The organism is Micromonospora sp. CA-240977 (assembly GCF_050942285.1).
Classification (GTDB): Bacteria; Actinomycetota; Actinomycetes; order Mycobacteriales; family Micromonosporaceae; genus Micromonospora.
In genome coordinates this window covers 5976466-6032800 of the sequence record NZ_CP192055.1, presented here as the reverse complement: position 1 = coordinate 6032800, position 56335 = coordinate 5976466, and the positions used below count along the sequence as shown (strand labels likewise).

Here is a 56335-nt window from a genome sequence, read left to right as displayed (position 1 = left end):
CGAGGGCGCTATCGAGATGGGCATCCCGTACCTGACGGCGTACGCGTTCTCCACCGAGAACTGGCGACGCTCGCCCGACGAGGTCCGGTTCCTGATGGGGTTCAACCGGGACGTGATCCGTCGTCGCCGCGACCAACTGGTCGACCTCGGCGTCCGGGTGGTCTGGTCGGGTCGGTCCGGCCGGTTGTGGAAGAGCGTCATCTCCGAGTTGCAGACCGCCGAGGAGATGTCCCGGGACAACTCGACGTTGACCCTGCAGTTCTGCGTCAACTACGGCGGGCAGGCCGAGATCGGCGACGCGGCTGCCGCGATCGCCCGCGAGGTGGCGGCCGGCCGACTCGATCCGGCCAAGGTCAATGAGAAGACCGTGGCCAAGTACCTCTACCACCCGGAGATCCCGGAGGTGGACCTGTTCCTGCGTCCCTCCGGGGAGGAACGGATCTCCAACTTCATGCTCTGGCAGTCCGCGTACGCCGAGTTGGTCTTCCTGGACACGCTCTGGCCCGACTTCGACCGCCGCCACCTCTGGTACGCGTGCGAGTTGTACGCGCAGCGGGACCGACGCTTCGGCGGGGCACTGCCCAACCCGGTCGCCCCGGTGATCTGAGCCAACGCGCTTACTCTCCCGTCACTCTGGGTATCACTCTCGTCAGAAGCCACTGACGGAGGTGAACCCACATGATCCAGAAGCGCATTGCCCAGTGGGCGGTGATGGCGGTAGCGGTGCCCCTGGCGGCCGCCGGTGCCCGCCGGCTCAGCCACACCCTGGAGGCCCGGCGTGGTCCCTCCGGAATGACCCGGTTGCTCACCAAGGGCGCGGACCTCATGCGTCCGCAGAAGGCCAAGCGACGCCGCTTCTTCTGACCCCCCGACTTCAGGCGCCGCCCGCGTTCGCGCGGGCGGCGCCTTTCGGCGTCCGGGCCGCCCGGCCGGTCAGGCAGATCGTGATCCACTCCGGATTGGCGATATCGGGGTGTCCACCTGGCCAGGACACCCCGACATCACTGATCGCGTGTCGATCAAGCAGCGGCGGCCGGGGCGTGAGCGAGGTGGGCGGGGGTGTGGCGCGGTTTCGGGGTGACGGGGAACCGGGCCGGGTAGGGTCCGAAGGTGGCGGGACGACGGCGGTGGGGGTGGCTGTGCGGGATCTCCGGTACAAAATGATCATGGCGTTGAACGCCGCGGATCTGGGTGAGCCGATCTGTGCGCAGGTGGCCGACATCTGTGCCGAGATCGCCGAACAGCACTGCGCCGAGTTCGGTCACACACCACAGTTGCGGACCGGTGAGATCGCCGAACTGGCCACCGGTGAGCCGGCGCTGACCTGGGCCCCCACCACCCCCGACACCGTGCGGCGTGCCTGGTGACCGCTCCCGCGCCGTCGGTCGACGTGCGTCGCGCCGACGACCGCTTCGCCACCCGGATCTCCTGGCTGGACTCCAAGCACTCGTTCTCGTTCTCCCGGCACTACGACCCGGCCAACACCCACCACGGTCTGCTGCTTGTCAACAACGACGACGTGGTGCGCCCGGGAGCCGGCTTCGAGACCCACCCGCACCAGGACATGGAGATCATCACCTGGGTGCTGCGCGGCTCCCTGGTGCACCAGGACTCCACCGGCCACTCCGGGGTGATCTACCCGGGCCTGGCACAGCGGATGAGCGCCGGCACCGGCATCCTGCACTCGGAGAAGAACGACGCCTGGCGACTCAACAACCAGGAACCGCACGCCGACCCGGTCCACTTCGTGCAGATGTGGGTGCTCCCCGACGAGCAGGGCGTCGACCCCGGCTACGAGCAGTTGGAGATCGAGGACGAACTCCTCCGCGGCGGTCTGGTGCCGATCGCCTCCGGGATGGACCGCTACGACGGCGCGTCCGCGATCCGGATCCGTAACCGGTACGCGACCCTGCACGCCGCCCGGCTCACCCCCGGCGACGAGGTCACCATCCCCGACGCGCCCTTCGTGCACCTGTACGTGCCCAACGGCACGGTGACCCTGGAGGGCAGCGGCCCGCTCGGCACCGGCGACGCGGCCCGGCTCACCATGACCGGCGGCCGGCGGGTCACCGCCGACGAACCGGCCGAGATCCTCGTCTGGGAGATGCACGCCACCGTCACCTGACCCCACCAGCGGTGGGGCCAGGTGACCGGCGTCGACGTCAGGCGGGAGACTCGGTACGGTCCGCGGCCCAGGTGGTGTGGAACGAGCCCTCGCGGTCCACCCGCTGGTAGGTGTGCGCGCCGAAATTGTCCCGCAGGCCCTGGATCAGCGCGGCGGGCAGGCGCTCGGCGCGCAGCGCGTCAAAGTACGCCAACGACGAGGAGAACGCCGGGGTCGGCACACCGGCCCGGGTCGCGTCGGCCACCACGCGCCGCCAGCTCGGCACACCGGCGGCTACCGCCTCGGCGAAGTACGGTGCCACAAGCAGCGTCGGCAGGCCCGGCTTCTCGTCGTACGCCTCGCGGATCCGGTCGAGGAAGCGGGCTCGGATGATGCAACCGCCCCGCCAGATCGTGGCCGTGCCGCCGAGGTCGATGTCCCAGTTGAACTCCTGGCTGCCGGCGCGGATGTGGTCGAAGCCCTGCGCGTACGCAACGATCTTGGAAGCGAGCAGCGCCCGGCGGACGTCCTCGACGAACGCGTCCCGGTCGGAGACCTGCCACTGCTCACCCGCGTCCGGGAACGCCTGCCGGGCCGCCTCCCGCTGGTCGACGTGCCCGGAGAGCGAGCGGGCGAAGGTCGCCTCGGCGATCCCGGTGATCGGAATGCCCAGGTCCAGGGCGCTCTGCACGGTCCACCGGCCGGTGCCCTTCTGCTCGGCCCGGTCCTGCACGATGTCGACGAACGGGCGGCCCGTCGCCGCGTCGGTGTGCGCGAGCACATCGGCGGTGATCTCGATGAGGAACGACTCCAACTCGCCGCCGTTCCAGTCGCGGAAGATCTCCGCGATCTCCGCCGGCTTCGCGCCCAGACCGGCGCGAAGCAGGTCGTACGCCTCGGCGATGAGCTGCATGTCGGCGTACTCGATGCCGTTGTGCACCATCTTGACGAAGTGCCCGGCGCCGTCCGGCCCGACGTGGGTGCAGCACGACACCCCGTCCACCTGGGCGGCGATCTTCTCGAACATGGGCCCGAGCTTGGCGTACGACTCGGCGGAACCGCCGGGCATGATGCTCGGCCCGAGCAACGCGCCCTCCTCGCCACCGGAGACGCCGGTGCCGCTGAAGTGCAGCCCCTGCGCGCGCAGCGCCTCCTCCCGACGGCGGGTGTCGGCGAAGTGGGCGTTGCCGCAGTCGACGATGATGTCGCCCTCCTCCAGCAGCGGCACCAACTCGTCGATCACCGCATCGGTGGGCGCGCCCGCCTTGACCATCACGATCACGGCGCGGGGCCGTTCCAACGACGCCACGAAATCAGCCATCGTCTCGCCGGGCACGAACGTGCCCTCGTCGCCGTGCTCGGCGATCAGGCTCCGGGTACGCGCAGGCGTCCGGTTGTGCACCGCCACCGTGAAGCCGTTGCGGGCCAGGTTGCGGGCCAGATTCCGGCCCATCACCGCCAACCCGGTCACACCGATCTGCGCCGTCGCCTGCTCAGCCATTCGTGCCGCCACCTCTCGCCGTCGGACTTCCGTGCTAGGACCGTATCGCGGTGCGGCGGAACGTGGGCGTGTCGTCTCGACAGCCGGTTACCGGCGAATGATGCTCAGCTCTGCTGGGCCAGGCGATCCTCCACATGCGCCACCTTCGCGGTGAGCGCGTCCGTCACCCCCGGGCGGACGTCGGCCTTGAGCACCATGCTCACCCGGGGCGCCTGCGCGGCCACCACGTCGACCGCCCGCTTGACGACCGCCATCACCTCGTCCCACTCACCCTCGATCGTGGTGAACATGGCGTCGGTGCGATTGGGCAGGCCCGAGTCGCGGACCACGCGTACCGCGTCGGTGACCAGGTCACCGACGGACTCACCGACACCGAGCGGGGTTATCGAGAACGCGATAATCATGCCGCCGATGCTGCCAGGAAAATCGGCTGCGCCGAGGAACGACCAGCCGATACTGTGCGGAAATGCGCTACTGACGTCCCTTCTCCGAGCCGGCCCGCCGCCCCGCGTCGCGGTCCGTGCGCTCCTGGGCGTCCCGCATCCCACCCGCAGTTCGGCGGCGCTGGCCCTGCCCGACCCCGGTGAGCAGTCTCTCTCCCGTTCGACCGTCGCACGCGGCGGTCACCAGCCGATCCGACCGACCGCCGTAACGCGGGACCGGCCGAGCCGGTCGGCACCGAAGGAGGCCCGGATGCCTGCCAGACGCAATCCGAAGAAGTCCCGTACCCCGCGGGCGACGCCGCTCGGCATCGACCCGGCGGCCGACCACGGCCCGCTCCTCTCCACCCGCCCCGACCGCGCAGTCGAATCGGCGCTGCCGGCGGTGCTGGTTGAGCCGGTGCTGCCGGCGGTGCTGGCCGAGCCGGCTCTGCCGGGGGTGCTGGCCGAGCCGGTACTGCCGGCGGCGGCTGTCGCGGATGCGTTGGCGCTGCCGGTCGACGTGCCGGCGGCGGTCGACGCGCCCGCGGTGGAAGACCTGCCCAAGGCGGCCGGGCGACCGACGGCACCGACGGCGGGTCCGCCACATGGTGGCGGCAACCGCTCGGGCGCCGGCCGCAGTCAACAGGCCGGCCAGACCCGCCGCTACGCCTTCCGCCGCAGCTGACCGATCCGCCCCTCCCCGCCGCCGCTGGGCGCTGGAGGGTGACAGCAACATCAGGGATGTAGTGGCCTCCTGCGCCAACGAGGCCACTACATCCCTGATGTTGTGCGGATCTTGCCCACGGGGCAGCGTGGGGGCGGCGAGCGGCGCGCGCGAGCCCCGGCAGCGCGCGGACAACCCGGGGGTGGGCTCAGCTGATCAGGGGGCGGAAGGTGCCGACCAGGACGCTTGTCGTGAGGGCGGCGCCGGCCAGGACGGCGGCCCCGGCGATGAGGAGCGCGTCGGCGCGGGTGAAGCGTTGGTGGCGGGCCACGGTCCGGGGCGTGCCGGCGTCGAAGCCCCGGGCGTCCATCGCGACGGCCAGGCGGGTGCCCCGGCGGATCGCCCCGACCAGCAGCGCGAACGCGGTGGAGGCGAACAGTCGCAGCTTCGCGATCGGGTTGCGTCCCGCGTCGACGCCGCGCGCGCGGCGGGCCATGCTGATCATCTGCCACTCCTGACCGAGCAGCGGCACCAGGCGAAACGCGGCGAGCGCCCCGATGGCGAACCGGGCTGGCGCCTTCGCGTTCTGGATCAACGCGTCGGCCAGGTCGGTGGGGTCGGTGGTCGCGAAGACGATCACACCGGGCAGGGCCACGGCGAAGACGCGCAGCACCAGCCCGAGCGCGGTGAGCAGCACGCCGGTGCTCACCAGGACCGGTCCCGCGTCCAGCAGGACCCGGCCGGACCGGTCGGCGGCGAAGAGCACCAGGGTGACAAGGATGCCGGCGGCGCTGAGCAGCAGCGGCCAGGCTCGCCGGGCCAGCACCCGGTAGCCGATGCCGAACAGCGGCAGCACGGCGAGTTCGAGCGCGATGGCGATCGCCGGGGCCAGTGGGTCCAGGGTGGCGAGCAGGGTGAACGAGAAGACAAGCGCGGCGGCGACCTTCGCCACCGGGTTGCGGCGGGCCAACGGCGCACCGGGCGCGGCGACCGGCTCAATGGTGATCATCGGGCGTCGTCCGAGGCGCGTCGCAGGGTGACGGTTCGGTCGGCGAGCGCGGCCACGAAGTCCGCGTCGTGGGTGACCGCGACCACGCCGTGTCCGGCGTCGCGGAGGTCGGCGAAGAGATCGACGAGCTCCCGCCAGGTCCGCCGGTCCTGACCGAAGGTGGGTTCGTCGCAGATCAGCAGGCGGGGCGCGGTGGCCAGGGCGGTCGCCACACTGAGCCGCCGCGCCTCACCACCGGAGAGGGTGTACGGGTTGGCGGCGGCGAGGCGGACCAGTCGCAGCCGTTCCAGCAGCCCGGTCACGGTCTTGCTGACGGCCGCCTCGGGCTGACCGGTCCGGCGGGGACCGAGCGCCAGCTCGTCGAAGACAGTGCTGGTGACGAACTGGTGCTCCGGATCCTGGAAGACCGACCCGATCCGCCGGGTCAGTGCGGGTGCCCGCCAGCGGTGTGGGGGAGTGCGGTGATCGGTGCCGGCCAGCTCGACGGAGGCGGTGACCCGCCCGATGCCCGGCCGGAGCAACCCGCCGAGCAGCAGCGCCAGTGTGGACTTGCCGGCGCCGTTGGGTCCGCGGACGGCGAGTGCCTCGCCGGCGCGTACCGCCAGATCGGTGTGGCCCAGCCGGGGCGGCAGGCCGAGCCGGTCGGCGGTGAGCAACAGCTCCCCGGGCGCGGCGGTGGCCGGCCGGGGTGTGATGGGGTGACCGGGTACCCAGACCCCCTCGGCGGCCAGCGCGGCGCCGTGGGCGGCGAAGACCGCCTCGGGTGTGCCGTCCGCGCGGACCCCGCCTCCCGGTTCCAGGACGACCACCCGGTCGACAAGCGGCAGCGCCTCGGCGACCCGGTGTTCGACAAGGATCAGCGTGGTGTCGGCGTGCAGCGCGCCGGCCACCGCCTGGCGGACCAGGTCGGCCCCGGCCGGATCGAGGTTGGCGGTCGGCTCGTCGAGCAGCAGCAGTTCGGGGCGCAGCGCCAGCGCGCCGGCCAGGGCGAGGCGTTGCTGCTCGCCGCCGGAGAGCGCGGCGGTGGGGCGGTCCCGGGGGTACGGGAAGCCGACGCGGTGCAGCGCCTCGTCCACCCGGGGCCAGATCTCGTCGGCCGGTACGCCGCGGTTCTCCAGCCCGAACGCGACGTCGTCGCCGCAGCGGGCCATCACCAGTTGGGTTTCCGGGTCCTGGAAGACGATGCCGACCCGTTCCCGCCCCTTGCGCGGGTCGAGCCCGTCGATCTCGACGGTGCCCTCCTGCTCACCGGAATCTTCAGGCAGCAGCCCTGCCAGCGCGCTGAGCAACGTGCTCTTGCCGGCCCCGGACGGCCCGAGCAGCAGAACCCGCTCCCCAGCCTCGACCCGCAGGTCGACCCCGCGCAGAGCCCAGGCCCGCCGCCCAGCGTGCCGCCACCCGAACCCCCGCAGCAGTACCCCGCCCACCCAACCCCCTCCCATCCCCTCCCACCCAACCGCGCGCCCCGCCTAACCCTGCACGGTCGATCATGAGGTTGACGGTGGTTACGAAGATCCATCCGCCCGTCAACCTCATGATCGACGCGAGTGGGTGGGGGTTAGATCAGGGCTCGGGTTCGGCCTGCGGGGAAGCGGTCCAGGACGCCGGTGTTGGCCAGGGCCTTCGTCAGCAGCCAGCCGCCGATGCCGGCGATCACGGTGGCGCTGACGATGGTGATCAGCGCGTACGGGATGCGGTAGTCGCCAAGCGCGTAGTCGACGTTCCAGACGAAGAAGTCGAACAGCGCGGCGCTGAGACCGGTCAGCGCGCCGGCCAGGATCGCGGTCGGCAGCCGGTACGACCGGTACCGGAAGGCGGCGAACGCCAGCTCGGCGCCGATGCCCTGCACGATGCCCTGCGGGATCACCGTGCCGGCCCACTGGCTGCCCAGCAGCGCGGACAGGACCGCGGCCACCGTCTCGCAGTAGAGCGCTGCGCCGGGCTTGCGGATGACCAGACCGCCGATCACGGCCGGCATCAGCCACACGCCGTAGAGCAGCGTCTGCGCCGGCGGGAAGAACGCGAACGCGCCCTCGGTGGCGCTCCAGACCAGGCCCCAGGCCCAGAAGATGACGCCGAAGGCGACAGCGATCACCGAGGCGACCACGATGTCGATGGTCCGCCAACGGCTTGTGTCGGCTGTGGATTTCATGTGTTGCTCCCAGTTCTGCGTGCGAACCAGGAGAAGACGCACGCCGCGCGTCCGGTGGCACCGGACGGCGGCGCGGCTGGAGGTCGACCGAACTCCCTGCGCTGGCATTACCCAGATCAGGTTCGAGGGTCTGCGGGCATGCCCGCACTCTCAGCGCTGTGCGCTCCCCTGTCGGATGTGAAGTTGTCTCGTCGACGCTAACACCGACCTGGGGTGCCGGCCCAGCAGGGCGTCTGCCCATCTCGGCGGTCAGCCGGCCGGATGCCGGCTGGGTAGGCTGACGATCATGCGGGTCGACGCGCGAGGTCTCACGTTCGAGGTAACCGCCGGCGGTCCGTCGGACGGCGTACCCGTCCTGCTGCTGCACGGCTTCCCACAGCACAGCGGTGAATGGGACGACGTGGTGCCCGCGCTGCACGCGGCCGGGCTGCGCACGTACGCGCTGGACCAACGCGGCTACTCGCCCGGCGCGCGGCCGACGGCGGTGGCCGACTACCGGATCCCCGAACTGGTCGCCGACGTGGTGGCGGTGCTCGACGCCCTGGGGCTGGACGCCGTCCACCTGGTCGGCCACGACTGGGGCGCGATCGTGGCGTGGGCGGTCGCCGCCGGGCACCCCGACCGGGTCCGCACGCTGACCGCGGTGTCCGTGCCGCATCCGGCAGCCATGGCGTACGCCCTGACCAACGACGGCCAGCAGAAGGCCCGCTCGTCGTACATCACACTGTTCCGTAAGCCCGGCACCGCGGAGAGGGTGCTGCTCGCGTGGCACGCGACCGCGCTGCGCAAGATGCTCGGCGGAGTGGGCGACGGGCCCCGGGTGGACCGCTACGCGGCCCCGATGCGCGAACCGGGGATGCTCACCGCCGCGCTGAACTGGTACCGGGCGATGTCCCGCGCCGACCTGGCCGGCGTCGGCCCGGTCGCGGTCCCCACCACCTACGTCTGGAGTGACCGGGACGTCGCCATCGGCCGGACCGCCGCCGAGGCGTGCGCGGCGAACGTCACAGGGGCGTACCGCTTCGTGCAGTTGGCCGGTGTGAGTCACTGGATTCCGGACACGGCGCCGGGTCCCCTCGCCGATGCGATCCTGGCTCGGGCCGGCGGAACGGCCTGAGCCGTGCGGGTCAGTCAGGAAGGGGCACCGTGACGACGAACACCGGCGGGCCGGGCACCCGACGCTCGATCGCCGCGCAGCTGAGCCTGCTGGGCGTACGCCCCGGCGCGACGCTGCTGGTGCACGCCTCGCTGCGTACCCTGGGGTTCGTCTGCGGCGGGTCGCACGCGGTGGTGCTCGCGTTGCGCGACGCCCTCGGCCCGGACGGCACCATCGTGGTGCCCACCCACACGCCCGACAACAGCGATCCCGCGCAGTGGCGCAAGCCGCCGGTGCCGGTGGACTGGTGGCCGCTGATCCGCGCCGAGATGCCGGGCTTCGACCCGGCGGTGACCCCGAGCCGGCGCATGGGCGCGGTCGCCGAGACGGTTCGCGGCTGGCCCGGCGCCCTGCGCAGCTCGCATCCGCACGTGTCGTTCGCCGCGCTCGGCCCGGCCGCCGAGCAGGTGGTGGCCGGGCACGGCCTGGCCGACATGCTCGGCGAGAGCTCCCCGCTGGCCCGGCTCTACGACCTGGACGCCGACGTCCTGCTGCTCGGCGTGGACCACTCCGTGAGCACCTCGCTGCACCTGGCCGAATACCGCCGCCCGGGTTCGCCGCGCGAGCGGGTCGGCGCCGCGGTACGGACCGGCGACGGTGGTCGGGAGTGGGCGTGGTGGGAGGACGTACGGCTCGACGCGGACGACTTCGCCGCGCTGGGCACGGACCTGGAGGCCACCGGGGCGGTGCGCACCGGACCGGTCGGCACCGGGACCGGCAGGCTGATGAGTCAGCGGGCGGCTGTCGACTTCGCGGTGCGCTGGCTGGAACGGAACCGGACGACGGAGGACGCATGACGGTGAGTGCCGAGGCCTACCTGGCAGTGGTGACCGAGACGATCGGCCGGGTGGCCGCCGGCCAGCGGGAGGCGGTCGGGCGGGCCGCCGACCTGATCGCCGACGCCGTCCGCGCCGACGGGGTGGTGCACGCGTTCGGTACCGGGCACTCCGAGGCTCTGGCCATGGAGATCGCCGGCCGGGCGGGGGGTCTGGTGCCGACCAACCGGATCGCGCTGCGTGACCTGGTGCTGCTCGGCGGCGAACCGGCCGACCGGCTCGGCCCGCTACTGGAGCGGGACCCGGCGGTCGCGCACCGACTCTACGAGTTGGCGCCGGTGCGGCCCACCGACGTCTTCGTGCTGGCCTCGAATTCCGGGGTCAACGGCGCGATGGTGGAGTTCGCCACGCTGGTCAAGGCACGCGGCCACGCCCTGGTGGCGATCACCTCCGCGCAGCACTCGGGCCGGATGACCTCCCGCCACCCGTCCGGGCGCAAGCTGGCCGATCTCGCCGACGTCGTGCTCGACAACGGCGCGCCGTACGGTGACGCGACGCTGCCGCTGCCCGGTGGCGGCGCGGTCGGCGCGGTCTCCTCGATCACCGCGGCGTTGCTGGCCCAGCAGGTGACGGTGGAGGTGGTGGCCCGGCTGCTGGCGGCGGGGGAGCGGCCGCCGGTCTACCTGTCGGCGAACATCCCGGACGGCGACGCGCACAACACGGAGCTGGAGGCCCGGTACGCCGGTCGGATCCGACGCGGGTCCTGAGACCGCCGCGGGACGAGCGGTCGCCGCGACCGCGCCGCCGACAGGCGTTGCCGGTCGTCCGGCGGCGGTTCGCGTGGTCGGCGGCGGCTCGCACGGCCGGCGGCGTGTGAACCGGCGATGAACAGCGGGTGTCGTGAACCCGTTTCGCGCTCAGCCGGGTGGGGCATTGGCGTTGCTGCCGGCGGCCGGGACCGCCGGCAGTAGCGTCGCACCGGAGGTAGCGCGTGTCCAAGGAGACCGAGAAGCAGCGTTGGCAGCGGAATTTCGCCGACCTGTTGCAGGAGTTGCGGGTCGCACAGACGGGCGTGCAGATCCTCTTCGCCTTCCTGCTCACCCTGCCGTTCAGCAACGGGTTCACCCGGACCAGCGAGTTCCAGCGGGACGTCTACATCGTCGCGCTGCTCGCTGCCGCCGCCGCCACCGCGATGATCATCTCGCCGGTGGCGTTCCACCGGGCGTTGTTCCGGCAGGGGCGCAAGCCGGAGCTGGTGCGCTTCGCGCACCGGATGGCCTCCGGCGGTCTCGCCTTCATGCTGATCGCGATGGTCAGCGCGGTGCTGCTGATCACCGACTTCGTGCTGGACCGGCCGATCGCCTTCGTGCTCAGCGCGCTGACCGCGCTCTGGTTCCTCACGTTCTGGGCTGCCCTGCCGTTCGCCCGCCGCAACTGGGGTGAGGACGACATCGACGACGAGGACGACGACCCGGACGAGATCGCCGGCCGCTGATCTGCCAGATCTCGACGAGCGCTACCCCTGGGTAACACCCGGGGGTAACGTGACGATAGTCGCACACGTCGAGCAGCCGCACCGAGGTTCGAGGGGGCAGCCGTGACCACGACACAGGACGGCCGACAAGCACCGGACGGCCCGGATTCCGAAACCACCCCACAGACCGTCGGGGCCGCCGCACCGCTACGGGCCGAGGCCGGGCAGGTCTCGGAGAAGGAGGCCCGGCGGGTCGCCGAGGCCGCTCGCGAATCCTCCTGGGACCGGCCCAGCTTCGGCAAGGAGTTGTTCCTCGGCCGCTTCCGGCTCGACCTGATCGACCCCTGGCCCCAGTCCGATCCGGACGACGTGACCCGCGCCGAGGAGTTCCTCGGTCGGTTCCGCGCCTTCCTCGCCTCCGAGGTGGACGGGGCGGCCATCGAACGCGACGCGTCCATTCCGGACTCGGTGTTCCACGGCCTGGCCGACCTCGGCGCGTTCGGCATGAAGATCGACCGGAAGTACGGCGGGCTCGGGCTGAGCAACCTGCACTACTGCCGGGCGCTGATGTTGGCCGGCTCGGTCAGCCCGGCCATCGGCGCACTGCTCTCCGCGCACCAGTCGATCGGGGTGCCGCAGCCACTCAAGATGTTCGGCACCGCCGAGCAGAAGCAGCGCTTCCTGCCCCGGCTCGCCGCCGGCGAGGTGTCCGCGTTCCTGCTCACCGAACCGGACGTCGGCTCCGACCCGGCCCGGCTTGCCACCGTCGCCGAGCCGACCGAGGACGGCACCGGCTACCGGCTCAACGGGGTGAAGCTCTGGGCCACCAACGGCATAGTGGCCACCCTGCTGGTGGTGATGGCCCGGGTGCCGGCCACCGAGGGGCGACGGGGTGGGATCACCGCCTTCGTGGTGGACGGCGACAGCGCCGGCATCACCGTCGAGCGGCGCAACGAGTTCGTCGGCCTGCGGGGCCTCGAAAACAGCCTCACCCGGTTCCACGACGTGTTCGTGCCCGCCGAGAACGTCATCGGCGGCGAGGGCAAGGGGCTGAAGATCGCCCTGACCACGCTGAACACCGGCCGCCTGTCGCTCCCGGCGATGTGCGTGGGCGCCGGCAAGTGGGCGCTGAACGTGGCCCGGGGCTGGTCTGCCGACCGGGTCCAGTGGGGCCGGCCGGTGGGTGAGCACGAGGCGGTCGCGCAGAAGCTCTCCTTCATCGCCGCCACCACGTACGGCATGGAGACCATGCTCGACCTGTGTTGCCTGCTCGCCGACGACGACCGCAACGACATCCGGATCGAGGCCGCGCTGGTCAAGCTGTACGCCAGCGAGATGGCCTGGAAGATCGCCGACGAACTGGTGCAGATCCGGGGCGGGCGCGGCTACGAGACGGCCGACTCGCTGGCCGCCCGCGGCGAACGCCCGGCCGCCGTCGAACAGATCCTGCGCGACCTGCGCATCAACCGGATCTTCGAGGGTTCCACCGAGATCATGCACCTGCTGATCGCGCGGGAGGCGGTCGACGCCCACCTGTCGGTGGCCGGCGACATCATCGACCCGGACGCGGGGCTGGGCCGCAAGGCGCGCGCCGGCGCCCGAGCCGGCGCCTTCTACGCCAGGTGGCTGCCCACGCTGGCCGTGGGCCGGGGGCAGAGCCCATCGGCGTACGCCGAGTTCGGGCCGCTCGCCGCGCACCTGCGGCAGGTGGAGCGGTCGTCGCGCAAGCTGGCCCGGTCGACGTTCTACGCGATGTCCCGGTGGCAGGGCAAGATGGAGCGTAAGCAGGCGTTCCTCGGGCGCGTGGTGGACATCGGCGCCGAGTTGTTCGCGATGTCCGCGGTCTGCGTCCGTGCGCAGTCCGAGCGGGACAGCCGCCCGGAGAACGTCGAGCTGGCCGACCTGTTCTGCCGGCAGGCGCGGGTGCGGGTGGATGCCCTGTTCGCGGCCCTCTGGGACAACACCGACTCGGTCGACACCGCCGCCGCGAAGCGGATCCTCGCCGGCCGCTACGCGGGCCTGGAGGAGGGCGTGATCACCCCATCCGACGAGCTGCCCTGGGTGGCCGGCTGGTCGCCCGGCCCGTCCACCGCCGAGGACGTCCGCCGCCGCATCCCGCCAAAGCCGTGACCGTGCCGCCCGGCGTCTTGCCTGGCCGCTCGGCGTCACGCCTGGCTGTGATCGTGCTGCTCCGGGCCGGGCCGGCGGCGGTGGGTGCGCAGGTCAGCGGGCGACCGCCCAGGCCAGCACCGCTGCCAGGATCAGGCCGTTGAGCACCGCCAGACCCAGGTACGCCGCGGGCGGGATCTTCTTGCCCTTGCGGACGAAGGAGACCAGGACGGCGGCGTAGCCGAGCAGCAGGACGGCGATGACGACCAGGAAGTAGAACACCCGAAGACCTTAACGGTCCCGGCCGCGCGGACCGAGGTGGCGCGGTGGTCGACAGCGCGGTTGCGTTGATCAGTTGATGAAAAGTAGGTCAGAGACAGCGCGAGAACCTACTTTTCATCACTTGATCAAGGGAGAATCGCGGCACGCGCGCGGTAGGAGCGGTGCGTCCGTGGTCGGGGGGCGTCAGCGGCTTCGGCCGCGTAGGCCGAGGTGGCGCAGCTCCAGCGCGGCAAGCGCGTCGACTGTCGCGTCGTCGCCGCGCCGCCACGCCTCGGCGACGTCCGGACCGATCCGGGTCAGCTGGCCCAGCGGCTGGGTGGCCAACGCGCGCAGGGCGAGCAGGTCCCGGCCGGCCGGCCCGGCAGCCAGCTTCGCGGCCGACCCGGCCCGGCGCATCCAGCGCAGCCGCAGCGGCAACCAACCGAACAGCACCAGGCCGAGCGGGAAGATGAGCACCGCTATGGTGAGGGCGAGGGCAAGCTGGTCGACCAGGTGCTGCTGGTCGCGGCCGGCGTCGGCGAGCCCCCGGGCAGCCTCGGCGGCCCGCTGGAAGGGCGCGGTCAGCTCGTCGCCGACCAGCGGCACCCGGCGAACCTTGCCGCCGGCGTCGGCGAGGTTGTCGGCGAGGCCACCGCCGGCGCCCTCCAGCTTCTGCCCCGGTACGGCGAGCTTCTGCACCAGGTCGTGCAGCCACAGCGCGCCGCGGATCGCCACGTACACCCAGGCGACGACGAGCAGGTCGGTGAGCACTTGACGGGCGGCGGTCGGAAACCGATCGGCATAGATCTTCACGTCGGCCAGCGTGCCACGAACCGACCCGAAGGGGCACCCGCCGCAAGATCGTGCTCGATCAAGGAAGTAGTGGCATCGCCGCGCGACGGAGGCCCCTACTTCCTGGATCGAGCGCGATCTAGGCGGGCCGGCGGGCGCGACCGGTTTGCGGCTGCGGCGACAGTTGCTGGGGTCAGTGGGCGCAGGCGGGGCAGGTGCCGAAGATTTCGAGGGTGTGGCTGACGTCGGCGTAGCCGTGCTGCGCGGCGACCCGGTCGGCCCAGCTCTCCACCGCGGGCCCGGCCACCTCGACGGTGTTTCCGCAGGCCCGGCAGACCAGGTGGTGATGGTGCCCCTCGCTGCACCGGCGGTAGAGGTGCTCGCCGCCCGGCGGCCGCATCACGTCGATCTCGCCCGCGTCGGCAAGCCCCTGCAGGGTGCGGTAGACGGTGGTCAGGCCGACCCGCTCGCCGCGCTGCCGCAGCATCGCGTGCAGGTCCTGGGCGCTGTGGAAGCCTTCCATCTCGGCCAGCAGCGCGCTCACCGCCGAACGCTGCCGGGTGTTGCGCACCGCGGCGCCGTTCTCGCTCATGACCCCTCCCCGGCGTGGCTGACCGCGTCCGCCACGATGTGCGCGACGTGCTCGTCGACAAGGCTGTAGGCGATCTCCCGACCTCGGCGGGAACCGCGCACCACACCCGCGCCGCGCAGCACCCGCAGATGTTGGGAGACCAGTGGTTGCGCGGCGCCGAGTTTGTCCACCAGCTCGTGCACGCACCGCTCACCGCTGGCCAGCTCGCTGACAATGGCCAACCGGATGGGCGCCGACAGGGCGCGGAGCAACTCGCTGGCCCCGTCGAACCCCTCATAGCCCGTCGCGCTGGTCATGCCGCAACGGTAACCAACACCACCGTCATCTCGCCGTTCAGGATCGGCCCAGCACTACCTCGTGCGGTTCCGCCGTCGGCACGACGGCCGGCGTCGACCGCCGGCGCAGCGTCCGCCAGGCCCCACCGGCGACGGCGACCACCAGGAACGAGGCGATCGCCACCAGCACCACCGAGGCGCCCGGCGCGGTGTTCGCCGTGGCCGCCACCCAGACACCGGAGCCGGCGGCGAAGAGCCCGAGTGCCATCGCGGCCGTCATGGTGCTGCGGAAACCCCGGGTGACCTGCTGGGCGGTGGCGACCGGCACCACCATCAGCGCGCTGATCAGCAGCACCCCGACGGCCCGCATCGCGATGGTCACGGTGACGGCGGTGGAGACCGCGATCAGCAGGTTCAGCGTGCGCACCGGCAGGCCGGACACCTGGGCGTACTCCTCGTCGTGGCTGACCGCGAAGAGCGCCGGGCGCAGCGCGATCATGGTGACCAGGATCGCCGCGCCGAGCACCGCGATGGTGATCAGGTCGTTTGGCGAGATGGTGGTCAGCGACCCGAACAGGTAGGCGTTGAGGTTCGCGCTTGTCGCGTCGGAGAGGCCGACCAGCAGTACGCCGCCCGCGATGCCGCCGTAGAAGAGCAGAGCCAGGGCCAGGTCACCGGAGGTACGCCCGCGGGCGCGGACGATCTCGATGGCGATCGCGCCGATGGTGGCGGCGATCACCGCGACCAGCACCGGCGAGCGGTTGAGCAGCAGGCCGGCGCCGACGCCGGTCAGCGCGACGTGCCCGACACCGTCGCCGATCAACGCCAGCCGGCGTTGCACCAGGTAGATGCCGAGCGCCGGCGCGGCCAGGCCGATCACCAGCGCGCCGATCAGGGCACGCTGCATGTAGGGGTACTGGAAGAGTTCCATGGGTCAGTTGCTCCACAGCCCGGCGGGCTCGTCGTAGCAGTGCGGGTGCACGTGGTCGTGGTCGGGCTCCGCGTGGTGCCCGGCCGGGTCCGGCACCGCGCCGTCGTGGGCGATGCGACCCTCGTGGACGACGATCGCCCGGCTGATCACCGGTCGCAGTGGGCCCAGCTCGTGGGCGACAAGCAGCACCGTCCCGCCGCCGGCGACGAAGTCGCGCAGCGCGTCGGCGAACGCCTCCTGGCTGGCCGCGTCCACCCCGGCGGTGGGTTCGTCGAGGACCAGCAGCTCCGGCTGACCGGCCAGGGCGCGGGCGATCAGGGTGCGCTGCTGCTGGCCGCCGGAGAGGGTGGAGACCGGGTCGCCGGCCCGGTCGGCGAGCCCGACGGCGAGCAGCGCGGCGTCGACGGCGGCCCGGTCGGCCCGACCCGGCGGACGCAGCACCCCTCGACGGGCCAGCCGGCCGGAGGCCACCACCTCACGGACGGTGGCCGGTACGCCGCCGCCGGCGCCCAGGCGCTGTGGGACGTACCCGATGCGTGCCCACTGCCGGAACCGGCGCAACGGCCGGTCGAAGAGGGTGACCGAGCCGGCGCTGAGCGGCACCAGCCCGAGCACGGCGCGGATCAGGGTGGACTTGCCGGAGCCGTTGGCCCCGAGCACGGCGACCACCTCACCGGCGGTGACGGTGAGGGAGATGTCCCGGAGCACGGGGCGGCCGTCGTAGCCGACCACCCCGTGCTCGACGGTGATGACAGGTGTGGTCACGAGCAGCCCAGGGCCGTCTGCAGGGTCCGCAGGTTGGTACGCATGACCGAAAGGTAGTCCCCGTCGCTGCCGGCGGCGAGTCCTTCGATCGGGTCCAGCACGGCGGTCTTCGCGCCGACCTGACTGGCGATGGTCTCGGCGACCTTCGGGCTGACCAGGGTCTCGAAGAAGATCGTGGTGGCGTGGTGCTCCTTCGCCTCCTCGATCGTGTGCGCGAGGCGCTGCGGCGAGGGCTCGACGTCGGGGCTCAGCCCGGTGATGCCGACCTGGTCGAGCTGGTAGCGGTCGGCGAGGTAGCCGAACGCGGCGTGGCTGGTCACGATCTCCCGCCGTTGGCAGGTCGCCAGGCCGTTCTTGAACTCGCCGTCCAGGGCCGTCAGGTCGGCGCGCAGCGCCGCCGCCCGCGCGGTGTAGTCGTCGGCGTGCTTCGCGTCGGCCTTGCCGAGCCGCTGGGCGAGCTGGTCGCCGATGCCGGCCAGCCGGGTCGGGTCGAGCCAGACGTGCGGGTCCTTGCCGGCGTTGCCCTCCTCGGCGTGCTCCTCCTCGCCCTCGTGGTTGTGCCCGCCGGCGGAGGCGTCCAGCAGCGGCTGCACGCTCGTCACGTCGAACGCCCGGTCGCCGCCGTTCTGGGCGACGGCGTCGTCCACCGCGGGCTGGAACCCCTTGAGGTAGACGATCAGCTCCGCGTCGCTCACCTGGCCGACCTGGCCCGGGTTGAGTTCCAGGTCGTGCGGCTCGGCACCGGGCTTGGCCAGGTTGGTCACCCGGACCGCGTCGCCGCCGATCCGTTCGGCCAGGAACTGGAGGGGGTAGAACGCGGCCACCACGTCGACCCGTTGGGGATCGGCGCCGCCGGCACTGGTGGAGCAGCCGGCCCCGGCGCCCAGGGTGAGGAGGGCGGTCGCGGCGGCCAGGACACGGGATGTGGCGCGGTTGCTCATGTTTTCAACTGTCCGTGGCAACGATAATGATTGTCAAAAACGCATGATTGCATGTCAGAGCAGCTTCGCGAGGCCCACCGCCACCAGCAGGGTGAGCATCACCAGTCGAATCAGCCGGGTCTGCGGCGCCTGAACCGCCCAGGTCGTCGCCAACAGGGCGATCAGGACCGCGGCGAGCGCGAGCGTCAGCAGGCCGCCGACCACGCCGGGCGTGAAGAACGCCACAAGCACCACCACCAGGGTGAGCAGGAACACCGACGTCGGGTTGGCCCCGGCCAACCGGGCCAACAGAGGGCGCTGCGTACGCTGCATCCCACAGACTCTACGAGGAGGGACACCCGTTGCTGGTGACCAACCGGTTCGTGGTCGATGTCGATGTCGCCGACGACTTCACCGAACGGGCGCACGCCGCCCTCACCGCACTGGCCGCCTGCCGCGGCTACCTGCGCGGTCAACTGGTCCGGGCGCTCGACGACCCCCGGTACTGGTCGCTGGTCACCGAATGGGAGTCGGTCGGCACCTACCGGCGGGCGCTGGGCGCCTTCGAGGTCAAGGTCAGCGCCGTGCCGCTGCTCGCCGAGTCGGTCGACGAGCCCTCCGCGTACGAGGCGCTGGCCATCGCGGCCCCCGGCGGGGCAGTGGTCGTCGCCGAGAGTGATCGGGCTGCGGGTCCTTACCGCTGAGCCGACGGACACTACGCTGCTCCTATGACCGCACCCGCCCCGCCGCCCGGTCCCGGGGTGGCTCCGCCGTTCGCCGCGCCGCCCACCGAGGGCCGTCGGACCCGGCTCTGGATCGGCCTCGGCATCGGCGCGCTCGCCGTGGTGCTCTGCTGTGGCGGGGGCGGCAGCGCCGTCATCGGCCTGGCTGTCACCGGCGTGCAGGCGATCCGGGAACAGGCCCGCACCGTGACCGGCGACTACTACCAGGCGCTTGTCGAGCGGAACTACGGGAGGGCGTACGAGCAGCTCTGCGACGACGCGCAGCGGCGCGAGTCGCGGCCCGAGTTCGAACGACGCGCGGCAGCCGAGCCCCAGGTGGCGACCTTTCGGGTGGGTGAGGTGGACAGCGTCAACCTGACAGTGCCGGTCGACGTGACCCTCGACGGCGGCGACCGGGAGCAGCAGCAGGTGAGCCTCGGCCGGGACGGTCAGACCGGCGGCGTGGAGGTCTGCGGGGTCAGCTGACCCGCCCCCGGTATTCTGCTGGGCTCAGGGCAACGGTGGTCGTACCGTTGTCCCGAACCGACCGCTCCATCCACATCTCGCCCCCGCCGACCGCCAGCCGGCGTAGGAGGAAACATGCCAGCCGACCGTATCGACGCCGTCGTCAGCCTCGCCAAGCGTCGAGGCTTCGTCTTCCCCTCCAGTGAGATCTACGGAGGCACCCGATCGGCGTGGGACTACGGCCCGCTCGGCGTGGAGCTCAAGGAGAACGTCCGCCGGCAGTGGTGGAAGACCATGGTCCAGCAGCGTGACGACGTGGTCGGCCTCGACTCCGCCGTGATCCTGGCCCGCAAGGTGTGGGAGGCGTCCGGCCACATCGCCGAGTTCGTCGACCCGCTCACCGAGTGCCAGTTCTGCCACAAGCGGTTCCGGGCGGACCACCTGGAGGAGGCGTACGCCGAGAAGCACGGCAAGCCGCTCACCTCACTCGCCGAGCTGAACTGCCCCAACTGCGGCAACAAGGGCACCTTCACCGAGCCGAAGATGTTCAACGGCCTGATGAAGACCTACCTGGGCCCGGTGGAGAGCGACGAGGGGCTGCACTACCTGCGCCCGGAGACCGCGCAGGGCATCTTCGTCAACTACAAGAACGTCGAGACGGTCGCCCGGAAGAAGCCGCCGTTCGGCATCGCCCAGACCGGCAAGTCGTTCCGCAACGAGATCACCCCGGGCAACTTCATCTTCCGGACCCGCGAGTTCGAGCAGATGGAGATGGAGTTCTTCGTCGAGCCGGGCACCGACGAGCAGTGGCACGAGTACTGGCTCCAGGAGCGCTGGAACTGGTATCTCGACCTCGGCCTGTCGGCGGACAACCTGCGCCTGTACGAGCACCCCAAGGAGAAGCTGTCGCACTACTCGAAGCGGACGGTGGACATCGAGTACCGCTTCCAGTTCGGCGGCACCGAGTTCGCCGAGCTGGAGGGTGTCGCCAACCGCACCGACTTCGACCTCTCCACGCACAGCAAGCACTCCGGCGTCGACCTGTCGTACTTCGACCAGACCAAGAGTGAGCGCTGGATGCCGTACGTCATCGAGCCGGCCGCCGGTCTGACCCGCGCGGTGCTCGCCTTCCTGCTGGAGGCGTACGACGAGGACGAGGCGCCGAACACCAAGGGCGGCGTGGACAAGCGCACGGTGATGCGGTTCGACCCGCGGTTGGCGCCGGTCAAGGTGGCGGTGCTGCCGCTGTCGCGCAACGAGGCGCTGTCGCCCAAGGCGAAGGACCTCGCCACGTTGCTGCGCAAGCGCTGGGTGGTGGAGTTCGACGACTCGCAGGCGATCGGCCGCCGCTACCGCCGGCAGGACGAGATCGGCACCCCGTTCTGCGTGACCGTCGACTTCGACACGCTTGACGACAACGCCGTGACGGTCCGCAACCGGGACACCATGGCCCAGGAGCGGGTCTCCCTGGACCAGGTCGAGCGCTACCTGATCGAGCGCCTCCCCGGCTGCTGAGACGCTGCGCACGGGGCCTCGGCCGACGCGACGAGCGTCGGTCGGGGCCCCGTACACTTGTCCGGTGCCTGCCTCGACCCTGCCCGCGCTGCGCCCGTTGACTCTCGGGCCGCACCAGGTGTGGCCGCCGGTGGTGCTCGCGCCGATGGCCGGGATCACCAACGTCGGCTTCCGCCGGCTCTGCCGGGAGCAGGGCGGCGGCATCTACGTCTGCGAGATGATCACCACCCGGGCGCTCGTCGAGCGGAACCCGAAGACGCTGCACATGATCGCGTTCGGCGACGACGAGAAGCCCCGCAGCCTCCAGCTCTACGGCACCGATCCGGACATCACCGCCGCCGCCGTCCGGATCGTCGTGGAACGCGACCTGGCCGACCACATCGACCTCAACTTCGGCTGCCCCGTACCCAAGGTCACCCGGCGTGGTGGCGGCGCGGCGCTGCCGTGGCGACGCCGGCTCTTCGCCCGGCTGGTGCGGGCCGCGGTGGATGCCGCGTCGCCGGCCGGGGTGCCGGTCACTGTCAAGATGCGCAAGGGCATCGACGACGACCACCTGACGTACGTCGAAGCCGGGCTCGCCGCCCAGGAGGCCGGCGTGGCCGCGGTGGCCCTGCACGGGCGGACGGCGGCGCAGCGCTACTCGGGCACCGCCGACTGGGACGCGATCGCCACCCTGAAGCAGGCCCTCGACGCGCCGGTGCTCGGCAACGGCGACATCTGGGAGGCCGACGACGCGCTGCGGATGGTCGCGCACACCGGGGTCGACGGCGTGGTCGTCGGGCGTGGCTGCCTGGGTCGCCCATGGCTCTTCGCCGACCTGGAAGCCGCCTTCAACGGCCGGTCGGAGCGGCGACTGCCCACCCTCGGCGAGGTGGCGGTGACCATGCGACGGCACGCCGAACTGCTTGTCGACCAGTTCGTGGCCGCCGCCCGCAACCCAACCCGGGGCGAGCGGGACGGCTGCGCCGATTTCCGCAAGCACGTCGCCTGGTACCTGAAGGGCTTCCCGGTCGGCGGCGAGCTGCGCCGCTCGCTGGCGATGATCGAAAGCCGGGCCCAGCTCGACGACCTGCTCGGCAAGCTCGACCCGACCGAGCCGTTCCCGCTGACCGCCCTGGGTCAGCCCCGTGGACGCACCAACTCGCCGGGCAAGGTCTTCCTGCCGGATGGTTGGCTGGCCAGCCGGGACGACGACGTCGTCCCCGAGGGCGCCGAGATGGACGACTCCGGCGGCTGACCCGCAACCGGCTGTACGCGCCCTGGTGCGCGTCGGCCCCGTCGAGCAGCGCCGTCGAGAGCGGCCGGTTGGGTTGCCGATGCCAGTGCTGGTGTGGCTCGGGGCGGCCAAGGGATAGCTTCCTTACCTGTCTTCGAACCGCGCCGTCTCTTCGACCGCGCCGTCGCGGGGCGGCTCGATCGTCCTGGCTGAACGAACAGATCTTGGACAGTTTCCGTTAGCGGCTAACGGAAACTGTCCAAGATTCACTGGGCCGGGCCGCTCCTCGGGAGGGGAGGCGCGCTTCGCGCCTGCCTCGTGGACATGCCGAAAGGGCCGGTCCCCGTGGTGGGGTCCGGCCCTTGTCGGTGTTGCGGTGCTGCCGTGGTGCGGGTCAGCTGGTGGCGTAGCCGCGGGTGGCGATCCAGTCGGCGAGGTGTTCGATGCTGATCTGGTAGGAGGCGGTGTTGGGGTCGGCGGAGTCGGCGATGGTGACGGTGGTGCCGTTGTCGCGGTAGCCGACGACGCTGATGTAGTGCCCGCCCTCGTAGGAGTGGGTGTTGCCGTCGGTGTCGGTGCTGGTGCCGGCGATGTTCGCGACCACGGCCCGGCCGTCGTCGACGGTGCGGACGATGTCGGCGCGCAGTGTGTCGGTCTGCTTGTCGTCGGCGTTGGGGTTGCTGATCTCGACGCTGTGGTAGGCGTTCTTGCCGGTTTCCTTGTTCAGTACCGGGGTGATGTCGTTGATCGAGTTGGTGCCGGCCTCGGTGGTGCCCATCTCCTTGGCCATGTCGTCGACGTTGATGTTCTTACCCTGCACGCTCAGGGCGTTGCGGGTCGCGGCGGGACCGCAGTAGTAGAAGTTCGGCTGGGCCTCGTAGCGCACACCGAGCTGACGCTCACCGGAGGGCTTGCGGTCGGTCTGGGTCTGGGTGGCGGGCTTGGCCTCCGACGCGGCGTACGCGGCGGTGACCGGACCGGCGATGGCACCACCGGTGAACGCGAGACCAGCAGCGGTCAGAGCGGTCTTACGAATCAGATCGGTACGCATGATGGCGTGCTCCTCTGCATGTCGGGGGAAACCCACACCACACAACCGGGGGACGTGTGCGTGCGGGGAAAGCGCGAAGGGCGTCTCACCCGGCAGCCCACACATGGGGCCGGCATCGGGTGTCTCAGCCAGGGGGTGTAACGACCCGGGGCGGCATCGCATTCCGCCGCGCTGATCCGGGGGGCGGCCCCGCAATGTCGGGGCCCGGGGGCGCAACCGTGGCGACCCGGCGGGCGTTCCCCGCGGGCCGACGGCCACGGAGATGTAACCGTGGCGACCCGGCGGGTGTTCCCCTGGGGGCCGACGGCCACGGGGATGTGACCGTGGTCGGCTGGCGGGTGTTTCCCGGGGGCTGCCGCGCACCACGACCCGAGGTCGCGGCGGCATGCCAGGTATAACGACCCCGCCCCACCCACCATTCCGCCACCCGGGTGGCCCCGACCACGGCACACCCCCGACAAACCAGACACCCACCCCACAACCCGAACCGTGAACCGGACACCACACCCCAGCAACCCACCTCGCACCCAAGCCAAGATCCGCGCAACATCAGGGATAGTGCCGCCTCAGCCCGCCGCGAGGCAGCAGTATCCCTGAAATTGCAGGCACCGGGACCCGGACGGCGATACCAGACACCGCCGCTGGCGCACCCCGGGACGACATGCGCCCGAAGATCGCGCTCGATCCAGGAAATAGGCCCCTCCGCGAGTGGATGAGGCCACTACAACCAGGATCCAGCACGATCATGCGACGCCAAACGCGCGCGCACGGGACGATGATGCGACGCCACGCGCGCGCACGGGGTCGAGCGGGCAGTCAGCGGTGGGCCGTACCACCGGAACGACGCTGGCGGCCCCGTTGGGCGCTCAGTGGGATGTCGTGTCGTTGTCGGGTGCGGTGTGTTGCCGGGGAATCGTGGGAGCCGCCGGCCAGGGGATCTCGTCAGCGCGGTGGAAGGTGATCCCGGCGGTGGACCAGCGCGGGCCGTGCCCGGCCAGGCGCTCGCGGAACCCGGCCCAGTCGTGTGCGGCCCGGGGCGACCAGCCCAGCTCGGCGATGGCGGGCAGTCGGGGGAGCAGCAGGTACTCGATGTCGGTGAGCGAGGTGACCGATTCGGTCCACAGCGGGGCCTCCACGCCGAGAACGGCAGTGCTGGGCACGCCCGCGACGTGGGTGCCCGGATCCCAGTCGTACGCCCGGCGCACGTCGATCAGACCGGCCCAGTCGTGCCCGATCGGGGTGTCCTCGGCGTACTTCATGTCCAGGTAGGCGTGGTTGCCGGGGGAGAGGATCAGCCGGGCGCCCCGCTGGACGGCGTCGGCAGTGGCGGGGTCCTTCGCGTCCGTACCCCACCATTGCAGGACCCGCCCGTCGGTGTGCGCCGCCGGGGCGAGCTGGTGCCAGCCCACCACGGTCTTGCCGGTGTCGGCGACGATCCGCTGGGCCCTCTCCACGAACCCGGTGTAGACCGCACCCTTGACCTTGAACGCCTCGTCACCGCCGATGTGCAGCCAGGGCCCCGGGGTGAGGGCGGCGACCTCGCCGAGCACGTCGGCGATGAAGTCGTACGTCCGCTCGTCGGCCGGGTCGACGTAGCTGAAGCCGACCTCGGTGCCGGTGTACGGCGGCGGCGCGAGCTTGTCCGGTGCCAGCTCCGGGTACGCGACCAGCGCCGCGTTGGTGTGGCCGGGTAGGTCGATCTCCGGGACCAGCGTGACGTGTCGGGCGGCCGCGTGGGAGACGATCCGCTGGTAGTCGGCCTTGGTGTAGTGCCCACCGGGGCCGCCGCCGACCTCGGTCGCACCGCCCACGGCTGTCAACTTCGGCCAGGAGTCGACGGCGATGCGCCAACCCTGGTCGTCGGTGAGGTGCAGGTGCAGGTGGTTGAGCTTGTAGCGGGCCAGGTGGTCGATCACCCGCAGGACGTCCTCGACGGCGAAGAAGTGTCGCGCCACGTCGAGCATCGCGCCCCGGTACGGGAAGCGGGGACGGTCCAGGATCGTGCCGCCCGGCAGCGCCCAGTGGGCGACCACCGGCGTCTGGCTCTCCACGGCGGCGGGGAGGAGCTGCCGGAGCGTCTGTACGCCGTAGAAGAGGCCGGTCGTGGTCTCGGCGATGACGCGTACCTCCGCGCCGGTCACGTCGAGCCGGTAGCCCTCCGCCCCGAGGCCAATGCTCCGGTGCGGTGTGGCGGTCGGGTTGGCGGGCGTGGTGGCCAGGGTGAGCATCAGCGTGCCGGTCGGCTCGACGTCGGGTGTGTCGGCGACGGGCAGGGGAAAGCCGGTTGCCGGTCGGAGCAGCTCGGCGAGGTGCTCGGCCACCGCGCGGGCGCCCGGGTGGGCGGTGACCCGGATGGCGGTGTCCCCGGTGACCACGAAGGACGCGCTGGGGTCCGCTTCGACCCGTTCCGGTGCCGGTACGACGTTGTCGAGGCGTACCGGCGGGGCGAGCAGGTCGTCGCCGGCCGCCCGCGCGGCGAGTACGGCCAGGTCGCCGGCCGCCGGCTGGTGCGCGGGCAGCGCGGCCGGCTCGGCGGGGGTGGCCGTCGAGGTCGGCTCGGGGGCGGGGGAGGAGAGCGGAAGGGAGGACACGACGACGGCTCCGGAGGGGTTGTTCGCGTCGGATATGGCAAAAGTGAGCTTCGGCAGAAGCAGTGCCGTCAACAATACGAGGACCGGCCGGGATGCGTGATGGTGCGCGTGGAAGCGTTCCCAAAAACCGGTACGAACACGGATAGTCGTGATGGCTGTGCCAATTGTCACCGAACGGTCCCAGGTCACCCGATGTTCGCTTAACCTTCGCCCACCGATCGGCGTCGACCCCGGGATTACCGGCGGTCCGTCCCGGGGTAGAAAAAAACTGAACCTTCGTTAAGTGTCCATCCGGCGCGTGTGTGGAGGCTTTGGTGGCAACGCAAGAAACCGTCGACCACAAGTACGTCTACGACTTCTCCGAAGGCAACAAGGACCTCAAGGACCTGCTCGGCGGCAAGGGGGCGAACCTCGCCGAGATGACCAACCTCGGCCTGCCCGTTCCCCCCGGCTTCACCATCACCACCGAGGCGTGCCAGGCGTACCTCGCGACGGGACGGGAGCCGGACGGGCTCGCCGGTCAGATCGAGGAGCACCTGGAATCGCTGGAGCGCGCGATGGGCAAACGCCTCGGCGACCCGCAGGACCCGCTGCTGGTCTCCGTCCGCTCCGGCGCCAAGTTCTCCATGCCCGGCATGATGGAGACCGTCCTCAACGTCGGCCTCAACGACCAGAGCGTGGTCGGGCTCTCCGCGCAGGCCGGCGGCAACGACAGGTTCGCCTGGGACTCCTACCGCCGTCTCATCCAGATGTTCGGCAAGACGGTCTGCGAGGTGCCGGGCGAGGAGTTCGAGCACGCGCTCGACCAGGCCAAGAGCGCCAAGGGTACGCACAACGACCTCGACCTGGACGCGGACGACCTGCGCGGGCTTGTCGACGCGTACAAGAAGATCTTTGTGAAGCACACCGGTCGGGAGTTCCCGCAGCAGCCGCGCGAACAGCTCGACCTCGCCATCCGGGCGGTCTTCGAGTCGTGGAACGCCGAGCGCGCGGTGCTCTACCGCCGCCAGGAGCGCATCCCGGCCGACCTCGGCACCGCGGTCAACGTGGTGACAATGGTCTTCGGCAACCTCGGCCCGGATTCCGGCACCGGTGTCGCGTTCACCCGTGACCCGGCAAGTGGCGCGCAGGGCATCTACGGCGACTACCTGGCCAACGCCCAGGGCGAGGACGTGGTGGCCGGCATCCGCAACACGGTGCCCCTCCAGGAGTTGGCGCAGCTCGACCGGACCTCCTACGACGAGCTGCTCGGCATCATGGCCCGGTTGGAGGAGCACTACAAAGACCTCTGCGACATCGAGTTCACAATCGAACGCGGCAAGCTGTGGATGTTGCAGACCCGGGTCGGCAAGCGCACCGCCGCCGCCGCGTTCGTCATCGCCGGGCAACTCGTCGACGAGGGCCTGATCGACCTGGACGAGGCGCTGCACCGGGTCAACGGCGCGCAGCTGGCCCAGCTGATGTTCCCCCGTTTCCAACTCGACCACGAGTTCCAGCCGGTCGCCACGGGCATCGGCGCCTCGCCCGGCGCGGCGTCCGGCACCGTGGTCTTCACGTCCGCGCGGGCCGTCGAGCTGGCCGCCGAGGGGAAGTCGGTGATCCTGGTCCGCCGGGAAACCAACCCGGACGACCTGAACGGCATGATCGCCGCGAAGGGCATCCTCACCTCGCGCGGCGGCAAGACCAGTCACGCCGCCGTGGTGGCCCGGGGCATGGGCAAGACCTGCGTCTCCGGCGCCGACGAGATCGACGTGAACGTGCCGGCGAAGCGGTTCACGGTGGCCGGGCAGACCGTCGGCGAGGGCGACGTGGTCTCCATCGACGGCACCACCGGCAAGGTCTACCTCGGCGAGGTGCCGGTCATGCCGTCCGAGGTGGTGCAGTACTTCGAGGGCAGCCTCGACCCCGAGCACATCGACAATGCGCTGGTCCGGGCCGTACACCGGATCATGACGCACGCCGACGGCAGGCGGCGGCTGGCGGTCCGCACGAACGCCGACACCGGCGCGGACGCGGCCCGGGCCCGGCGCTTCGGCGCGGAGGGCATCGGGCTGTGCCGCACCGAGCACATGTTCCTCGGCGACCGGCGGGAGCTGGTCGAGCGGCTGATCCTGGCCCGCGCCGCAGACGAGCGGGAGGCGGCGCTGAACGCGCTGCTGCCGTTGCAGCGCGCCGACTTCGTGGAGATCTTCCGCGAGATGGACGGGCTGCCGGTCACCGTCCGGCTGATCGACCCGCCGCTGCACGAGTTCCTGCCGCCGTTGGAGCAGCTCGCCGTCAACGTGGCGGTCGCCCAGGAACGCGGCGAGGACGTGGCCAAGGAGGAGGCGCTGCTCGCCGCCGTCCGGCGGATGCACGAGGAGAACCCGATGCTCGGGCTGCGCGGTGTCCGCCTCGGCCTGGTCATCCCCGGCTTGTTCGCGATGCAGGTCCGGGCCATCGCCGAGGCGGCCGTCAGCTGTGCCCGTGGCGGGGGTGTGGCGAAACCGGAGATCATGGTGCCGCTGGTCGGGGCCGTGCAGGAGTTGGAGACGGTCCGCGCCGAGGCCGAGAAGATCATCGCCGAGGTGGTCGGGGACAGCGGGGTCGAGGTGCTGATCGGCACGATGATCGAGGTGCCCCGGGCGGCGCTGACCGCCGGGCAGATCGCCGAGGCGGCGCAGTTCTTCTCCTTCGGCACCAACGACCTGACCCAGATGGGCTGGGGCTTCTCCCGCGACGACGTCGAGGGCGCGTTCTTCTGGCGCTACCTGGAGCTGGGCATCTTCGGCATCTCGCCGTTCGAGTCGATCGACCGCGACGGCGTCGGCCGGCTGGTGCGGATCGCCGCCGAGGAGGGGCGGGCCGCCCGCCCCGGGTTGAAGCTCGGGATCTGCGGCGAGCACGGCGGAGACCCGGACTCGGTGCACTTCTTCCACGAGGTCGGCTTGGACTACGTGTCCTGCTCGCCGTTCCGGGTGCCGGTGGCCCGGCTGGAGGCCGGCCGGGCGGTCGTGGAGACCGGCGGCTCGGACAGCCGTTGACGCGGGCCGGCGGCGGACCGGGGGACCGGCCCGCCGCCGGCGCCGACGATCAGATCGGCGGGCGTCGCCAGGTCGGCCGCGCCGAGCGGCGCAACTGCGTGGGCAGGGTCGCCATCGGGGTACGCACGGCGAGCGGCGCGTGCCCGTCCGGAACCGCTGTGGCGCCGGCACCGCCGACGCGCGTGTCCAACACCGAACCGGTCCGCCGGGCCACCGCCCGAGCCTCCTCGTGCAGCGCCTCCAGATCATCCGCCGCCGACACGGTGACCAGGGTCAGCAGGGCGGTACGCCCCGCCGGGTAGGTCACCACGCAGCCGGCGGTCGTGCAGACCACCGACTCCCGGAACTCACCCCGCCGGACCGTGTCGGCGACCCGGTGACCGAGCCCGAAACTGGCGGCGGCCAGCGCGGCGAGATGGGTGGCGTCGGTGCTGGGCAGGTCGCTGGAGATGAGCAACCCGTCGGTGCCGGCCAGCACCGTCCCGGCGACCTCGGGTCGGCGCCGACGCAGTCCGCGTAGCTCCGTACCCACCACCGTGTCTGCGTCCACGAGCTGCTCCCTTACCGGTCGGGATCTGCGTATCGGTCGGCTCGTCACGTTCCGCGCTGGGAACGCTACCGGTGGCCACCTCCTCCCGCGAGCCCGTAACCCAGGGCGATCGGTCCACAACTCCGGGCCGATCGGCGGTTGTGGACGATTCATCGACGCGTCGGGGGCGCATCGGCCAGCCGGGACGGGCGTAACCTTGGCTCGCTCGCAAACGGCTGATTGCGTACGCCGTCGAACGGGAAAGGTGACTGAATGACCAGCGTCTGGGAGAGCCTCACCGTCGATGCCCGTGATCCGGCCCGACTGGCCCGCTGGTGGGCCGAGGCGCTCGGCTATCAGATCGTCACCGAGAAGCCGGGCGGCGTGGAGATCCGCCAGTCCGCCGATCGGACCCCCGCCCTCTTCTTCGGTCCGGTGACCGAGGGCAAGGAACGCAAGAACCGGCTGCACCTCGACCTGCGCCCCGCCAACCAGGAGGCCGAGGTCGAGCGGCTCGTCGACATGGGCGCCCGGCACGTCGACATCGGCCAGGGTGACGTCGAGTGGACGGTGTTGGCCGACCCGGAGGGCAACGAGTTCTGCGTCCTCCGTGAGCGCGAGGAGTGAGCCGGTTTTGCGAGCCCCGCAGTCGCGAACAGCGGCGGCTGCGTGAGCAGTGAGCCGGGCGCGGCGGACGCGCGGTTGGTGCGGGAGGCGCCCAAGGACACCGGGCACCGCCGGTCACCGTACGAGCGCGACCGGGCCCGGGTGCTGCACTCGGCGGCGTTCCGGCGGCTTGCCACAAAGACCCAGGTGCACACCGCCGGGACGGACGACTTCCTGCGGACGCGGCTGACGCACTCGCTGGAGGTGGCGCAGATCGCCCGGGAGATGGGCGCCCGGTTGGGCTGCGACCCGGACGTGGTCGACGTCGCCGGGCTCGCCCACGACCTCGGGCACCCGCCGTTCGGGCACAACGGCGAGGCCGCGCTGGACCTGCTGGCCACGCCCTGCGGTGGCTTCGAGGGCAACGCGCAGACGTTGCGGGTGCTGACCCGGCTGGAGGCGAAGGTGCTCGCCCCGGACGGGTCGCCCGCAGGCCTCAACCTGACCCGCGCCTCGCTCGACGCGATCGGCAAGTACCCCTGGCCGCGCCGCCCGGGGCAGCGCAAGTTCGGGGTGTACGCCGACGACGCGCCGGTCTTCGGCTGGATCCGGGCCGGTGCGCCCGGCGACCGGCGCTGCCTGGAGGCGCAGGTGATGGACTGGGCCGACGACGTCGCGTACTCGGTGCACGACGTGGAGGACGGCATCCACGGCGGGTACGTCACGCTGGGCCCACTGCTCGCGGACGCGGACGAGCGGGCCGCGCTCTGCGCGGACGTGGCCGCCGCCTACTCCGGCGAGTCCGCGGCCGACCTGGCCGAGGTGCTTGTGGACCTGCTGGCCGATCCGCTGCTCGCCCCGCTCGCCGGGTACGACGGCAGCCACCGCGCCCAGGTCGCGCTGAAGGCCACCACCAGTGGTCTGACCGGTCGGTTCGTGTCGGCGGCGGTGGCCGCCACCGAGGAGCGCTCCGGTCCCGGCCCGCACCGCCGCTACGACGCCGACCTGGTGGTGCCGAGGTTGGTCCGGGCCCAGTGCGCGCTGCTCAAGGGCATCGCCCTGCGGTACGTGATGCGTCGTTCCGGTTTTCGGGGCCGCTACGAACGGCAGCGGACGATGCTCGCCGAGTTGGTGGCCGCGCTGCTCCGGCGCGCGCCGGACGGGCTCGATCCGATCTTCGCCCCGCTGTGGCGGGCGGCCCCGGACGACACCGCCCGACTGCGGGTGGTGATCGACCAGGTCGCCTCGCTCACCGACCCGGCGGCGGTGACCTGGCACACCCGCCTGGCCGGCGGCGGCGCACCGGCGACCGACCACCAGCCAGCTTAGGCTAGCCTAACTGGTATGACGGAGCGCCCCAGGAACGTCACCTCGGTCCACGTGCTGCGCACCGAGCGGCCCACCCCGCACCTGATCCGGCTCGTCCTCGGTGGGGACGAGCTGGCCGGCCTGCCGGTGGGGGAGTTCACCGACCACTACATCAAGCTGGTGTTCCCGCACCCCGGCGTCGCGTACCCGCACCCGTTGGACCTCGCCGCGATCCGCCGGGACCTGCCCCGGGAGCAGTGGCCCCGGCTGCGCGCGTACACCGTGCGGCGGTGGGACCCGCTGGCCGAGGAGCTGACAGTGGACGTGGTACACCACGGCGACGAGGGGTTGGCCGGCCCGTGGGCCGCCGCGCTGCGTCCGGGTGACCCGGTGCACTTCGTCGGCCCCGGCGGGGCGTACGCGCCGAGCCCGGACGCGGACTGGCACCTGCTGGTCGGCGACGAGAGCGCCCTGCCGGCGATCGCCGCCGCGTGTGAGCGGCTGCCGCTTGGCGCGCCGGCGCACGTCTTCGTGGAAATCGCCGACCCGGCGGACGAGCAGAAGCTGCTCAGCCCCGGCGCGGTCGAGCTGACCTGGGTGCACCGGGGCGACCGCCCGGTGGGCGCGGCGCTGGTCGCGGCGGTACGGGCGTTGGAGTTCCCGGCCGGTCAGGTGCACGCGTTCGTGCACGGGGAGGCGGCCTTCGTCCGGGACCTGCGCCGGCTGCTGCGCGGCGAGCGGGGGATACCCCTCGACCGGCTCTCCATCTCCGGCTACTGGCGGCGCGGCATGGACGACGAGGGCTGGCGCTCCACCAAGGCCGACTGGAACAGCCAGGTGGCAGCCGAGGAGGCCGCCGCCGCCTGAGCGCCGGTCAGCCCTCGGGCGTCTGGTTCGCCTGGCCGGCCCGGGCCAGTCGCCGGCTGACCAGGACGGCATACCCGACGACCGCCAGGGCGAGCAGCGACAGCATCAGCCTTGGTTGGTGCACCGTCGTGGTGATCAGCGAGACCGAGACCACCCCGTACACGGCGATCGCCAACCGGGCCGCGCTCGGCCGGGTCCAGAGCCAGTACAGGGCAAGACCACAGAGCGTCCAGATCACCATCGATGCGCCGAGCAGCAGCCGCAGCTCCAGCGGCAGGTGGTTGGCGTTGTCGTCGACCAGCCGGACCACCTGGCCGAGCGCCCAACCGAGCAGCAGCAGCGCACCGCCGAGCGGAATGTGCAGGTAGCTGTACGCCTGCCCGCCGCGCAGCCGACGCTGGAGCAGGCGGGTGGTGACGAACGTGGTGTAGACCCACCAGACGGCCGCCGGGATCAGGAAGGCCAACGCGGCGGTGAGGATCATGTGTGGCGGGGGATGGTCCGGCACGGCGAAGAGCAGGCTGGCCAGCGCGCTGCCCAGCACGATGATGGTGAACTGGCCGATCCGTTCCGGCAGGTGCCGGTTGTCCACCGGCCAGCGGTTGAGCCAGCGCACCCCGACCCAGGGGGTGGCCAACTCGATGATCATCGCGACCACCCACAGCACCGGGCGCAGCTGGCTGGGCACGGTCAGCGACACCAGCCAGAGCAGCCAGCCCGACCCGAAGCCGATCAGGTAGACCGTCGTCACCATCCGGGCCATCGGGCTGGTGGGACGGGCGCGCAGGTACAGCAGGAGCAGCACACCCCGCACGATCAGGTACCCGATGGGCAGCAGCACGCTCTCCGGCACCTCGTCGACCCCGAGCGTCATCGCGCCCGCGCCGACCAACGCGACGAGCACCAGCAGGCGGTGCAGCGCGTCGTCCGGGTCGAACCGGGTGTCGTAGTAGACCTGCCCCAGCCAGGCCCACTGGATCACCACGAAGAGCCCGATCACGGCCAGCACGGCGCTCGGTGACGGGCTCGGCTCGTTGCCCAGCCGGGCCACCACCGCCGCCAGCGCGTACACGAAGATCAGGTCGAGGAAGAGCTCCAGCCAGGTGGCGTGCCGGTGGCCGGCCTCGTCGGCCTGCGGGGCCAGTCCGCGTAGCCCCATCCGGCTGGCCAGCCAGTGCGGCACGTGGGCGGCTCCGGCCCGTACCCTGCGCATCTGGTCATGGTCCCCGGGCGGGCCCGGCTGGCGGGGCGGAACCGGCGAGCCGGTCGGTGCGGGGCGGGGTCGCCGGCGCGGCCGGTGCTCCCGCGACGGCGCCGCCTTCAGCCGAGGTTGGTCCAGGCCGACCAGGGGCCGCCGGCGGTGGTCCGCCGCGTGCTGTAGAGCGCGCCGTTGCCGCCGACGACGAAGACCTGGAGGCGTCCGTCGGCGTTGGCGGAGCCGACGGGTAGGCGACCAGGCCGGTGCGCCGGATCGGCTTGAAACTCGACAGGTCACCCGCGGTGTTGAAGCCCAGTTCGCCAAGATTGCTCCTCGCGTACGGGTTCCGGACGGTTTCGCCATCCCTGTTGAACGAATAGACGTACGCGCCCTTGCCGTGGTCGTTCCGGTCCGCCCAGAACGCGAACAGCTCCATGTGCCCCGGGCGCACCATGGCGTCGCCGGGCTGCCAGTCGTCCCTGCTGCCCAGCGTGCACCAGCGGGAGTTGGCCCCCTCGAAGTCGCCGGTGACGTAGCTGGTGTTCAGGTGCCAGGCCATCGACACCAGGCCGGAGCAGTCGCGCCGGTACGTCCCGTCCCCGTCCAGGTCGCTGACCCACGGGCCGGTCTGCGTGTACGTGATGCCGCGCCGCACCCAGTCCTGGACGCGGGACAGCACCTCGTGGCGACTGATCGGGCCCTCGATCTCGGAGGCGGAAGCGTGACTGCCCAACTCTTCCCTTCGGGTGGATGAGTGCCGGGTGCTGACGACCAGCCGGAATGCATCGAGACCCTTGGCTGGAACTGATACCGCCGGTTAAGATCCGCGACGCAGGCGTCACCGTGGGTTCCGTCCGCAGTGGTCGGTCCCAGGTGGTCCTGCTGTGCGGTTGTCGGCCGGCAACCTTCCCTTCGGATGAGGACACGAGAGCCGTGGCACCGCTGAGTGGTGTCTAGTGCTGTTCGGCGGTGGCTGGCTGGGGAGACCCTCGCAGCCGGATCCGGTAGCGAATCTGAACGGATTCTTGACAGCTTGGGCGGCCCGCTTCCGGGCCGTGTAGGCACTACGGGCGCGGGGGCGAAGCCGTGGAACTACGTATATTGGGTGACCTGCAGGTTGTGGTCGACGGGCGACCGGTGGAGCTGGGTCCGCCGAAGCAGCGACTGGTGTTCGCCGCTCTCGCCGTCGACGCGGGTCGAAGCGTGCCGATCGAGGCCCTTGTCGACCGGGTCTGGGACGAGACGCCGCCCGCCGACGCACGCGGCGTGCTGTACACCTACCTCACCCGCATCCGGCGGATCCTGGCCACCGCTCGGTCCGCCGAGACGGTGCCGATCACCGTGGGTCGCAGTCAGACCGGCTATCTGCTCGCCGCCGACCCGGACCGGGTGGACCTGTACCGGCTGCGCCGCCTCGCCGAGCAGGCCCAGGGCCTGCCCGCCGAGCATCCGGACCGGCCGGCCCTGCTCCGTGCGGCGATCGACCTGTGGCGCGGGGAGCCCCTCGACGGTCTGCCCGGCGACTGGGCGTCCCGGGTCCGGGAGGGGCTGCGTCAGCAGCTCACCCGGGTCCTGCTCGACTGGGCCGACAGCGAGATCAGCCATGGTCGCCCCGGCCCGGTCACCGAGCGGCTCACCCTGGCCATGGACCGAAGCCCGCTCATCGAGCCGCTGGCGCTGAGCCTGATGCGGGCCCTCTACTTCAACGGACGTCGAGCCGAGGCGCTCGAGCTGTACGCCCGGACCCGCGCCCGGCTCGCCGACGACCTGGGGATCGACCCGGGCGCGGACCTCCAGGACCTGCACCGGGAGATCCTGCGCGGCACGGTGCGGCCACCGGCGGCGCTGGCCACCGCGGCCCCGACGCCGGGCCCGGCGCAGCCGCCAGCCGTCGTGCCGACGCCGGTCGAGACCGAACCGGAGCCACCGCAGCCCACCGGCGGGGGGCCCGGCTGCCAACTCCCGGCCGACCTGCCCGACCATGTCGGCTGCGAGTCGGAGATCGCCCGCGCGCTGAGCGTGTTGCAACCCGACGGCCGGCGTGCCGAGGGCACCGCCGCGCCCGTGCTGATCCTCTCCGGCCCGGGTGGGGTCGGGAAGACGGCACTCAGCATCCGACTGGCGTATCTGCTGCGGCACGCGTACCCGGATGGTCAGATCTTCGTCACCCTCAGTGGTCGCGGCCGGGACCCGGGGGAGGCGGTCGACCGGGTGCTGCGGGCCCTCGGCGCCACCAACATCCACCAGCTGCCCACGCTGCCGGACAAGCTCGGGCAGTACCGGTCCATGCTGAGCGGGCGGCGCTTCCTCATCGTGCTCGACTCGGCGGTCAGCGCCGAGGAGGTCCGGCCCCTGGTGCCCGGCGGCCCCGGCAGCGCCCTGATCGTGTCCAGCCGGGCCCGGCTGACCACCGTTGCCGGCGCCGAACACATCGACGTGCCGCTGCTGGACCAGGCCGACTCGATCCACCTGTTGGATCGCATCATCGGGCCGGACCGGGTGGCGGCGGAGCCGGAGGCGACCGACGCGCTTGTCGAGATGTGCGCGGGGCTGCCCCTCGCCCTTCGGATCGTCGGCGCGCGGATCGCGGCGCGACCGCACCGCCGGATCGGCCGCCTGGCCGAGCGGATGCGGGACGAACGTGGTCGGCTCGACGAGATGGCCGCGGACGGGTTGGCCGTGCGGGTCAGCGTCGGCGTCGGCTACCAGGCGCTCGACCCTGCGGCCCGACGGGCGTTCCGGCTGCTCGGCTTCCTCGGGGTGCCGAGCTTCGCGGAGTGGCTGGTGGCGGCGCTCATCGGCGGCTCGGTGGACGATGCCGAAGAGCTGTTGGAGCAACTCGCCGACGCCCGGCTGGTGACCGCGCTGCCCGACCCGACGCACCGGCTGCTCCGCTACCACATACACGACCTGGTCCGACTGTTCGCCTGGGAACGCGCCGTCGAGGAGGACGCCGACGGCGCCCTGCGCGCCGCTGTGGCCCGGGTCCTGGCAACGGCCACCGACCTGGGGGAACGGCTCAACCAACGGCAGCCGTACGCCGTTCCGCCGCTCTACCGGCAGCGGCCGCAGCCGGTGGACGTGCCGACGGTTCCGCTCCCGGCGGACCACCAGCTGCCCGGCTGGCTGGAGGTCGAGGCGTCGACACTGATCGTCGCTGTGGAGCGGGCCGCGGAGCTGGGTATGGACGTGGCGGCGTGCGCGCTGGCGGACGCGTTGGTCTACGCGTCCTTCGCGGTCCGCAACGACTTTGTCGGCTGGGGGCGTACCCACGCGGCGGCGTCCGCGGCGGCCCGGGCCGCCGGGAACGCCGTCGGCGAGGCGGTGATCGCCTGTGGCATCGCGCTGCTGCGCTACAAGGAGGACCGGTTCGTCGAGGCCGAGGAGAATTTCCGGAGCGCCATCGAGCTGTTCGAGGCGGCCGGTCACGAGCACGGGTCGGCGGCGGCGCGCAGCGGGCTCGGCGCCGTGCTGCGCGAGGTCGGCCGGCACCGGGAGGCCGTCCCGTTGTTGACCGCGGCGGCCGACGTGCTGAACCGGATCGGCGGCGACAACGCGGCCGCGCACGCCACCTACGGGATCGGGCACTGCCTGCGCGAGCTGGGCGACGACGGTGAGGCGGTGCGCCTCATCGGCCGAGCCATGGACGCCTACCGGGCGCTCGGTCACGTCCGCGGCGAGGCCATCGCCGCCCGGGGGATCGGCCTCGTGCACCGGGCCCGGGGTGAGCTGGACGACGCGCAGCGCTGGTGCGTCCAGGCCCACGAGCTGATCGTGGCGAGCGGTGACGAGCTGCTCGCCTGCTACACCGAGCAGGCGCTGGCGAAGGTGTGGTTCCGGCAGGGCGACGTGGGTCGGGCACTGGCACCGTTGGAGCGCAGCCTGGCGACGTGCCGCCGACTGAATGACCGGTTCGGCACGGCGCTGGTCCAGCGAACCGTCGGTGAGCTGCACCTGGCGGCTGGGCGGCCGGAGGCTGCCCTGGAGGCCCTCCGGCTGGCCCATGACGGCTGGGTCGAGCTGCACCACGATCTCGGCGCGGCACGTACCCTGCGCGACCTCGGCGCGGCGTACGCCGCGTTGGGTGACGTCGAGTCGGCGCACCGGGTGTGGGAGACCGCCGCGGCTACCTTCGGGCGGCTCGGCACCCGGGAGGCCCGCGAAGCGCCGGGCTGGCACGAGCGGTGGCGGTGCGGGTGCGCCGCGACATCCCTGGTGGGCCCGACAGTGACCGGTGCGCAGCTGGTCTGAGAGGCCGGCGACCTCCGCTTCCAGGTTTCGTCAAGACCAACCCCAGGTCGCCTGCCTAGCGTCGGACCAGCACCGGGCACCGCCCCGGACGGCAGTCCGACGAGAGGGAGAAACGATCATGACGATTCGACGCGGTGGCGTGTGCCTGGTGGCGGCGGTGGCGCTGGCCCTGCCGGCGGCCGGATGCGCGCACGACGAGCGGACCGGCGGCGCGGCGAATGCTCCCACGCCGACCTCGCCGGTCGCCGCGCCGGAACCGACCGCTCCCGGGCCGCAGACGACCGCCACGACCTCCGGCGTCCCCGCGCCGCCGGCTTCCGCCTCGGCCCGACCCGGCGCGGGCGCCGGGCGGGCGGTCGACCCGGCCCCGACCACCACCGGGCCGAGCGGTCCCGACGACCGACCGGTCGCCGACACCCCGTCCTGCCGCCCGGAGGCCCTGCTCGCGGCCACCAAAGCGGCCCTGACCGGGCAGACCGTGCAGGACGTGGCGGTGTTCTCCTGCCGCAACGGTTACGCCCGGCTGAGGGCTGTCGCCCCGCAGCCGGCGGAGATCCCCGACAGCCAGGTGTTCCTGCACCAGGACGCCAAGGGCTGGCGGGTCGTCGCGCGTGCCTCGGCAGCCACCGACTGCGGCGACACGGGCCTCAGCGCCGCCGTCCAGACGGCCTGCGCCGGCCTGGCCTGACCGTGCGGGGGCCGGCACGCGGGCCGGAACCGCCCCGCCGGCAGCGGTGGCCGCCACACCGGCATCCCCCGGCCGGCGTGTCGTCGGTCCGGCAGGGCAGGATGTACGCCGAGGGGGTGGCGCATGGCTGGGCGGATCCGGGACGAGGACATCGCACTGGTCCGGGAACGCACCTCGATCGGGGATGTGATCTCCGAGACGGTCACCCTCAAGTCCGCCGGTGGCGGCAACCTGAAGGGCCTGTGCCCGTTCCACGACGAGAAGAGCCCGTCGTTCAACGTCTCCCCGGCCCGTAACGTCTGGTACTGCTTCGGCTGTGGGGCAGGCGGCGACGCCATCAAGTTCCTGATGGACGCCGACCACCTCAGTTTCGTGGAGTCCGTCGAGCGGCTGGCCGGCCGCGCCGGCATCCAGCTGCGCTACATCGAGGACGACAAGGGCACCCCGCGCCCCCGCCCGCAGCAGGGTCAACGGCAACGCCTGGTCGCCGCGCACGCCGCCGCTGTCGAGTTCTACCGGGCGCAGCTCAGCACGGCCGGGGCCCGGCCGGCCCGGGAGTTCCTTGCCAAACGGGGCTTCGACCGGGCCGCCGCCGAGCGTTACGGCTGTGGCTTCGCGCCGGAGGGCTGGGACCTGCTCACCAAGCACCTGCGCCAGCAGGGTTTCACCCACCAGGAGCTGGTCACCGCCGGGCTGTCCCGGGAGTCCCGCTCCGGCACCCTGATCGACAGGTTCCGCCGTCGGCTGCTCTGGCCGATCCGCGACCTCGCCGGTGACGTGATCGGCTTCGGTGCGCGCAAGCTCTTCGACGACGACGACGGCCCGAAGTACCTGAACACCCCCGAGACGCCGATCTACAAGAAGTCGCACGTGCTCTACGGCATCGACCAGGCCAAGCGGGAGATCGCCAAGCAGGGCCGGGCGGTCATCGTCGAGGGTTACACCGACGTGATGGCCTGCCACCTCGCCGGCGTGACCACGGCGGTGGCGACCTGCGGCACCGCGTTCGCCGCGGACCACATCTCCGTCCTGCGGCGGCTCCTGTTCGACAGCGACGAGGTGGCCGGCGAGATCATCTTCACCTTCGACGGTGACGCCGCCGGTCAGAAGGCCGCGCTGCGCGCCTTCGAGGACGATCAGCGGTTCGTCGGGCGTACCTTCATCGCGGTCAGCCCGGACAACATGGACCCGTGCGACCTGCGGCTGGCCAAGGGTGACCTGGCGGTGCGGGACCTGGTCGCCCGGCGGGAGCCGCTTGTCGACTTCGCGCTGCGGCACGTGATCGGCCGCTTCGACCTGGACACCGTCGACGGCCGGGTCGAGGCCATGCGCCACGCCGCGCCGCTTGTCGCGCGCCTCAAGGACCGGGAGAAGCGCCCGGAGTACGTCCGCAAACTCGCAATGGACCTGGGGATGGAGATCGAGCCGGTGCAGCGGGCGGTGCTCGCCGCCGCCAACACCCCGCCGCCCGGCACCCGCGACGCCGTCTCCGCCCGGCCCGCCTCGGCTCGCCCCGAGCCGGCCCTGGACAGCCCGCAGTCGATGGTCGAGCGGGAGGCGCTGAAGCTCGCCCTCCAGCAGCCGGTCCTGGCCGGGCCCATGTTCGACGCTGTCGAGTCGACCGAATACCGCCACCCGGTGCACGTCGCGGTGCGGACCGCCATCGCGGCGGCCGGTGGGGCCGCGTCGGCGACCGGCGGCGCGGTGTGGATCGAGTCGGTCCGGGACGCCTGCGACGATCTGGCCGCGGCGGCGCTGGTCGGCGAGTTGGCGGTGGAGCCGCTGCGCATCGACGGCGAACCGGACCCGCGCTACGTGTCGATCACCATGGCGCGGGTGCAGTTCGGGTCGGTGACCGCCCGCATCCGGGACCTCAAGTCGCGCATCCAGCGGATCAACCCGGTCAACAACAAGGACGAGTACTTCGCCGCCTTCGGTGAGCTTCTGTCCCTGGAGCAGCACGCCCGGGCGCTGCGCGAGCAGGCTGCGGGAGGCCTCTAGATGGGACTGTTCAGCCGCAAGCCGAAGCTGCCACCGGCCGACCGGCCGCCGCTGGCCCCCGACGAGCGGGTGCTGGCCTGGGCGGCTGCCGGCAACGGCGAGGGCGACGGGGTGGTGGTCGCCAGCAACCTCGGGCTGTGGCTGCCCGGTCGGGGGCACCGGCTCGGCTGGCACACCATCCTCAAGGCGGTCTGGTCCGGCCGGGAGTTGGCCGTCACGCCCGCCGAGACCCTCGTCGAACGCGACGGCTACACGGTGGTCGCCGACGGCCCGACCGAGACCTACCTCCTGCTCGACCCGGGTGAGCTGCCGCACCAGGTGCGGGCGCGGGTGACCCGTTCGGTCGCGTACACCGAGCACCAGCCGGTGCCCGGCGGCGCGGCGCGGGTCGCGGCCCGCCGCGTGGCCGGGGCCGACGGTCTCACCTGGACGGTCCGACTCGACCCGGGCACCCCGGCGGACGACGAGGCCCTGCTCGCCGAGACCGACCGCCTGGTCGGCGTGGCCCGCGCCGCCACCGCCCCCGGCGACCTCTGATCCGAGCTGCGGTCCGGCCGGGCCGGGGCGAAAGTGAATGGGGCGTGTCGGACCTGGCCGCTAGGGTCGGGCGGTGACTTCGCGGCGGCCACTGATTCAGGCGCGGGGGCTGGTGAAGCGGTTCGGCGACTTCACCGCCGTCGACGGCATCGATGTCGAGGTGCGTGCGGGCGAGGCGTTCGGGTTCCTCGGGCCCAACGGCGCGGGCAAGTCCTCCACCATGCGGATGGTTGGTTGCACCTCGCCGCCCAGCGGGGGTGAGCTGCGTATCCTCGGCATGGATCCGGTCGCCGACGGGCCCGCGATCCGAGCCCGGCTGGGGGTGTGCCCCCAGCTGGACAATCTCGACCCGGAGCTGACCGTCCGGGAAAACCTGACGGTCTACGCGCGCTACTTCGGCATCGCCCGCCGGGCGGCCCGGGCGCGGGCCGACGAGTTGCTCGACTTCGTCCAGCTCACCGAGCGGGCCGACAGCAAGGTCGAGCCGTTGTCCGGTGGGATGAAGCGCCGGTTGACGATCGCCCGCGCGCTGGTAAACGATCCGGAGATCGTGCTGCTCGACGAGCCGACCACCGGGCTCGACCCGCAGGCCCGGCACCTGGTGTGGGAGCGGCTGTTCCGGCTCAAGCGGCAGGGCGTCACGCTGGTGCTGACCACGCACTACATGGACGAGGCCGAGCAGCTCTGCGACCGGCTGGTGGTGATGGACGGCGGGCGGATCGTCGCCGAGGGCTCGCCCCGGGCGCTCATCGAGCGACACTCCACCCGGGAGGTGGTCGAGTTGCGTTTCGCCGCCGAGTCGCAGGAGCCGTTCGCCGGCAAGCTCGACGGCCTGGGGGAGCGGGTCGAGGTGCTGCCCGACCGGGTGCTGCTCTACGTGTCCGACGGCGACGCGGCGGTCGCCGAGGTCGCCGCGGCGGGGCTCGACCCGGCAAACGTGCTGGTGCGGCGCAGCGGCCTGGAGGACGTCTTCCTGCACCTGACCGGCCGCACCCTTGTCGACTGACCGGATGTGCCGCGTATCGACCCTGGCCCGCCAAGATCCACTCGGCATCCTGAAAGCCGGGGTGACGCGGCGGGGCGGACGGCCCAGTTTCCTGACATCCGAGTCGATCACGCGGAGGGCAAGGGGCCTGGGCGCACGGCTGGCGGCCCACGCGACGGGATAAGGCGGGCGACAAGTCCACGGGGCCGTCGTAGGGTGACCGCCGGCCTGTCGTACCCCGAAGGAGCTTCATGTCTGATCTGGTGACCGCCAACCGGCGTCAGGCCGGGCTGACCGCCCTCTATCTGGGCGTCTTCGCGATGGTCTGGTTCAGCGTGCCGGCGGCGGAGCAACCGCTGCGCGCCCTGCTCGTGGTGGGCAGCATCGTCGCACTGCTCACCGCCGTGCTGGGCGGGGTGCTGGCGGCCCGCCTCCGTGGCGTCGGCAGCCCTCGGGACCGGGCGGCCGACCGTCCGTACCTGCTCATCGTCGTCGCCGAGTTCGCCGCCGCCGGGCTGGGCGCCGCCGTGCTGGTCGCCGCCGACTGGACGGAGTACGTCCCGGTGCTGGTCTGCCTGGTGGTCGGTCTGCACTTCTTCCCGCTCGCCCCGCTGCTGCGCGACCCACTGCTTCGTCCGCTCGGTGGCGCGCTGTGCCTGGTGGCGGCGGCGGGGCTCGTCACCGGCCTCGCCTCGGCGGTCTCCGCCGGTCTGGTGGTCGGCGTCGGCGCGGGCGTGCTGCTGCTCGGTTACGCGGTGCAGGCGCTGGTCCGCGCGCACCGGCCGGCCTGACCGCCGAGGTCGACCCCGGTCCGGTCGTCGAGCGTGCGGCGGCAACCGGTCCCGCGTGCCGAGCTGCCGACGGTGACCGCTCAACGGGCTCTGGCCCAGGTGAGGAAGCGATCGGTCAGCCGGTCCTGTCCTCCGATGTCCCCGGCCGCCTCCTCGAGCACCGTGGCGAGGTAGATGAGCAGGCCGATCCGATCCTCGCGGTACTCACCGAGCAGCGCCAGACGGGCCGGCGAGCAGGGCCACGCCGCGCCACAGACCCGGCAGCGCCAGGACGGGCGGGCCGCCACGTGCGGGCGGTACCGGGGCATCAAAGTTCGCTGCCGTCACGAGCCGACCAGGTGAGCACTGGGGTACCTCCATCGAGTCGGTGGGGAGCGCCCCGGATCGGGGGTCACGGGACGCTCCCGGCCTGGTTCCGCCCGCCGTCCGATCCCGTGAGCGGTTCCGCTGCGTGACAGTCTGGTGAGGACCCGACTACCGTGGGAGGTTCCGCGCGCCGACGACCAGGGCGTACGGCGATCGGCCCGGCACGGTACGAGGATGTACGGGGGTTGTCCGTGGAGAGTTCGTCCATGCTGGAGCACTTCGCCGAGGAGCTGCGGCTGGCCCGGGCCGCCAGTGGGATGTCACAGGCGGCCCTGGCGGAGGCGCTGAGCTATTCCGGGGCCCTGGTCGCCAAGGTGGAGACATCCGAACGCCGGCCGAGTCTGGACTTCGCCCGCCGGTGTGACGTCGTGTTCGGAGCCGACGGTCGGTTCGAACGCATCCAGCGGCGGATCAGCCGGGAGGCCGTGGTGCCGTGGTTCCGCGACTGGGCCGGCGTCGAGCAGGAAACCACGGCGTTGCGCTCGTTCGAGCCGCTGTGTGTGCCAGGCCTCTTGCAGACCGAGGGGTACGCCCGCGCACTATTGACCGGTGGCGGCTTGTTCGCGGCGGACGAGGTCGAGCAGCAGGTGGCAACCCGGCTGGACCGTCAGAGGCTGCTCACCCGAGACCGGCCTCCGCTGCTCACTGCCGTGATCGACGAGCACGTGCTGCGCCGATCTGTCGGTGGGCCGGAAGTCATGCGCGAGCAAACTCAGCACCTCGTGAAGCTCGGCACGGCGTTCCCGAGGGTCCGAATCCAGGTAGTGCCGACCCCTGCAGGTGCTTACGCTGGCCTCGGGGGACCGTTCGTGATCGCAAGCTCGGCGCAGGGGGAGGACCTCGTCTATCTCGCTGGACAGCGGCACGGGCAGGTCATTGACCGCGCCGAGTACGTCCGTCAGATGGTCGAGGTGTGGGAGTCGATCCGGGGTGAGGCACTATCGCACGGGCAGTCCCTCGATCTCATGGCGGAAGTGGCGGAGACATGGATTTAACCGGTGCCCGGTGGCGCAAGAGCATTCGTAGCGGCCCGGATGGCGGCAACTGCGTGGAGGTGGCCGACAACCTCCCCGGGCTGGTCGCTGTCCGCGACTCGAAGGACCCGATCGGTCCGGTGCTGGTCTTTCCGCCCGACGCGTGGCGCGCGTTCGTCGAGTCCGACGCCGTCGGCCGTTAGCTGGCGGCCACGCGGCTGATCCGAGACTCCTAGCTGGGGACTGACGAACGGCCGTGAACTCGGCTGGCCCGCCAGGTGGATCCGCTGAGGAGCGGTATACCTCAGAGGTATGAATATGACTCTGAGGTATACCGCTCAATGTCGCATCCGGCCCGACGACGGTTGCCGACGGTGACCGGCCGAGCCACACCCCGTCGGTCCACAGGTCGGTGTCCCCGGCCGGACCTCCCGGGCGACTGGTTGCGGCCGGAGCCAGCGAGCCTCGCAGCGGCCCCGCGAACCACACCTGCGCCACGGCGACTCCGCTGCGCCCGCAGTCCCGGCCAGGGTCAGGGCCTATTCGTCTGGATCGACTCGGCTTTCTGGAAGTCGGGGCATCGGGGTGGCTCCGACACCGCGACATCCGGAAAACCGAGTTGATCAATGCGGTCAAACCCGGGCGACACGTCGGCGGGGTCGTCGTAGGGTGACCGGCGACCTGTCGTACCCCGGGGGTAGGAAGGTCGGGACGGGGGTGGTCGCGGTGAGTGTGGCGGGGCGGGCGCGGTTGCCGTGGGTGCCGGCGTGGGCGGTGTTCGAGCACTACCTGGTCGGTCTGCGACGCACCTGGCGGGCCGGGGTGTTCTCCTCGTTCCTGCTGCCGGTGCTGACCGTCCTCGGGTTCGGGCTGGGCGTCGGCGCCTACATCGACCAGGGTGTCGGTGGGGTGCGTTACCTCGACTGGTTGGTTCCCGGGCTGATCGCCTCGACCGCGCTCCAGGTGACAGTCGGTGACTCGACCTGGCCGGTGTTCAGCAACTTCCAGTGGGTCAAGACCTACTTCGCGCAGGGCGCGTCACCGCTGCGGGTCCGTGACATCGTGGCCGGTCACCTGGCCTTCGTGCTGTTCCGGGTGCTCACCACGATCGTGGCGTTCCTGCTGGTCACCGGGCTGTTCGGGGCGTTGCGGTCGCCGTGGGCGGTGGCCACCCTGCCGGTGGTGGCGTTGCTCGGGCTGGCCGTCGCCGCGCCGACCTTCGCGTACGCGGCGTCGGTGTCTGGCGACAACTGGCTCGCCATGCTGTTCCGGTTCGCGGTCATCCCGATGACGCTCTTCGCCGGGGTGTTCTTCCCGGTCGAGTCGTTGCCCGACGCGCTGCGCTGGCTGGCGTACGTCACGCCGTTGTGGCACGCCGTGGACCTGTGCCGCGCGGCCACGCTCGGCGTTGCCCCGCAGTCATCGATCGTCGGGCACCTGCTCTACCTGGCGGCCTGGGCGGTGGCCGGCTGGTTGCTGGCGGTGCGGGCGTTCCGTCGCAAGCTCGTCGTCTGACGACCAAGCAGAGAGGCTGTCGTGGTCACGCTGATCCTGCCCCGGCTGGTCGACGTCTCGGCCGCGTCCCGGCGGTCCGCGTCGGTGCTGGGGCGCAACGTCGCGGCACTGAAGCCGGTCTACTGGCTGCTGCTGCTCTCCGGTTTCGTGGAGCCGCTGCTCTACCTGCTCTCCATCGGCGTGGGCGTCGGCACGCTCGTCGGTGACCTGCCGCTGCCCGACGGGCGGCTGGTGTCGTACGCCGGGTTCGTGGCCCCGGCGATGCTCGCCTCCTCGGCGATGACCGGGGCGCTCTCGGAGACCACCTTCAACTTCTTCGGCAAGCTGAAATACCTGAAGCTGTACGACGGGATGATCGCCACCCCGGTGCGGCCGTTCGAGATCGCCCTCGGTGAGCTGGGTTGGGCGATGCTGCGGGGCAGCGCCTACTCGGCCGCCTTCCTCGGGATCATGGTCGCGCTGGAGCTGACAAGCGTCACCCGGGCGCTGGCCACCCTCCCGGCCGCGGTGCTCGTCGGGTTCGCGTTCGGGGCGCTCGGCATGGCGATCGCCACCCTCCTGCGCAGTTGGCAGGACTTCGACCTGATGGCCTCCGCGCAGTTCACGCTCTTCCTCTTCTCGGGCACGTTCGTGCCGGCGCAGACCTACCCGACAGTGCTGCACTGGCTGATCGAGATCACTCCGCTGTACCGGTCGGTGCACCTGATCCGCGGGGTCGCGCTGGGCGGCGGTAGCTGGGTCGGGCTGCTCGACGTGCTCTACCTGCTGGCGATGATGACGGTCGGCCTGCTGGTGGCCGCGCGCCGGATGGGCAGGTTGCTCTACCAGTAGGGGTTACCGGCGCCCGTCGACGGGGCATGTCGGAGGTGACACTTTCGACGACGAGGAGGGGCGATGACCTCGGACGAGCCTGCCGCCCGCCGGGCGCGCGCCGACGCCAGCGCGCCGGTCGGGCCCGACGCGGGGCCGGACAGCCCCACCGATCTGCCCGGCAGCGGCTGGAAGGCGGCGCTGCGGCGTACCGTCACCGAATTCCAGGACGACAGCCTGACCGACTGGGCGGCGGCGCTCACCTACTACGGGGTGCTCTCCATCTTCCCCGGCCTGCTGGTGCTGATCTCGATCCTCGGTCTGCTCGGCACGAGCGCCACCGAGGGGGTCAAGGACACCGTCAACCAGGCGGTGCCGAACGACAGCGTCCAGAAGATCATCGAGGACGCGATCACCCAGGCGGACGGTGCCGGCGGGCTGGCCAGCATCGCCGCGATCATCGGTGTGCTTGCCGCGTTCTGGTCCGCCTCGGGTTACATCGGCGCGTTCATGCGCGCCTCGAACACCATCTACGACGTGCCGGAGGGCCGGCCGATCTGGAAGACGCTGCCGATCCGCCTCGGTGTGACAGCGGTGATCGGGGTGCTGCTGCTGGCCAGCGCGGTGATCGTGGTCTTCACCGGCCGCCTCGCCGAAGCGGTGGGGGACGTCGTCGGCCTCGGCGCGACCGCTGTCACGGTGTGGGACATCGCCAAGTGGCCGGTGCTGCTGATCCTGGTCAGCCTGATGTTCGCGATCCTCTACTGGGCCTCACCGAACGCCCGGCACGGCGGGTTCCGCTGGGTCAGCCCGGGTGGGGTGCTGGCCGTGATCATCTGGCTGGTGATCTCCGGCCTGTTCGCCTTCTACGTGAGCAACTTCGGCTCGTACAACAAGACGTACGGGGCGCTGGCCGGGGTGATCATCTTCTTGGTCTGGCTCTGGCTGAGCAACATCGCGATCCTGCTGGGCGCCGAGTTCGACGCGGAGCTGGAGCGCGGTCGGGCCATCTCGGCCGGGCACGATCCCGACGACGAGCCGTACGTCGAGCTGCGCGACGACCGCAAGCTCCGCAAGAAGCGCAACTCCGCCGGCCGCCGCTGACAACCCCGCGACCGACCGCCCCGCCACCGGAGATCGGCTGGCGGGGCGGTTTCGTGTCCATCGATGAAACTGGCGGCGAGCGGACGCGGGCGGCCCGTGATCCTTTTCTTGATCGACTAGTAGCTTTTGTTCTTTCGGACAAAAGTTCATCTCAGAACGGTTGAAGCTCTGGACATGCGGTGCGGAGCGCTCCTACTGTGTCGGACACAACACTTCGACATTGCGTCGATGTGAACGATGCCAATGAAGAGGTGACCCCCCGGTGCGCACCGTCGACCCCCTGCACGTACGACTGTTGCGGTTGCTCCGCGACGAGGGGGCCGTCTCCCGGGCCGAGTTGGGCGACCGACTCCAGATGCCGCGTCCGCGCATGCTGGCCGAACTGGATCGCCTGGTCGCGCTGGGTTACGTCGCCGAGGCGGGGCTCGCCGCCTCCCGGGGCGGGCGACGCTCGACCCTGGTCGAGCTGAACCCGAAGCTGCGCTTCGCCGCTGTCGACCTCGGCGCCAGCTCGATGGACATCGAGGTGGTGAACGGTCGACTCGAACCGGTCGCCCAGTACGCCGAGCCGGCCGACATCCGCAACGGACCGAAGGTGACCCTGCAACGGGTCAACGAGCTGCTGCACAAGGCCCGGGTCGACGGCGCGTACGAGCGGTTGGACGCGGTGGGCATCGGCGTTCCCGGCCCGGTCAGCTTCCGGGACGGCGTTCCGGTCTCGCCGCCGATCATGCCGGGCTGGGACCGGTACCCGGTGCGCGAGCTGCTCAGCCGGGAGCACGGCTGCCCGGCGGTGGTCGACAACGACGTCAACATCATGGCGATCGGTGAGCGGCACGGTGGGGTCGCCCACTCGGTGGACGACTTCCTCTTCGTGAAGATCGGCACCGGCATCGGGTGCGGCATCTACCTCACCGGCGAGGTCTACCGGGGCACTGACGGCTGCGCCGGCGACATCGGCCACATTCAGGTCGACTCGCACGGTCCGATGTGCTCCTGTGGCAACGTCGGCTGCCTGGAGGCGCTGTTCAGCGGCGCCGCCCTGGCCAAGGACGCCGCAGCCGCCGCCCGCAGTGGGACGTCGCCGGCGCTGGCCGAGCGGCTGGCCCTGCGGGGTGTCGTCACCGCGCTGGACGTCGCCGAGGGCGCCGTCGAGGGCGACGTGACCTGCATCCAGCTCATCCGCGACGGCGGACGACGGGTCGGTGGCGTGCTCGCCGGCCTCGTCAGCTTCACCAACCCGTCGATGATCGTGATCGGCGGTGGGCTGGCCCAGTTGGGGCACATCCTGCTCGCCGAGATCCGCAGCGTGGTCTACCGCCGGTCCCTGCCGCTGGCCACCGGCAACCTGCCCGTCGTGCTGTCCGAGCTTGGTGGACGGGCCGGTGTCACAGGCGCGGCGGTGCTCGCCGGTGACGTCGCCTTCGGAGAAGCCGCATGAACCTGACCGAAATCCTGTCGTGAGCGAGGAGGAGACTGTGGCTCTGCCCGAGGATGACCCCGCCACCGCGTCGGCCGAGGCCGTCGCCGAGGCACCGCTGGTCGAGGCTCCCGCCGACACCGTCGCGGGCGAGGTGGTCCTGCGCCTCACCGATGTGGTCAAGACGTTCCCCGGCGTACGCGCACTGGACGGCGTGCAGCTGGAGGTGCGCGCCGGCGAGGTGCACTGCCTGCTCGGGCAGAACGGCGCCGGCAAGTCGACCCTGATCAAGGTGCTCTCCGGGGTGCACCAGCCGGATTCCGGGCAGGTGGAGTGGCGCGGCGAACCGGCCACGTTCACCAACCCGCAGGCCGCGATGAAGGCCGGCATCGCCACCATCTACCAGGAGCTCGACCTCGTCGAGGATCTGTCGGTGGCGGAAAATGCCTTCCTCGGCCACGAGTACCGCAGCTTCGGTTTCGTCCGGCGCGGCCGGATGGCCCGGCACACCCGGCAGATCCTCAGCCGGCTCGGCCACGGCGAGATCCCGCCCGGACGGATGGTCCGGTCGCTGCCGGCCGCCGGCAAGCAGATCGTCAGCATGGCCCGGGCGCTGTCGCACGAGGCCCGACTGATCATCATGGACGAGCCGAGCGCGGTGCTGGCCCACGACGAGGTCGGCAACCTGTTCCGGATCATCCGGGAGCTGACCGCGCAGGGCATCGCCGTCATCTACATCTCCCACCGGATGGAGGAGATCCGCGAGATCGGTGACCGGGTCACCGTACTCAAGGACGGTCGGACCACGGCGGCGAACCTGCCGGCGCGTGACACCCCGACCCGCGACCTGGTCAGCCGGATGACCGGCCGCACCATCGAGTACGTCTTCCCGGACCGGCCGGCCGAGGACCCCGCCGGCGCCGATCTGCTCCAGGTGGAGGGGTTGACCCGCTCGGGTGAGTTCGCCGACGTCTCGTTGAGCGTGCGCGCCGGGGAGATCGTCGGCATCGCCGGGCTTGTCGGCTCCGGCCGCTCGGAGCTGCTGGAGACCATCTACGGCGCCCGTCTCGCGGAGGCCGGCGCGGTCCGGATGAACGGGAAGGTGCTGCGTCCCGGCGTCGGCGCGGCGGTACGGGCCGGCATGGGGATGGCCCCGGAGGAACGCAAGAGCCAGGCGCTGCTGCTCGGCGAGCCGATCTACCGCAACGTCACGCTCGCCACCTTCGGCCGGTACGCGCGGCTCGGCTTCACGAACGCCGCAAAGGAACGCGCCGAGGCGGACCGGATCGCCGAGAGCCTGGAGCTGCGGCCCCGCGACGTCAACCGGCCGGTACGCACGCTGTCCGGCGGCAACCAGCAGAAGGTGGTGGTCGGGCGGTGGCTGCTCGGCGGCACCAAGTTGTTGCTGCTCGACGAGCCCACCCGGGGTGTGGACGTGGGCGCTCGGGCTGAGCTTTACCAGGTCATCCGCGGTTTGGCCGCGCAGGGCGTCGGGGTGCTGCTGGTCTCCAGCGAGGTGCCCGAGGTGCTGGGTCTGGCCGACCGGGTGTTGGTGATGCGGGAAGGGCGGGTCGTGCGTGAAGCAGCGGCCGGCGAACTCGACGAGAACACTGTGCTCGACCTCGTGATGGCGGGGTCCTTGATGGAAGGCGCACCGGCATGAGCGACGCGACTCCCACTCCCACCGCGACACCGGAGCGCCCGCAGCTTCCGGCCCAGTCGCCGCCGGTGGATCCGGCGGAGACGGCGGTGGCCAGCAACAAGGCAGGACCCGGGGGCCGGCTCTCCTGGTGGCGCGGCGACGGCGGCGACGGCGCGAAGCGCAACCTCGGTCTCATCGGGGTGCTGGCCGCGCTGATCGTGGTCGGCGCGATCACCAAGCCGGACCTCTACGGTGACCCGAACTGGGTCTGGAACAACGTGCTGGCGATCCTCCAGCTCGCCTCGGTCGTCGGCGTGGTCACGGTCGGGATGACCTTCGTGATCATCGGCGGTGGGATCGACCTGTCGGTCGGTGCGATCGTCGCGCTGGCCGGGGTCTGGTGCACCACTGTGGCCACCCAGACCTACGGCGCCGGCGGCATGATCTTCACCGCCCTCGTGGTCGGCATCTGCGTCGGCCTGGTCAACGGCGTGCTCATCTCCTACGGGCGACTCGTTCCCTTCATCGCGACGCTCGCGATGCTGGTGGCGGCACGCGGTCTCGCCGCGTCGATCTCCAACAAGCAGACCCAGGTGTCGAGCAGCACCTTCATCAACGACATCGCGGCCCGCAAGATCATCGGTATTCCGATCCTCGTCTACATCCTGGGCGCGGTGGTGGTGGCCGGATGGATCCTGCTCAACCGCACGACCTTCGGCCGGCGGACCATCGCCGTCGGTGGCAACCCGGAAGCGGCCCGGTTGGCCGGCATCAACGTCCGGCGGCACACCATGCTGCTCTACGCGCTCTCCGGTCTCTGCTGCGGCATCGCGGCCATCATGCTCACCTCGCAGGCCACCTCGGCGCAGGCGGCGATGGCCAACCTGTACGAGTTGGACGCGATCGCCGCGGCGATCATCGGCGGGACGCTGCTCAGCGGTGGCCGGGGCACGATCGTCGGCTCGCTGCTCGGCGTCATCATCTTCGCCACCATCACGAACCTCTTCGCCATCAACGGCCTCTCCATCGAGGCGCAGAACATGGTCAAGGGCGGCATCATCGTCGCCGCCGTCCTGATCCAGCAGTTCCAGTTCAAGTCCGTCACTCGGCTCTTCGCGCGGAACAGGATCACCACCGCAACCTGACGCACCGCACCGATGTCCCTGGCCACGTCGAAACTTTCGACGTGGGCAGGGCCCCGCACACCCTCATTAAGTCAGATACCGCTCCCAGGAGGTCGTTCATGACCCAGCACAGTCGCGACCTGTCGCGCCGCCGGTTGCTCTTCGGTGGAGCCGCAGTTGGCGCCGCCACCCTGTTGACCGCCTGCACCAGCAACGAGACCCCGGCGGCCAGCACCCAGACCAAGGCCGCCGGCAACGCCGAAGGCAACAACGCCCCGGGCAAGAAGGTCGTCATCGGCTTCTCCGCCCCGGCCGCCGACCACGGCTGGATGGGCGCGATCCACGCCAACGCCAAGGCGCAGGCGGCCGCGTACTCCGACGTGGAGTTCAAGGAGGTCGACGGCGGTTCGAACTCGGAGGCCCAGCGCTCCACGCTCGGCACGCTGATCGCCCAGAAGCCGGACATCATCGTCGTGCTGCCGCACGACGGCAAGGAGGTCAACGCCGTTGCCCTCCAGGCGATGCAGGCGGGCATCCCGATCGTGAACCTCGACCGGGCGTTCCCCGACGCGCTGGCCTCCCGGCTGGTGATCAAGGGCGACAACTACGGCATGGGCGTGTCGGCCGGGCACTACATCGGCAAGCAGCTCAAGGACAAGGGCGTCAGCAACCCGATCATCGGTGAGATCGCCGGCCTGGAGATCCCGCTGACCGTCGAGCGCAGCGAGGGCTTCAAGGCCGCCCTGGCGACCTACGGGTTCAAGGTGAGCAACCGGCGCTCGGCCGAGTTCACCTCGGACAGCGGTCAGCGCGAGGCGGCCCAGCTGCTCCAGGCGCTGCCGAAGATCGACGCGATCTGGAACCACGACGACGACCAGGGCATCGGCGTGCTCGCCGCCATCAAGCAGGCCAACCGGTCGGAGTTCTTCATGGTCGGCGGCGCGGGCTCCAAGCTCGCGATCGACGCGATCAAGGCCGACAACAGCGTGCTCAAGGCGACGGTCACCTACAACCCGTCGATGGCCTCCTCGGCGATCTCGCTCGCGCGGCTCATCGCGCAGGGTCGGGGCCTGGGCGACCTGACGGAGCTGCAGGTGCCCAAGGAAGTGACCCTGGCCTCCGAGACGATCACCAAGGAGAACGCGAGCAGCTACGACAAGCTCGGGTTCTGACATACGGGGGGAGACCCACCTTGTCCACGACAGACAAAGAACTGCGGATCGGCATGGTCGGCTACGCGTTCATGGGCGCCGCGCACTCACAGGCGTGGCGCACCGTGAACCGCGTGTTCGACCTGCCGGCGCGGGCCCGGATGGCGCTGATCTGCGGTCGAGACACAACGAAGGTGGCAGCTGCCGCCGATCGTCTCGGCTGGGATGCGTCCACCACGGACTGGCGCGACCTGATCAGCCGGGATGACATCGACGTTGTCGACATCTGCACACCGGGTGACAGTCACGCCGAGATCGCCCTCGCCGCATTGGCCGCCGGCAAGCACGTCCTGTGCGAGAAGCCGTTGGCCAACGCGGTGGCGGAGGCGCGGGCGATGACCGCTGCGGCGGACGTCGCCCGGGCCGCCGGAGTGCGGTCGATGTGCGGGTTCAACTACCGCCGGGTCCCCGCGGTCACGATGATGCGTCAGATGGTCGCCGACGGACGACTTGGGGTGATTCGACACGTCCGTGCGACGTACCTGCAGGACTGGATCGTGGATCCGCAGTTCCCGCTGGTCTGGCGGTTGCAGAAGGACAGGGCGGGCTCCGGCGCGCTCGGTGACATCGGTGCGCACATCATCGATCTGACCCAGTTCGTCACGGGTCAGCGGATCAGCGGCGTCAGTGCGGTCACCGAGACCTTCGTCAAGGAGCGGCCGTTGCCGGCCGAGTCGAGCGGTCTCGCGGCCTCGGTGGACGGCGGCTCGGCGCCCACCGGGACGGTCACCGTCGACGACGCCGCGGTCTTCGTGGCCCGGCTCGACGGTGGCGCCCTGGCCACGTACGAGGCGAGCCGTTTCGCCACCGGTCGCAAGAACGCGCTGCGCGTCGAGATCAACGGCTCGCTGGGCAGCGTGATCTTCGATCTGGAGCGGCTCAACGAGCTGGAGTTCTACGACGCCACCCGGCCCAGCGTGGAACAGGGCTTCACCCGCATCCTGGTGACCGAGGGCGACCACCCGTACATGTCGGCGTGGTGGCCGCCGGGCCACATCATCGGCTACGAGCACTCGTTCACGCACGAGATGCGCGACTTCATCGAGGCGGTCGCCACCGGCGTCGACCCGACTCCCTCCTTCGCCGACGCGTTGCAGGTCCAGCTGGTGCTGGACGCGGTGGCCCGCTCGGCGGAGCTCGGCTCCTCGTGGGCCGAGGTGGAACCGGCGCTGGTCACCGCCGCCGCCTGACCTTTGACCATCCGCGATGGCGGTGTTCGCACCGCCATCGCCCGACCGGCTTTCCGACGCCGACCGGCGAGGGACCGACAGCGGATTGCGCCCCGCGGTCGGGCCGAGGTCGGCAACGGAGAGCGTGCAGCCGGGCCGTACGGCCCGGTGGCGCACGAGCAGGACGGTCGTCCGGTGCGACCGGACCGGGATTCCCCGGCCGCACCGGAGGACCGCCACCATCGGTGGAGATCCGGAGGACCTGATGGCACCGCCCGCTGCTGCCCCCACCCGTACCGCATCCGCTCGCCGGTTTCCGGCGGGTCGTGACGCGGTCGGTGACCCGGTGGGCACGGCGGCCTGAGACGCCCGGTCGGGGCATGCCAATGCCCCGGCCGGTCGGATGCGGGGGAGGCAGGGTCGAGACGCCGACCCGACCCTGCCTACCAGCCCCGTCTGCCCGCACCCGGGCCGGGAACCGGTCCGGCGTCGGCGCCGCCGACGCCGACGTCGGAAACCGGTGCCATCCCGGTGCGGGGCGGGCGGGCGGGGCCCATCCACCCGGCCGGGATGTTTCCGAAACCGGGCCGTATCTTTCCGAAACATATTCTGATATTCCTATATTTAGCGGTACCGACGATTCCTCGTGGACGGGGAAGGAGCACCATGCGAACAGGTGTCTGGCTGGTAGGAGCGCGCGGTTCGGTCGCAACCACCTGCATCGTCGGAGGGCTCGCGCTGCGAGCCGGTCTGGCCGGACCCACCGGCTGCGTCACCGAGTTGCCCGAGCTGCGCGGCCCCGCCCTGCCGGCCTTCGCGGACCTCGTCTTCGGCGGGCACGACCTGGCCACCACCCCGCTGTCCAAGCGGGCCGAGGCCCTGGCGGACGCCGGTGTCATCCCCTGGCGGCTGGTCGCCGCGCTCCCCGACGAGCTGAACGCGGTCGAGCAGGAGCTGCGCCCCGCACCGGTGGGAGCGACCCAGGCCGATCGGGCTGCCGCCGTGGTGCGCGACCTCACCAGCTTCCGCGAGCGGCACGGGTTGGACCGGGTGGTGGTCGTCAACGTCTCCGCCACCGAGGCAACCCCACCACCGCACCCCGGGCACGCCGACCCCGACGCGCTGCGCGCCGCGCTCACCGGCCCCGACGAGGTGCTGCCGCCCAGCTCCCTGTACGCGTACGCGGCACTGCTGGCCGGCTGCCCGTACGTCGACTTCACCCCGTCCACCGGGCTGCGACTGCCCGCGCTGGCCGCGCTTGCCGAACAGGCCCGCCTGCCGTACGCCGGGCACGACGGCAAGACCGGGGAGACCCTTGTCAAGTCGGTGCTCGCGCCGATGTTCGCGATGCGCAACCTGGATGTGCGCTCCTGGTCCGGGTTCAACCTGCTCGGCGGTGGCGACGGCGCCACCCTCGCCGACCCGGCCGCGAACGCCGCGAAGGTGCAGAGCAAGCAGCGGGTCCTCGGCGAGACGCTGGGCTACGTCCCGCAGGGCGGCACCCGCATCGAGTACGTCGAGGAGCTTGGCGACTTCAAGACCGCCTGGGATCTGATCACCTTCGCCGGCTTCCTCGGCACCGGCATGCGGATGGAGTTCACCTGGCACGGCTGTGACTCCGCGTTGGCCGCGCCGCTGGTGCTCGACCTGGCCCGGCTCACCGCCGCCGCGCACGCCGCCGGGCACGTCGGGCCGCTGACCGAGCTGGGCTTCTTCTTCAAGGACCCGCTCGGCTCGCCCAGCCACTCCCTGGGCGAGCAGTGGGCCCGGCTGACCGACTTCACGCGGCTGCTGCACTCCGGCGGGGACGGTGCCGATGACCACGCTGGCTGACCTCGCCGAGCTGGTCCGGGCGCCGGCCGCGCTCTCGGTGCCCGGTGACGTGGTCGCCGGAGCGGCGGCGGCCGGGGCGTTGGGTCCGCGTACCCCTGCCCTGGCCGGCGCGTCGGTGCTGCTCTACTGGGCCGGCATGGCCGCCAACGACTGGGCCGACCGGGGCCTGGACGCGGTGGAGCGGCCCGAGCGGCCGATCCCCAGCGGGCGGGTCACCCCGGCCGCCGCGGTCGGTCTCGCGGCGGGCCTCACGGTCGCCGGCGTGGGCCTGGCCGCCGCCGTGGGCGGTCGCCGCGCCGCCGCGCTCGCCGTGCCGCTGGCCGCCAGCATCTGGGGGTACGACCTGCTGGCCAAGAACACCGCCGCCGGTCCGGCCGTGATGGCCGTCTGCCGGGGGCTGGATGTGCTGCTCGGCGCGTCCGGCGGCCGGGTGACCAGGGCGTTGCCGGCGGCGGTCACCGTCGCCGCGCACACCTGGACGGTCACCGCGTTGTCCCGCCGGGAGGTCAGTGGCGCCGATGCGGCCCTGCCGATGCGCACGCTGGCCGGCACCGCTCTGGTCGCCGCCAGCGCCGCCATCCCGCCCGCGCGACCGGCCGACCAGACCGGTGTGCGCAACGGCCCGGCCCGGGTCGCCGCCGCGCTGCCCGCCGTGCTGGCCGGGTGGTACGCGGCCCGCTACGGCGCGGCCCAGGTCGAGGTGGTCCGGGACCCGTCGGCCGGGCGGGTTCGCACCGCGGTCGGCGCGGGCATCACCGGCCTGCCCGCCCTCCAGGGGGCGCTGACCGCGCGCGGTGGCGCCGGCCTGCTCGGGTTGGCGGTCGCGGCGGCCGCGCCGCTGGGTCGACGCCTGGCCCGGAAAGTCTCCCCGACATGACCGTTCCCCAGCCCCGACCCGCACCGCCGGCGGCCGACGCCAC

General features: G+C 71.6%; 56 protein-coding genes and 1 riboswitch (2 of these 57 running past the window's edge). Of the genes, 37 read left to right on the top strand and 19 right to left on the bottom strand.

The window, feature by feature from the left end; all coding sequences use genetic code 11:
• The 4 genes from ACQPWW_RS27250 to ACQPWW_RS27235 form a co-directional block, all read left to right on the top strand.
• Positions 1-607, top strand: the 3' portion of a protein-coding gene (locus ACQPWW_RS27250; protein WP_433126470.1) for an isoprenyl transferase. It extends 206 nt beyond the left edge of the window; the window shows 607 of its 813 coding nt (coding positions 207-813); the start codon falls outside the window, past its left edge; it ends in the stop codon at positions 605-607.
• Positions 608-678: 71 nt separating this feature from the next.
• A complete protein-coding gene (locus tag ACQPWW_RS27245) occupies positions 679-864 on the top strand; it encodes a hypothetical protein (RefSeq protein WP_357244511.1) in 186 nt (61 codons plus the stop codon).
• A 302-nt stretch (positions 865-1166) separates the two neighbouring features.
• On the top strand, positions 1167-1367 hold the full coding sequence (locus tag ACQPWW_RS27240) for a thioredoxin reductase (protein WP_433126468.1): 201 nt from the start codon (positions 1167-1169) through the stop codon (positions 1365-1367).
• Entirely contained in the window at positions 1364-2125 is a 762-nt protein-coding gene (locus ACQPWW_RS27235; RefSeq protein ID WP_433126466.1) for a pirin family protein, read from the top strand. Before ACQPWW_RS27240 ends, ACQPWW_RS27235 begins: the two co-directional genes overlap by 4 nt.
• 37 nt (positions 2126-2162) lie before the next feature.
• On the opposite strand, the gene gndA is transcribed toward ACQPWW_RS27235, so the two are convergent.
• Both gndA and ACQPWW_RS27225 read right to left on the bottom strand, forming a co-directional pair.
• Positions 2163-3605 (bottom strand): NADP-dependent phosphogluconate dehydrogenase, encoded by a 1443-nt coding sequence (gene gndA / locus ACQPWW_RS27230; protein ID WP_433126464.1) that lies wholly within the window; start codon positions 3603-3605, stop codon positions 2163-2165.
• Positions 3606-3709: 104 nt separating this feature from the next.
• Positions 3710-4009 (bottom strand): MTH1187 family thiamine-binding protein, encoded by a 300-nt coding sequence (locus tag ACQPWW_RS27225; RefSeq protein WP_433126463.1) that lies wholly within the window; start codon positions 4007-4009, stop codon positions 3710-3712.
• Positions 4010-4298: 289 nt separating this feature from the next.
• Here ACQPWW_RS27225 and ACQPWW_RS27220 point away from each other — a divergent pair, with 289 nt between their 5' ends.
• Positions 4299-4712, top strand: a complete 414-nt coding sequence (locus tag ACQPWW_RS27220; RefSeq protein ID WP_433126462.1) for a hypothetical protein — start codon at positions 4299-4301, stop codon at positions 4710-4712.
• 187 nt (positions 4713-4899) lie between these two features.
• On the opposite strand, the gene ACQPWW_RS27215 is transcribed toward ACQPWW_RS27220, so the two are convergent.
• The 3 genes from ACQPWW_RS27215 to ACQPWW_RS27205 all read right to left on the bottom strand — a co-directional run bounded on the left by ACQPWW_RS27215 (position 4900) and on the right by ACQPWW_RS27205 (position 7852).
• A complete protein-coding gene (locus ACQPWW_RS27215) occupies positions 4900-5700 on the bottom strand; it encodes an energy-coupling factor transporter transmembrane component T family protein (RefSeq protein ID WP_433126461.1) in 801 nt (266 codons plus the stop codon).
• Complete coding sequence (locus tag ACQPWW_RS27210) at positions 5697-7127, bottom strand: ABC transporter ATP-binding protein (RefSeq protein ID WP_433126460.1); 1431 nt, start codon at positions 7125-7127, stop codon at positions 5697-5699. Before ACQPWW_RS27210 ends, ACQPWW_RS27215 begins: the two co-directional genes overlap by 4 nt.
• Positions 7128-7258: 131 nt before the next feature.
• Positions 7259-7852, bottom strand: a complete 594-nt coding sequence (locus ACQPWW_RS27205) for an ECF transporter S component (protein ID WP_433126458.1) — start codon at positions 7850-7852, stop codon at positions 7259-7261.
• Between the two features lie 75 nt (positions 7853-7927).
• A riboswitch (TPP riboswitch) is annotated at positions 7928-8032 on the bottom strand.
• Positions 8033-8138: 106 nt separating this feature from the next.
• On the opposite strand from ACQPWW_RS27205, the gene ACQPWW_RS27200 reads away from it, so the two are divergent.
• The 5 genes from ACQPWW_RS27200 to ACQPWW_RS27180 all read left to right on the top strand — a co-directional run bounded on the left by ACQPWW_RS27200 (position 8139) and on the right by ACQPWW_RS27180 (position 13388).
• The gene (locus ACQPWW_RS27200) at positions 8139-8969 is read left to right on the top strand and encodes an alpha/beta fold hydrolase (protein WP_433126456.1); all 831 of its coding nucleotides are present in this window, start codon (positions 8139-8141) and stop codon (positions 8967-8969) included.
• Positions 8970-8998: 29 nt separating this feature from the next.
• A complete protein-coding gene (locus ACQPWW_RS27195; RefSeq protein WP_433126455.1) occupies positions 8999-9805 on the top strand; it encodes an aminoglycoside N(3)-acetyltransferase in 807 nt (268 codons plus the stop codon).
• On the top strand, positions 9802-10551 hold the full coding sequence (locus ACQPWW_RS27190; protein WP_433126454.1) for a sugar isomerase domain-containing protein: 750 nt from the start codon (positions 9802-9804) through the stop codon (positions 10549-10551). Before ACQPWW_RS27195 ends, ACQPWW_RS27190 begins: the two co-directional genes overlap by 4 nt.
• Before the next feature lie 224 nt (positions 10552-10775).
• Positions 10776-11279 carry a DUF6328 family protein gene (locus ACQPWW_RS27185; protein ID WP_433126453.1) on the top strand — a complete coding sequence of 168 codons (504 nt, stop codon included), beginning with the start codon at positions 10776-10778 and terminating at the stop codon, positions 11277-11279.
• Positions 11280-11381: 102 nt separating this feature from the next.
• The gene (locus tag ACQPWW_RS27180; protein WP_433126451.1) at positions 11382-13388 is read left to right on the top strand and encodes an acyl-CoA dehydrogenase family protein; all 2007 of its coding nucleotides are present in this window, start codon (positions 11382-11384) and stop codon (positions 13386-13388) included.
• 93 nt (positions 13389-13481) lie between these two features.
• Here the strand turns inward: ACQPWW_RS27180 and ACQPWW_RS27175 are convergent, their stop codons facing one another.
• The 8 genes from ACQPWW_RS27175 to ACQPWW_RS27140 all read right to left on the bottom strand — a co-directional run bounded on the left by ACQPWW_RS27175 (position 13482) and on the right by ACQPWW_RS27140 (position 18236).
• Complete coding sequence (locus ACQPWW_RS27175) at positions 13482-13649, bottom strand: hypothetical protein (RefSeq protein ID WP_433126450.1); 168 nt, start codon at positions 13647-13649, stop codon at positions 13482-13484.
• A 183-nt stretch (positions 13650-13832) separates the two neighbouring features.
• Complete coding sequence (locus tag ACQPWW_RS27170; RefSeq protein ID WP_433126449.1) at positions 13833-14441, bottom strand: hypothetical protein; 609 nt, start codon at positions 14439-14441, stop codon at positions 13833-13835.
• A 172-nt stretch (positions 14442-14613) separates the two neighbouring features.
• Positions 14614-15012 (bottom strand): Fur family transcriptional regulator, encoded by a 399-nt coding sequence (locus ACQPWW_RS27165; protein WP_433126447.1) that lies wholly within the window; start codon positions 15010-15012, stop codon positions 14614-14616.
• On the bottom strand, positions 15009-15308 hold the full coding sequence (locus ACQPWW_RS27160; RefSeq protein ID WP_355030824.1) for an ArsR/SmtB family transcription factor: 300 nt from the start codon (positions 15306-15308) through the stop codon (positions 15009-15011). Before ACQPWW_RS27160 ends, ACQPWW_RS27165 begins: the two co-directional genes overlap by 4 nt.
• A gap of 37 nt (positions 15309-15345) precedes the next feature.
• A complete protein-coding gene (locus ACQPWW_RS27155; RefSeq protein ID WP_433126445.1) occupies positions 15346-16218 on the bottom strand; it encodes a metal ABC transporter permease in 873 nt (290 codons plus the stop codon).
• A gap of 3 nt (positions 16219-16221) precedes the next feature.
• Positions 16222-16983 carry a metal ABC transporter ATP-binding protein gene (locus ACQPWW_RS27150; RefSeq protein ID WP_433126444.1) on the bottom strand — a complete coding sequence of 254 codons (762 nt, stop codon included), beginning with the start codon at positions 16981-16983 and terminating at the stop codon, positions 16222-16224.
• Entirely contained in the window at positions 16980-17924 is a 945-nt protein-coding gene (locus tag ACQPWW_RS27145; RefSeq protein WP_433126442.1) for a metal ABC transporter substrate-binding protein, read from the bottom strand. The genes ACQPWW_RS27150 and ACQPWW_RS27145 overlap by 4 nt, the downstream gene beginning before the upstream one ends.
• A 54-nt stretch (positions 17925-17978) precedes the next feature.
• On the bottom strand, positions 17979-18236 hold the full coding sequence (locus ACQPWW_RS27140) for a hypothetical protein (RefSeq protein ID WP_433126441.1): 258 nt from the start codon (positions 18234-18236) through the stop codon (positions 17979-17981).
• 29 nt (positions 18237-18265) lie between these two features.
• Between ACQPWW_RS27140 and ACQPWW_RS27135 the strand changes: the two genes are divergently transcribed.
• From ACQPWW_RS27135 to dusB, 4 genes are all read left to right on the top strand, one after another.
• Positions 18266-18607, top strand: coding sequence for an antibiotic biosynthesis monooxygenase (locus ACQPWW_RS27135; RefSeq protein ID WP_433126439.1), 342 nt, complete (start codon positions 18266-18268; stop codon positions 18605-18607).
• 24 nt (positions 18608-18631) lie between these two features.
• Positions 18632-19111, top strand: a complete 480-nt coding sequence (locus tag ACQPWW_RS27130) for a hypothetical protein (protein ID WP_355030819.1) — start codon at positions 18632-18634, stop codon at positions 19109-19111.
• 114 nt (positions 19112-19225) lie between these two features.
• The gene (locus tag ACQPWW_RS27125; protein WP_357410652.1) at positions 19226-20605 is read left to right on the top strand and encodes a glycine--tRNA ligase; all 1380 of its coding nucleotides are present in this window, start codon (positions 19226-19228) and stop codon (positions 20603-20605) included.
• Between the two features lie 145 nt (positions 20606-20750).
• Entirely contained in the window at positions 20751-21842 is a 1092-nt protein-coding gene (gene dusB / locus ACQPWW_RS27120; RefSeq protein ID WP_433134593.1) for a tRNA dihydrouridine synthase DusB, read from the top strand.
• Between the two features lie 373 nt (positions 21843-22215).
• Here the strand turns inward: dusB and ACQPWW_RS27115 are convergent, their stop codons facing one another.
• Together ACQPWW_RS27115 and ACQPWW_RS27110 are read right to left on the bottom strand one after the other, a co-directional pair.
• Positions 22216-22872, bottom strand: coding sequence for a C39 family peptidase (locus ACQPWW_RS27115; RefSeq protein WP_433125743.1), 657 nt, complete (start codon positions 22870-22872; stop codon positions 22216-22218).
• An 866-nt stretch (positions 22873-23738) separates the two neighbouring features.
• Entirely contained in the window at positions 23739-25463 is a 1725-nt protein-coding gene (locus ACQPWW_RS27110; protein ID WP_433126437.1) for a beta-N-acetylhexosaminidase, read from the bottom strand.
• Positions 25464-25777: 314 nt separating this feature from the next.
• Here ACQPWW_RS27110 and ppdK point away from each other — a divergent pair, with 314 nt between their 5' ends.
• Positions 25778-28486 carry a pyruvate, phosphate dikinase gene (gene ppdK, locus ACQPWW_RS27105; protein ID WP_433126435.1) on the top strand — a complete coding sequence of 903 codons (2709 nt, stop codon included), beginning with the start codon at positions 25778-25780 and terminating at the stop codon, positions 28484-28486.
• 49 nt (positions 28487-28535) lie between these two features.
• On the opposite strand, the gene ACQPWW_RS27100 is transcribed toward ppdK, so the two are convergent.
• Entirely contained in the window at positions 28536-29036 is a 501-nt protein-coding gene (locus ACQPWW_RS27100) for a roadblock/LC7 domain-containing protein (protein ID WP_433126433.1), read from the bottom strand.
• A gap of 252 nt (positions 29037-29288) precedes the next feature.
• Between ACQPWW_RS27100 and ACQPWW_RS27095 the strand changes: the two genes are divergently transcribed.
• The 3 genes from ACQPWW_RS27095 to ACQPWW_RS27085 are packed head-to-tail and all read left to right on the top strand — an operon-like array spanning position 29289 to position 31796.
• Entirely contained in the window at positions 29289-29642 is a 354-nt protein-coding gene (locus ACQPWW_RS27095; RefSeq protein ID WP_433126432.1) for a VOC family protein, read from the top strand.
• 42 nt (positions 29643-29684) lie between these two features.
• On the top strand, positions 29685-30950 hold the full coding sequence (locus ACQPWW_RS27090) for a deoxyguanosinetriphosphate triphosphohydrolase (protein ID WP_433126430.1): 1266 nt from the start codon (positions 29685-29687) through the stop codon (positions 30948-30950).
• Between the two features lie 15 nt (positions 30951-30965).
• Complete coding sequence (locus ACQPWW_RS27085; RefSeq protein ID WP_433126429.1) at positions 30966-31796, top strand: siderophore-interacting protein; 831 nt, start codon at positions 30966-30968, stop codon at positions 31794-31796.
• 7 nt (positions 31797-31803) lie between these two features.
• Here the strand turns inward: ACQPWW_RS27085 and ACQPWW_RS27080 are convergent, their stop codons facing one another.
• Together ACQPWW_RS27080 and ACQPWW_RS27075 are read right to left on the bottom strand one after the other, a co-directional pair.
• A complete protein-coding gene (locus ACQPWW_RS27080) occupies positions 31804-33009 on the bottom strand; it encodes a low temperature requirement protein A (RefSeq protein WP_433126427.1) in 1206 nt (401 codons plus the stop codon).
• A gap of 4 nt (positions 33010-33013) precedes the next feature.
• Complete coding sequence (locus ACQPWW_RS27075) at positions 33014-33727, bottom strand: hypothetical protein (protein ID WP_433126426.1); 714 nt, start codon at positions 33725-33727, stop codon at positions 33014-33016.
• Positions 33728-34080: 353 nt separating this feature from the next.
• On the opposite strand from ACQPWW_RS27075, the gene ACQPWW_RS27070 reads away from it, so the two are divergent.
• The 6 genes from ACQPWW_RS27070 to ACQPWW_RS27045 all read left to right on the top strand — a co-directional run bounded on the left by ACQPWW_RS27070 (position 34081) and on the right by ACQPWW_RS27045 (position 42247).
• On the top strand, positions 34081-37245 hold the full coding sequence (locus tag ACQPWW_RS27070; protein WP_433126424.1) for an AfsR/SARP family transcriptional regulator: 3165 nt from the start codon (positions 34081-34083) through the stop codon (positions 37243-37245).
• Between the two features lie 118 nt (positions 37246-37363).
• Positions 37364-37933 (top strand): hypothetical protein, encoded by a 570-nt coding sequence (locus ACQPWW_RS27065; RefSeq protein WP_433126423.1) that lies wholly within the window; start codon positions 37364-37366, stop codon positions 37931-37933.
• A 123-nt stretch (positions 37934-38056) separates the two neighbouring features.
• On the top strand, positions 38057-39934 hold the full coding sequence (dnaG, locus tag ACQPWW_RS27060; protein ID WP_433126421.1) for a DNA primase: 1878 nt from the start codon (positions 38057-38059) through the stop codon (positions 39932-39934).
• Positions 39935-40471 carry a hypothetical protein gene (locus ACQPWW_RS27055; protein WP_433126419.1) on the top strand — a complete coding sequence of 179 codons (537 nt, stop codon included), beginning with the start codon at positions 39935-39937 and terminating at the stop codon, positions 40469-40471.
• Positions 40472-40544: 73 nt separating this feature from the next.
• Positions 40545-41477 carry an ABC transporter ATP-binding protein gene (locus ACQPWW_RS27050; protein WP_433126418.1) on the top strand — a complete coding sequence of 311 codons (933 nt, stop codon included), beginning with the start codon at positions 40545-40547 and terminating at the stop codon, positions 41475-41477.
• A gap of 230 nt (positions 41478-41707) precedes the next feature.
• Positions 41708-42247 carry a hypothetical protein gene (locus ACQPWW_RS27045; protein ID WP_433126417.1) on the top strand — a complete coding sequence of 180 codons (540 nt, stop codon included), beginning with the start codon at positions 41708-41710 and terminating at the stop codon, positions 42245-42247.
• Between the two features lie 80 nt (positions 42248-42327).
• Here ACQPWW_RS27045 and ACQPWW_RS27040 read toward each other — a convergent pair whose 3' ends face one another.
• Positions 42328-42555, bottom strand: a complete 228-nt coding sequence (locus tag ACQPWW_RS27040) for a flavin reductase (RefSeq protein ID WP_433126415.1) — start codon at positions 42553-42555, stop codon at positions 42328-42330.
• Positions 42556-42819: 264 nt separating this feature from the next.
• Between ACQPWW_RS27040 and ACQPWW_RS27035 the strand changes: the two genes are divergently transcribed.
• From ACQPWW_RS27035 to ACQPWW_RS26975, 13 genes are all read left to right on the top strand, one after another.
• Positions 42820-43608 carry a helix-turn-helix domain-containing protein gene (locus ACQPWW_RS27035; RefSeq protein WP_433126414.1) on the top strand — a complete coding sequence of 263 codons (789 nt, stop codon included), beginning with the start codon at positions 42820-42822 and terminating at the stop codon, positions 43606-43608.
• Positions 43599-43790 carry a DUF397 domain-containing protein gene (locus ACQPWW_RS27030; protein ID WP_433126413.1) on the top strand — a complete coding sequence of 64 codons (192 nt, stop codon included), beginning with the start codon at positions 43599-43601 and terminating at the stop codon, positions 43788-43790. Before ACQPWW_RS27035 ends, ACQPWW_RS27030 begins: the two co-directional genes overlap by 10 nt.
• A 514-nt stretch (positions 43791-44304) precedes the next feature.
• Positions 44305-45102: an ABC transporter permease gene (locus tag ACQPWW_RS27025; RefSeq protein ID WP_433134591.1), complete on the top strand. Its 798-nt coding sequence runs from the start codon at positions 44305-44307 to the stop codon at positions 45100-45102.
• 21 nt (positions 45103-45123) lie between these two features.
• Positions 45124-45933: an ABC transporter permease gene (locus ACQPWW_RS27020; RefSeq protein WP_433126412.1), complete on the top strand. Its 810-nt coding sequence runs from the start codon at positions 45124-45126 to the stop codon at positions 45931-45933.
• Positions 45934-45996: 63 nt separating this feature from the next.
• Positions 45997-47016 carry a YihY/virulence factor BrkB family protein gene (locus ACQPWW_RS27015; RefSeq protein ID WP_433126411.1) on the top strand — a complete coding sequence of 340 codons (1020 nt, stop codon included), beginning with the start codon at positions 45997-45999 and terminating at the stop codon, positions 47014-47016.
• Between the two features lie 262 nt (positions 47017-47278).
• Positions 47279-48457 carry an ROK family protein gene (locus ACQPWW_RS27010; RefSeq protein WP_357815607.1) on the top strand — a complete coding sequence of 393 codons (1179 nt, stop codon included), beginning with the start codon at positions 47279-47281 and terminating at the stop codon, positions 48455-48457.
• Positions 48458-48590: 133 nt separating this feature from the next.
• Entirely contained in the window at positions 48591-50099 is a 1509-nt protein-coding gene (locus ACQPWW_RS27005) for a sugar ABC transporter ATP-binding protein (RefSeq protein WP_433134589.1), read from the top strand.
• Positions 50096-51223, top strand: a complete 1128-nt coding sequence (locus tag ACQPWW_RS27000; protein ID WP_433126409.1) for an ABC transporter permease — start codon at positions 50096-50098, stop codon at positions 51221-51223. The genes ACQPWW_RS27005 and ACQPWW_RS27000 overlap by 4 nt, the downstream gene beginning before the upstream one ends.
• 98 nt (positions 51224-51321) lie before the next feature.
• Positions 51322-52374, top strand: a complete 1053-nt coding sequence (locus tag ACQPWW_RS26995) for a substrate-binding domain-containing protein (RefSeq protein WP_433126407.1) — start codon at positions 51322-51324, stop codon at positions 52372-52374.
• A gap of 53 nt (positions 52375-52427) precedes the next feature.
• Positions 52428-53603, top strand: coding sequence for a Gfo/Idh/MocA family protein (locus ACQPWW_RS26990; protein ID WP_433134587.1), 1176 nt, complete (start codon positions 52428-52430; stop codon positions 53601-53603).
• 645 nt (positions 53604-54248) lie between these two features.
• A complete protein-coding gene (locus tag ACQPWW_RS26985) occupies positions 54249-55415 on the top strand; it encodes an inositol-3-phosphate synthase (protein WP_433126406.1) in 1167 nt (388 codons plus the stop codon).
• Complete coding sequence (locus tag ACQPWW_RS26980; RefSeq protein WP_433126404.1) at positions 55399-56292, top strand: SCO3242 family prenyltransferase; 894 nt, start codon at positions 55399-55401, stop codon at positions 56290-56292. The genes ACQPWW_RS26985 and ACQPWW_RS26980 overlap by 17 nt, the downstream gene beginning before the upstream one ends.
• Positions 56289-56335 carry the 5' portion of a sugar phosphate isomerase/epimerase family protein gene (locus tag ACQPWW_RS26975; RefSeq protein ID WP_433126403.1) on the top strand. It continues 856 nt past the right edge of the window, so the window shows 47 of its 903 coding nt (coding positions 1-47); its start codon is at positions 56289-56291; the stop codon falls past the right edge of the window. The genes ACQPWW_RS26980 and ACQPWW_RS26975 overlap by 4 nt, the downstream gene beginning before the upstream one ends.

Coding starts and splice junctions, on each gene's coding strand:
- ACQPWW_RS27245 (WP_357244511.1), top strand. CDS start 679: ATGATCCAGAAGCGCATTGCCCAGTGGGCGGTGATGGCGGTAGCGGTG.
- ACQPWW_RS27240 (WP_433126468.1), top strand. CDS start 1,167: ATGGCGTTGAACGCCGCGGATCTGGGTGAGCCGATCTGTGCGCAGGTG.
- gndA (WP_433126464.1), bottom strand. CDS start 3,605: ATGGCTGAGCAGGCGACGGCGCAGATCGGTGTGACCGGGTTGGCGGTG.
- ACQPWW_RS27225 (WP_433126463.1), bottom strand. CDS start 4,009: ATGATTATCGCGTTCTCGATAACCCCGCTCGGTGTCGGTGAGTCCGTC.
- ACQPWW_RS27220 (WP_433126462.1), top strand. CDS start 4,299: ATGCCTGCCAGACGCAATCCGAAGAAGTCCCGTACCCCGCGGGCGACG.
- ACQPWW_RS27215 (WP_433126461.1), bottom strand. CDS start 5,700: ATGATCACCATTGAGCCGGTCGCCGCGCCCGGTGCGCCGTTGGCCCGC.
- ACQPWW_RS27205 (WP_433126458.1), bottom strand. CDS start 7,852: ATGAAATCCACAGCCGACACAAGCCGTTGGCGGACCATCGACATCGTG.
- ACQPWW_RS27200 (WP_433126456.1), top strand. CDS start 8,139: ATGCGGGTCGACGCGCGAGGTCTCACGTTCGAGGTAACCGCCGGCGGT.
- ACQPWW_RS27190 (WP_433126454.1), top strand. CDS start 9,802: ATGACGGTGAGTGCCGAGGCCTACCTGGCAGTGGTGACCGAGACGATC.
- ACQPWW_RS27165 (WP_433126447.1), bottom strand. CDS start 15,012: ATGAGCGAGAACGGCGCCGCGGTGCGCAACACCCGGCAGCGTTCGGCG.
- ACQPWW_RS27160 (WP_355030824.1), bottom strand. CDS start 15,308: ATGACCAGCGCGACGGGCTATGAGGGGTTCGACGGGGCCAGCGAGTTG.
- ACQPWW_RS27155 (WP_433126445.1), bottom strand. CDS start 16,218: ATGGAACTCTTCCAGTACCCCTACATGCAGCGTGCCCTGATCGGCGCG.
- ACQPWW_RS27145 (WP_433126442.1), bottom strand. CDS start 17,924: ATGAGCAACCGCGCCACATCCCGTGTCCTGGCCGCCGCGACCGCCCTC.
- ACQPWW_RS27140 (WP_433126441.1), bottom strand. CDS start 18,236: ATGCAGCGTACGCAGCGCCCTCTGTTGGCCCGGTTGGCCGGGGCCAAC.
- ACQPWW_RS27130 (WP_355030819.1), top strand. CDS start 18,632: ATGACCGCACCCGCCCCGCCGCCCGGTCCCGGGGTGGCTCCGCCGTTC.
- ACQPWW_RS27125 (WP_357410652.1), top strand. CDS start 19,226: ATGCCAGCCGACCGTATCGACGCCGTCGTCAGCCTCGCCAAGCGTCGA.
- dusB (WP_433134593.1), top strand. CDS start 20,751: ATGGCCGGGATCACCAACGTCGGCTTCCGCCGGCTCTGCCGGGAGCAG.
- ACQPWW_RS27115 (WP_433125743.1), bottom strand. CDS start 22,872: ATGCGTACCGATCTGATTCGTAAGACCGCTCTGACCGCTGCTGGTCTC.
- ACQPWW_RS27095 (WP_433126432.1), top strand. CDS start 29,289: ATGACCAGCGTCTGGGAGAGCCTCACCGTCGATGCCCGTGATCCGGCC.
- ACQPWW_RS27085 (WP_433126429.1), top strand. CDS start 30,966: ATGACGGAGCGCCCCAGGAACGTCACCTCGGTCCACGTGCTGCGCACC.
- ACQPWW_RS27080 (WP_433126427.1), bottom strand. CDS start 33,009: ATGCGCAGGGTACGGGCCGGAGCCGCCCACGTGCCGCACTGGCTGGCC.
- ACQPWW_RS27065 (WP_433126423.1), top strand. CDS start 37,364: ATGACGATTCGACGCGGTGGCGTGTGCCTGGTGGCGGCGGTGGCGCTG.
- dnaG (WP_433126421.1), top strand. CDS start 38,057: ATGGCTGGGCGGATCCGGGACGAGGACATCGCACTGGTCCGGGAACGC.
- ACQPWW_RS27055 (WP_433126419.1), top strand. CDS start 39,935: ATGGGACTGTTCAGCCGCAAGCCGAAGCTGCCACCGGCCGACCGGCCG.
- ACQPWW_RS27045 (WP_433126417.1), top strand. CDS start 41,708: ATGTCTGATCTGGTGACCGCCAACCGGCGTCAGGCCGGGCTGACCGCC.
- ACQPWW_RS27040 (WP_433126415.1), bottom strand. CDS start 42,555: ATGCCCCGGTACCGCCCGCACGTGGCGGCCCGCCCGTCCTGGCGCTGC.
- ACQPWW_RS27035 (WP_433126414.1), top strand. CDS start 42,820: ATGCTGGAGCACTTCGCCGAGGAGCTGCGGCTGGCCCGGGCCGCCAGT.
- ACQPWW_RS27030 (WP_433126413.1), top strand. CDS start 43,599: ATGGATTTAACCGGTGCCCGGTGGCGCAAGAGCATTCGTAGCGGCCCG.
- ACQPWW_RS27015 (WP_433126411.1), top strand. CDS start 45,997: ATGACCTCGGACGAGCCTGCCGCCCGCCGGGCGCGCGCCGACGCCAGC.
- ACQPWW_RS27000 (WP_433126409.1), top strand. CDS start 50,096: ATGAGCGACGCGACTCCCACTCCCACCGCGACACCGGAGCGCCCGCAG.
- ACQPWW_RS26995 (WP_433126407.1), top strand. CDS start 51,322: ATGACCCAGCACAGTCGCGACCTGTCGCGCCGCCGGTTGCTCTTCGGT.
- ACQPWW_RS26990 (WP_433134587.1), top strand. CDS start 52,428: ATGGTCGGCTACGCGTTCATGGGCGCCGCGCACTCACAGGCGTGGCGC.
- ACQPWW_RS26985 (WP_433126406.1), top strand. CDS start 54,249: ATGCGAACAGGTGTCTGGCTGGTAGGAGCGCGCGGTTCGGTCGCAACC.
- ACQPWW_RS26980 (WP_433126404.1), top strand. CDS start 55,399: ATGACCACGCTGGCTGACCTCGCCGAGCTGGTCCGGGCGCCGGCCGCG.